The sequence below is a fragment of the Accumulibacter sp. genome, from assembly GCF_023806635.1.
Taxonomy (GTDB): Bacteria; Pseudomonadota; Gammaproteobacteria; order Burkholderiales; family Rhodocyclaceae; genus Accumulibacter.
Genome location: NZ_JAMTDQ010000004.1, coordinates 1 through 41,049, shown reverse-complemented (window position 1 = coordinate 41,049; position 41,049 = coordinate 1). Strand labels below are relative to the sequence as shown.

Sequence of the window (41,049 nt, the reverse complement as noted above, 5' to 3'; positions counted from 1 at the left end):
ACTCGGTCAAACTCGCCGAACGCGCCGGCTCCCTGCTGACCGAAATCGTCCCGTCAATCCGCAAAACCTCCGACCTCGTCCAGGACATCGCGTCGGCCTCGCAGGAACAATCCTCCGGCGTCGGCCGGATCAACCGTGCCATGGGCCGCTTCAACCAGACGGCGCAGGCGACCGCGGCAGCGTCGGCGGAACTCGCCACCACCGCCGGCGAGCTCGGCGGGCAGGCGGCGCAATTGCAGGGCCTGATGACGCTCTTCCGCATCGGCGACCGCTGTACACCGCCTGCCGGCGTGCAGCCGCCAGGCAGCGCTGGCGGCGGACGTGGCACCCCCGGCCAGCCGGCGGGCGGGCCTGCGCGAGGGCTGCAGGCCGGCGGCAGCAGCCCTGCGCGGCCGTCACCCGTGCCAGCGAACCCATCCTCCCGACCCGGACTGAACACGCACCCATGAGTACCAGGAGCAGAAGCGGAATCGAACGTCGGCTCGCAGCCGGCATTGCAACGGGTTCCCCGTGGACGGCAGTCCTGACGCAGGCCGGCATCGCGGTTGCCGTGCTCGACGCGGATTTCGCCTTCCTGCGGGTCAGCCAGAGCTACGCCGACGCCATCGGCAGGCCGCCGGAGTTCTTTCCCGGTCGCAACTACTTCGAACTCTTTCCGCACGCCGCCAGCGAGGCAGTCTTTCGCCAGGTCCGCGATTCGGGAGTGGCGCAGGCACGCGCGGCGCGACCTGGCCGCCCGCGACCCGGACACGGCGGCGATCTCGATCGCTGGCACTGGTCCCTGACTCCTTTCGGCGATCGCGCACGCGGCAGCGCAACGCATTATCTGGTCCTGACGATCCGGCATCCGGCGGCATCGCTCGCCGGCGAGGTCGGCGAAGCCGCCGGCGAGGACCGCTTCCGCGGCCTGTTCGAGACGCTGACTTCCGGCTTCGCCCTGCACGAGGTCGTCCTCGACGCAGCCGGCAACGCCTGCGACTACCGCTTCATCGCCGCCAATGCCGCCTTCGAAGCCATCACCAGCCTCGATCGATCGCGGATCATCGGCCGCTGTGCCACCGCCGTCGTGCCGCAACTCGATCGCCGCTGGATCGAACGCTTTGCCGGCGTCGCCCTCACCGGCGACGGCGCGCAGTTCGATGACTTCCGCAGCGATCTCGCCCGCCACTACCGGCTCACCGCGTACTGCCCGGAATACGGGCTGGTCGCCGTCATCTACGATGACGTCACGACGCTCCGCTGCCAGCTGCCCGCCACCCGATTTCCGGGCCGCAGGAACACGACGGGAGGACGGCCGCCGGGCGAAATGTGCGATGATGCCGGTCGGTGAGGATTGAATGAACACTCCGCGCGATCTCGAACGGCTGGCGCGCAACGTCAATCCCGGGGGCTGGGCGATCGAAAGCGAACGACCGATCGCGACGCTGCTCGGTTCGTGCGTCGCCGTTTGCCTCTGGGACCCGACCCTGCGGATCGGCGGTCTCAATCATTTCATGCTGCCGCGCTTCGAACGCTCGGCGAACCAGGATCTCGACGTCCTGCTCTGCGGCAACTTCTGCATGGAGGCGCTGATGAACGGCATGCTCGGTCGCGGAGCCCGGAAGCAGCGCCTGCAGGGCAAGGCCTTTGGCGGCGGCAACGTGATTTCGTCGCTCACCGGCGTCAGCATCGGCGAGCGCAATGCCGAGTTCGCGCGCGAGTGGCTGGCGCGTGAAGGCATCAGCCTGCTGGCGTCCGACCTGATGGGCCCGTGGTCGCGCAAGGTCATCCTCGATCCGCAGACCGGCGACGTCTTCTGCAAGCGCGGGCAGACCAGCCAGAGCATCGTCGAGGCCGAGCGGTCATACGCCAGCACGCTGCTCGTCGCACCGAAGAAGACGGACATCGAACTCTTCTGAGCCGACATGCACGCCACTCGACCCACCATCACCGACCGCGAGTTCGCCCTCTTCCAGCGACTGATCCACCGGCTTGCCGGCATCAGCCTCTCCGATGCCAAGCGCGTCCTGCTCGTCGGCCGCCTCGGCCGCCGCCTCGACCACCACGGCCTCGCCACCTATGGCGAGTACTACCGGCTGCTGTCCTCGGGCAACGATCCGGACGAACTGCAGAAGATGGTTGACCTGCTGACGACCAACGAGACCTACTTCTTCCGCGAACCGCAGCATTTCGACTTCCTGCGCGACCTGGTCCGCCGGGAGGCGGTCGCCGGCAGCCCCTTCCGCATCTGGAGCGGTGCCAGTTCAAGCGGCGAAGAAGCCTATTCGATGGCGATGGTGCTCGCCGAGCACTGCCTGCAGCGGCCGTGGGAGGTCTTCGGTTCCGACATCAGCCTGACCGTCCTGGCGAAGGCGAAGGCCGGCGTCTACTCGCAGGAGCGCATCTCGGGAATCCCGCCGGCGTGCCTGCGCAAGTATTGCCTGAAGGGAGTCCGCGGGCAGGAGGGCAAGCTGCTGATCGACAGCGGACTGCGGCAACGGGTCAGCTTCGCGCAGGTCAACCTGACGCAGCCGATCAGCGGCGTCGGCTCTTTCGACGTCATCTTCCTGCGCAACGTCATGATCTATTTCGACCTCGAGACGAAGCGCAGGGTGATCGCCAACATGCTGCCCTGCCTCAAGCCGGGCGGCCATTTCATCGTTGGCCACGCGGAGTCGCTGAACGGTCTCACCGACGGCCTGCAGACGGTCAGGCCGACGATCTACCGCAAGCCCGGGTGATGGCGGGGCGAACAGCGATGGCCGGCGCAAGGATTCGCCTGCTGGTGGTCGACGATTCGGCCGTCGTCCGCCAGGCAGTGACGATGGCGGTGGCACGCGCGAACGACATCGAACTCGTCGCCACCGCCGCCGATCCGCTCTTCGCGATGGAAAAGATGCGCCGCAACTGGCCGGACGTGATCCTCCTCGACATCGAGATGCCGCGCATGGACGGCATCTCGTTCCTGCGCGCGCTGATGGCCGAGCGCCCGACGCCGGTGATCATCTGCTCGTCGCTGGCGACCGCCGGCAGCGAAGCGCTGGCGCAGGCGCTGGCGGCCGGTGCGATCAGCGTCATCAGCAAACCGAAGCTCGGCGTGAAGGCCTTTCTCGAGGATTCGTCGGACGACATCGTCGCCGCCGTGCGCGCCGCCGCCAGCGCCAACGTCGGGGTGCTGCGCGGCGGCAGCAGCGGCAGCAGCGCAGCGGCCGACATGGCGGCCGGGCGAACGCTCCACCGTGCCGACGTCATCCTCCCCGCCGGCATGGCACCGGTGCTGCAGACCACCGACCGGGTGATCGCCATCGGCACCTCGACCGGCGGCACACAGGCGCTCGAGGCGATCCTCGGCAGCCTGCCGCGGACGGTACCGGGAATCGTCGTCGTGCAGCACATGCCCGAGCGCTTCACGGCGATGTTCGCCGAACGACTCGATTCGCTGGCAGCGATCGAGGTCCGCGAAGCGCGTTCGAACGACCGCGTGCTGCCCGGGCGTGCGCTGATCGCGCCCGGTGGCCGGCACATGCTGCTCAGGCGCAGCGGCGCGCAGTACCACGTCGAAGTCGTCGATGGCCCGCTGGTCAATCGTCACCGGCCGTCGGTCGATGTGCTCTTCCGCTCGGTCGCCCGTTTCGCCGGCCGCAACGCCATCGGCGTGATCATGACCGGCATGGGCGACGACGGCGCCCGCGGCCTGAAGGAGATGCGTGATGCCGGTGCGGCGACTATCGCCCAGGACGAGGCCTCATGCGTCGTCTTCGGCATGCCGAGGGAGGCGATCAGGCTGGGCGGGGTCGAGCAGGTGCTGCCGCTGTCGCAGATCGCGCCGGCGCTCGTCGCCGCCGGCCGTTGATCGCCGCCGCGACGCCCCCCCCTGGATCGTGGAGAATGATCGTGGAACGTTACGAAATCCTGAAGAGGATCGCCGCCGAGATCGAACGGGGCGAGGTCAGCTTCCCGACCAGCGCCGTCGTGGCGCTCAAACTCAAGCGCGCGCTCGACGATCCCGACTGCCCGCTCGACCACGCGGCGCGACTGGTGCAGGCCGAGCCGCTGCTGGCAGCGAAGGCCGTCGCCGTCGCCAACTCGACCGTCTGCAACCGCTCCGGCCGGCCGATCACCGACGTCCGCACGGCGGTCCTGCGCCTTGGCTTCCGCTATCTGCGGGCACTGGCGACCGCCGTCGTCAGCCGGCAACTGGCGGCGCCGGCGACGGCGCGGGACCGCGAACTGGCCGACCGCCTGTGGGAGCACACCGCCCACGTTGCCGCGCTGGCGCAGGTCCTCGCCCGCCGCGTCACCCGCCTCGACCCGGAGACGGCGCTGTTTGCCGGCATCGTGCACGAAGTCGGTGCCTTCTACCTGGTGTCGCGCACGCGCGACCATCCGGGTCTGCTCGACGAGGACTTTCCTGCCTGGAGCGAGAGCGGCGAGGCCGAGGTCGGACGCGCGGTGCTCAAGGCGCTGGCGGTGCCGCAGCCGGTCATCGACGCCATCGAGGTCTGCTGGCAGGGCTTTCTCGCCATGCCGCCGACGACGCTGGGTGATACGCTGCTGCTCGCCGACGAACTGGCGCCGGTCGAGAGCCCGCTGCGCGACCTCGACGGCTGCCCGCGCGAAGGAATGGCGGCGTCGATCGACCTGCTCGTCGGCGAAGAGACGCTGCGCGACATCCTGCGCGAATCGGCCGCCGATGTCGCCTCGCTGACGGCGGCGCTGCGGATGTGACGGCGTTGAGCAGTTGGTCGAAGCACTCCTGCCGCAGGAAACGTCCGTTGACGATCCACGTCGCGCCGATCTGGATGGTCTCGTCGCCTTCGGCCAGCGCAGTACAGGAGAGCGCACCCCGCCGCTGCAGGCGCCGCAACTCTGGCAGACCGTGCTGCGCGAATCGGCAGGTCGAGGATCGCCGCGAAGGCTGCCAGAGGCATGTCGGCGTGGCGGGTAGCCGCCGGGCCGCCGAGCCCGCCGGGCCGGGCGCCGAGGCAGCCGCCATTCGGCGGCGTCGGATCTTCCTGCTCTTCGCCTCAGTACCTGACCCGCGCCAAGTAGCTCGTCTGGCTGGCTTCGCGTGCCTGGCGCAGCGTCTTGACCCCCACCTCGGTGAGCAGCGGCAGCATTTTCAGGAAGACCTCGGCGGTCACCATCGCGTCGCCGAGCGCCGTATGCCGTCCAAGCACGGGCACAGCCAGACGTTCGGCGATCGCTTCGAGCTGGTGCGTTGCCTGATTCGGGTGCAGGACCGAGGAGAGCAGCAGGGTATCGAGCACCGGTTGCTCGAAGCGCACGCCAGTCCGCTTCTCCTGGAGCTGCAGGAAGCGCATGTCGAAAGCCGCGTTGTGGCCGACCAGGACGGTATCGGCACAGAAGGCGTGGAATCTGGGCAGGACGACATCGATGCCCGGCTGAGCGGCGAGCAGTTCGCGCGTCAGGCCATGCACCGCTATCGATCCCGGTGACAGGCGGACCTGTGGCTTGACCAGTTGCTCGAAGCACTCCTGCCGCAGGAGACGGCCGTTGATGATCCGCGTCGCGCCGATCTGGATGATCTCGTCGCCTTCGGCCGGGTGCAGACCCGTCGTCTCGGTGTCGAACACCGTGTAAGCGAGCTCGCCGAGTGGCCGGTCGTCGAGTTCATGGCCGCTCTCCGACCAGCCGAACAGGTCGAAATCATAGAACTCGGGACGCTCTTCAGCCGTCGCCACGGTCATCGGCATGGGCAGGTTGCCGGGCGCCGCCGCCATGGGCAGGACCGTCCTGAAGAAGGCGCGATGCGAGACCCGTTCGCGCTGGAACCAGATGTCGCCGTTGCAGCGCTCGACGACGTCGGTCACACTCAGCGACGATGACTTGCCAGGGACGTTCATCGGATCCTGCAACCAGCTCATCGCCGTTTCGTTGTTCATGAAGGTGCCCTGCCACGACAGATCGAGTTGGGCAAGATGTCCGCTGCGCGTCAGCGACAGGCGCACTTCACGAATCCCGTAGTCGTCCTGCAGGCGGAGCGCCAGGTAGCGCAGTGCCTGCAGCAAGGCGAAACTGTCCACGCGCAACCAGAGACCCTTCTCGACGTGCTCGGTCTTGACGGCGATTGGAGGCCGCCCGCCGCCGCCCTTTTCCCGGATGCTGCCGGCCGTCGCCAGCAGGATCTCGGCGCCGTTGATCTCCTCCAGCACCCAGCGCTCGCGCAGGTCGCTCGAGAACGCCCGCGCCGCCTTGTCGAACTGCGCCGACAGCGCCGTCGCTTCGTCGCGAATCGCCAGCGTGAAACGGTCCTTCTGCTCGCCCGACATGTCCGGGAAATCGCAGAGCATCTCGGCGGCCGCGCGAACACTGCCGAGCGGCCCGCGGCACCCCTCGATCAGCGACTGGATGACCGCGTCCCTCCGCGTATGTCGCTCGTTGGTCGTGGTCACGTCATCGAGAACGAGCACGAAACCGGTCATCGAGGGCGCGCCGCCGTCGGCATGATGCCGACCGGTCTTGCCCAGGACCGGAGACATGTGGGCGCGCAGCAGGCGGCCGCTGGCAGTCCCGGTGACAAAGTGCGTCGAGCCGACGACCCCCGGTGCATGTCCGGAGTCGACTTCGGCACTGGCCTGCCGCAGGCGGGCGATGGCATAGCCGATGACCGCACGGTCGAGCACCGCATGAATCGAACGTCCGAGACCAAGCAGTTCGGTCCTGTCTCCGTCTGGTCCGGTCGAGAGCTCCTGCTTCGCCCGTTGGTTGTAGAGCAGCACGCGACCATCCAGATTGCAGACGACGACACTCTGGCTGAGGTCGGCCATCAGCGCACTCAATCGGCCCCGTTCCTCCGCGAGCGAGGCCTGCGTTGCGCGGAAGTGCTCGGCGACCTCGCTGCGGTCCGCTTCGCGCTGGGCGAGCAGCTGATTGACGACCTGCGCCAGCTGATCGAGTTCGGGCGCCTCGTAGCGGCCAACCCTCAGGCCGGCGTGCGGCAGCGTCGCGGCGAGCTGTTCCGCCATGCGCAGTGGCGCCTGGACGTACTGTGTATCGAGTTTGAACCACAGCCAGCACCCCGCTCCCGAGGCAATCAGGAGCACCGGTATCAGCTTTGCCAGCCTGCCCGCGAGAGCGTCATCGCCAGCACCGCCTGCGGGCTCGCCGACGAGCAGCAGCACAGCGGTGGAAGCGACGACCGCAAGCACGGACAGGAAGACCGCCAGTCCTGCCAGCAGGCGTTTGCGCGTCGGTCTCATCCTCTGTCTGGTCGTCAGGCGGGCACCGCCGCCTGCTGCAGCCGTGCTTCACGAATCGGCAGGTTGACGATCGCGGCGAACGCAGCCAGAGCCATGTCGGCGTACCACATCCAAGTGTAATCGCCGAGGCGGGTGATCGCCAGGCCACCGAGCCAGGCACCGAGGAAGCCGCCGATCTGGTGCGAGAGCAGGGTCAGTCCGAACAGGGTGGCGAGGTAACGCACGCCGAACAGCTTGCCGACGATGGCGGCCGTCGGCGGCACGGTCGCCAGCCAGGTGAAACCGAGGCCGGCGGCGAAGAGGTAGAACGTCGTCTCGCTGCGCGGCAGCAGCAGGTAGCCGGCGATCAGCAGCGCGCGCGACCCGTACATGACCGCCAGGACGTACTTGCTGCGGTAGCGCGCGACACACGAACCGGCGTAAAGGCTGCCGAAGATGTTCGCCAGCCCGATGATTGCCAGCGACCAGCTGGCGACCGCCGGCGGCAGGCCGCAGAGATCGACCTCGCCCGGCAGATGGGTGACAAGGAAGGCGATGTGGAAACCGCAGGTGAAGAAGCCGACATGCAGCAGCAGGTAGCTGCGGTCGTGCAGGGCGTCGCCGATCGCGGCCCGCAACCCCTTGCCGGCGCCGCCATGATGCGCGGCAGGTGCCGCCGTCGATCCCGCCAGCCGGCCGATCAGCGGCAAGGCGGCGAGCGTCATCAGCGCCAGCGACCACATCGCGCCGATCCAGCCGATGCTCTGGATCAGCTTCTGCAGGATCGGCGCGAAGACGAACTGGCCGAAAGAACCACCGGCGTTGATGACTCCGGACGCGGCGGCGCGCGACTCGAGCGGCAGGCGCTGCGCCGCCGCGCCGATGAGCACGGAGAAGCTGCCGGCGCCGGAGCCGATGGCCGAGAGCAAGCCAAGCGAGACGATCAGGCCCGGACCCGAATCCATGAAAGGCGTCATCGCACTGCCCAGGGCGAGCAGCAACAGGCCGCCGACCAGCACCATGCGGGGCCCGTAGCGATCGGCGACGGCGCCGGCCAGCGGCTGGATCGCGCCCCAGGTGAATTGCCCGACTGCCAGGGCCAGGCTGATGGTGGCGATGCCGAGGCCGGTCGATGAGTTGAGCGGGCTGACGAAGAGCCCAAGCGACTGGCGTGCGCCCATCGTCACCATCAGGATGCCGGCGGCAGCCAGAGTGGTGACGAGGACCTCCGGTCGGGAGAGGGAACGGAACATGAGCGGCCTTCCGGCGTGAGCGGGCGTCGGGGAACGCGGGCGACTATAACCTGCCAATGTGGAAACAAATAGCCCATAATTCGCGGCATCGTGTCAACGGATGATTGACGCATGCATTGGCTGGCGTCGTGGGAAAGCTTCGTCAAGGCGGTCGAGGACGGCAGCATGGCGGCCGCCGCGCGCCGCATCGGCTGCACGCGTGCCCGTGTGAGCAAGCAGATCGGGGAGCTCGAACGGGATTTCGGCGCTCGCCTTTTCGAACGTCGCGCCCACCGCTTGAGCCTGACGCCGGCGGGGGAAGTCTTCTACCAGCATGCCGTGCGTGCGCTCGAGGCCGTCGCCAGTACCGAGATCGCCGTTCGCAACCTCGGCGACACACCACACGGCCTGCTGCGCGTGAGCGCGTCGATCACCTTTGGACGGATGTACGTCGCCCCGCTGCTGCCGCAGCTCACTGGCCGCTACCCCGAACTCGAATGCGAGCTGATCCTGACCGATCAGTTGGTCGATCTGGTCGACGACCACATCGACCTCGCGCTGCGCCATACCAGGGCACCGCCTGAGGATGCGGTCGCCAGGAAGCTGGTAGCGATCCGGCGCGTCCTCTGCGCGACCCCGGCGTACCTCGTCGCGCACGGCGAACCCGAGCAACCGCGCGACCTCGGTCGGCACCAGTGTTTCGCCTACCCGCAGTCCGGCGATGGCCAGGTCATCTGGCTTGCCGGACGGGACGGCGAAGAGATCAGTGTTCCGATCGGCAGCCGATTCCGCTTCAACAACCTGGACTGCGTGCTGGCGGCGGCGCTTGCCGGGCATGGCGTGGCGATGCTGCCAACCTATCTCTGCGGGCCGGAGATCAGGAGCGGCAGGCTGCGCACCGTGCTCGAAGGCCATGAGCCGCTGACCGGCTTCGGCAGCCATGTCTATGCCTGCTACACGCCGAGTCGCGTCCGTCTGCCGAAGGTCAAGGTCCTGCTGGATCAACTCGAACGGCTGCTGACGCCCGTGCCGCCGTGGGAATCGCCTGCCGCCGCGCGCGGCGGTGCAACGGGCTGAGCGCGCCGGAAGCGAAAGCGGGTTCGAGCAGAGGACGACGGCTCGCCGCGGCGCACGGGCTGGTCCAGGTCGCATTCAGGATGTAAACTGCCGGTCGGACCGTTCGCGGCTTCGGCCGGGGATGCTCGGGCACCGGGTGCGTCGCGCGCGGGCCGGAGCGGGCGATCGCCTGCCGCCCACCTCGCGGACGCCGCAAGGATGCCGTCGCCACCCTCGACCACCCGCCAACCACGAAGATGAGATCCAGCACCGAACCCGCCGCGAGCCCGAGCTCGACCGCCCAGCACGGGCTGCCACCGCAGGCCGCCGACATCGCCGCCGAGCTTTCCGGCTTCCGGCGCGAGATGCTGCGCTTTGCGACGCTGCAGTTGCGCGACCAGGCGAGTGCCGAAGACGCGGTGCAGGAAGCCATGCTGGCCGCCCTGCAGGGAGCGGACCGCTTCGGCGAGCGCGCCCGGTTGAAGACCTGGGTGTTCTCGATCCTGAAGAACAAGATCGTGGACATCATCCGCCGGCGAGTGCGTGAGCCGACCTACGAAGACCCGCTCGGCGAGATCGACGACGCGGACTTCGACCCCCTCTTCCAGAGCAACGGTCACTGGCAGCGCGACACGCGCCCCTCCGACTGGGGCGACCCGGAGCGGAGCTTCGAGAACCGCAGCTTCTGGGCGGTCTTCGACGCCTGCATGAACCGGCTGCCACCGGGAACCGCGCGCGTCTTCATGATGCGCGAAATGCTCGGCCTCGAAACCGACGAGATCTGCGCCGAGCTGTCGATGAGCAGCAACAACTGCTGGGTCGTGCTGCACCGGGCGCGCATGGGGCTGCGCCTGTGCCTCGACCAGCGCTGGTTTGCCGGCACCGGAGGGCTCGCGGCATGATGAACTGCAAGCAGGCGACGCGACTGATGTCGGAAGAGATGGACCACGATCTCGCCGCCGGCGAGCGCCTGGCGCTGCGCCTGCACACCTTGCTCTGTTCCGGCTGCGCCCGCTATCGCGAGCAGATGGCGTTCCTCCGCCAAGCGTCCCGGCAGCAGGTGCCGGACGACGACACCCCACAATCATTACGGTGACAGTATATTTTATTGATTCCGTCAGCAGCGCTACGGCAGCCCCATTTAATATACTGTCACCAAATTACAAATAATTTCAGTCGGCTGTCTGGATGATCGCCGTCGCGCCGGGATGCATCTGACGCAGGTCTTCCTCGTCGATGCCGAGCAGCGGCAGGCAGACTTCTCCGAGCTTGGCCCACTCCTGTGTCCGACTCGCACCGCTGAGTTGCTGCAGGAGGTGTTCGGCGGTCTGGCTGACGGCGATCAGGCGGCGGCTCAGCGTCGGCAGGTCCGGGGGGAACGAAGCCAGCGCTGCCCGGTCGTGATGATGCCGGATCGCCTGGCAGATCTCCTCGGGTAGCCACCAGTCGACCGCCATCAGTCCACCGACGACCGCGTGGTCGGTCGGATGTTCGGCGCGCTCGACAGCGGTGAACGAACGTCCGGTGTCGCCGTTCGCCCGCGCCAGCGTCTGCATGTAGGTGGGCAGCCGGCGCAGCAGGATGACGATCCCGCAATCGCGGAAGAGGCCGAAGGTGTAGGCGTCGGCAGCAGGCAGACCGGGCAGGCTGACTTCCTGTGCCAGCCAGCCGGAGAGCGCGGCGATGCGCGCCGACGCGTCCCAGAAGCGGACGTAGTGACCGCTGTTGGGGAAGGCGCGTCGCAGGCTGATCGCGGCAACGGCCCGGCTCGTCACATCGAGACCGAGCAGCATGAGCGCATCGGCAACCGAACGCACACGCGTGCGCAGGCCGAAGGAAGGCGAACCGGCGGTCTTGATGAGACCGGCGGCCAGGCCGACGTCGGCGCTGATCAGTTGCCCGACGCGACGCAGGCATGGGTCGCCCTGCATCATCTCGTCGCGGATGCGGTCGATGATCAACGGTCGCGGCGGAATGTCGATCGCCCGCAGGTTGTCCTCGAGCGCGGTCGTCACCGTCTCCTGGCCGGCCGCACGCTTGTCCATCAGCGGGCCTTCCTCGTTTCCATCCACTGTGACAACTCCTCCTCCGACATCGGCTTCGCGTGCAGGAAGCCCTGCGTCGCATCCACGCGCGCCGCCTCGCAGGCGGCCAGTTGCGCGGCGGTCTCGACCCCTTCGGCGACGACGACCATTCCCAGCTCACCGGCGAGCCGCGTGATCGCGCTCAGGATGGCGAAGGCGCGACGGTCTTCGGGCAGCTCGTTGATGAACGCACGATCGAACTTGAGCTTGGTCGCCGGCAGGTCCTTGAGGTTCGCGAGGCTCGAGTAGCCGGTGCCGAAGTCGTCGATCGCCAGGCCAACCCCGGCTTCCCGCGCGCCCCGCAGGTTCGCCTGCACGACCGGCGAGGCATCGACGAACAACGACTCGGTCAGCTCGAGCTCGATCGCGTCGGCCGGCAGGCGGGCGCAGATCAGGGCCGCGTGCAGGTTACCGAGAAAGCTCTCCGAATAGAGCTGCAGGCGCGAGATGTTGATCGCGACCTTCGTCGGACAGCCCTGTGCGCGCAGCCGGGCCGCGCAGCGCGCGCCCTGCAGCAGGATCCACTCGCCGATGCGGACGATCAGGCCGGTCTTCTCGGCGACGGCGACGAGCTGCAGCGGGGAAACCTGGCGGCCGCCGACGGCGCAGCGCATCAGCGCCTCGACCGCCTCGACGCTGCCGTCCGGACGAACGATCGGCTGGTAGTGCAGATCGAGATCGCCGGTTGCCAGTGACGCGTGCAGCACGCTCTCGATCTCCAGATCCTGCCGTGCCGACCATGCTGCGGACGTCGCTCCGAGCGGCTCGGCAGCCACGACGACGAAGCGATCGCCCCCCTGGCGCTTGGCTTCACCCATCGCGCGGTCGGCGCGCGCGAGCAGGCTGAGCGGATCATCGGCGGCAAGCCGCCAGGTGATGCCGATGCTCACCGAAGGCCGGAGCAGGATGCCGCCGAGCGGTATCGGCTGATCGATGGTCGCCAGCAGGCGTCCGGCGATCCGCTCGGCGTCCGGGGTCGCGACGGCAGACAGCAGGATGGCGAACTCGTCGCTGCCCATGCGCAGGAGCGTCGCGCGCTCACCGGCGACCGAGCGGATGCGGCCGGCGATCAGGGCGATGACGGCATCCGCCTCGGCATAGCCGAAGGAATCGTTGACCTGGCGGAAGCGGTCGAGGTCGAGCCACATCGCGCACAGCGATGCCGGCACCCGGTCCGTCGCGGCGAACAGGCGTGCCACCACGCTCGGCGCGGCGTTGCGCAGGTGGAAGCCGGTCGTCGGGTCGCTGCGGGCCGGCGGCGACCCGGTCATCGCCCGGACCCGCAAGCGAAACCTGCCACTTGCCGTTCCCTTCCGTTTGATGATCTCGCTCCTTTCCGGAACCAGGCGAAGAAAACTCTCTGCGATCACTGCGTCGGCACCGGTTCTCAAGGCTAAGCGGCTGCCGGCGCGGCTGCTTGACTCGCGGCGCCAATCGCATGACCATTGCCGCCGTCGTCGACAGCCATCGCACGGGACCAGGGAAGCATGGAAGAATCGGGGAGCACGCTGGCCACGCTCTGGCTGATCATGCTGCGCCTGCTCGAGGAGCATGGAATCGATCCGGAGCACTTCCTCAAGACGCTCGGGATTCGCCGTGAAGCACTGCGCGACGTGCAGGCCCGGCTGCCTTCCCACCTGGCGGATGTCGGCTTCGAGCTGGCCGCCACGCAGATCGGCGACGAGGCCTTCGCCCTGCGTGCCGCCGAATGCTGGCATCCGTCCAATCTCGGAACGATGGGTTACGCCTGGCTGTCGAGCCGCACGCTGCATACCGGGCTGAAACGGATCGAGCGTTTCTCGCGCATTCTCGGCAGCCGGATGACCTTCCGCTGTCGCGAGGAGGACGACGGCGTCCGCCTGGGCTTCGACCACGGCCGCGGCGACGCTGCCGTCGGCCCACTGCTGGCCGACTTCTCGCTGTCGATCCTGATCGCCATGTGCCGGGTCAATGCCGGCAAGCGGATGAGCCCGGCCAGCGTCGATCTGCGCCGGCCGGAACCGGCCAACCCGCAACCCTGGCGGGCCTTCTTCGGCTGTCCGATCCGCTTCGGCCAGCCGGTCGACGGCTTCCTGCTCGCCGGCGAGGTCGCCAATGCGCCCTTGCCTTCGGCCAACATCCCACTCGCCAACACCTTCGACGCGATCCTCAGCGAACAGCTTGCGGCGCTGTTCGACGACGACCTCGTCAGCCGCTGCAAGGCGCACGTGCTGCAACACCTGACCTCGGGCATGCCGTCGGCACCGGAAGTAGCGCGCGCACTCGGCCTCAGCCAACGCAGCCTGCAGCGCAGGCTGGCGGCGCTCGGCCTGAGCTTCCAGGGCGTCGTCGACGAAACCCGTCACGAACTGGCGCGGCGCTATCTCGACGATCCCGCCAGGTCGGTCACCGAGATCACCTTCCTCCTCGGCTTTTCCGAGCAGAGCGCCTTCACCCGCGCCTTCCGGCGCTGGAGCGGCATGCCCCCCTCGATCTACCGAGGACTCGAACATTTACGGTGACAGTATACTTATCTATGGCGAGCCCGCCTCGCCGCTGAGCTTGTCGAGGCAGGAAGCCCCCCACACCGCTGTGCCGCAGAGCACGCAAGCTGGCCGGCCGCTGCTGACGCAGCGCGACCGCAGCGCAAAGAGTACCGGCCGGTCGCCGGCCACGGCATGGCTCCCGGCCGACGATCGGCAGACGCACAGCACGCTGCGCCGCGCCGGCAGCACGGCCGCAACGACCATTTTCTTGCAACATTGTTGCATTTGGATCGCGAAAGAGGCAAGATGCGGCCTCCGCAACATGGCCCGGATCACCGAGACCCTGCCCTGCCCAGCATGTCGTCGCCACGCCGATCCTCAGCACCGCCGCAGCCCCGCCGCCTGCCAGGCGGCAACCCGGTGCTCTGCGCCAGCACTGCCGCCCGTCTCGCGTGGGCCGCCAGTGCGTTGATCCTGCTCTGGAGCGCCATTCTCTGGGCACTGGCATGAGCCGCGTCGCCTGCCCGCAGGGTGCGGCGCTGCTGCGCTTCGACAACCTGACCCTGGGCTACAACCGACATCCGGCGGTGCATCACCTGCAGGGTGAGATCGCCGGCGGCAGCCTGCTCGCCATCGTCGGTCCGAACGGCGCCGGCAAGTCCACCCTGCTGAAGGCGATTGCCGGCGAGTTGCGGCCGCTGCAGGGCCGCATCGAGAGGTACGGGCTCGACCGCCGGCAGATCGCCTACCTGACGCAACAGGCGACGCTCGACCAGACATTCCCGATCGTCGTCCACGATTTCGTCGCCATGGGGCTCTGGCGCGAGATCGGCGCCTTTCTCGGTCTCGGCAGCGAACACCGGCGGCGGGTGCACGCGGCAATCGAACGCGTCGGCCTGCACGGACTGGAGAGGCGCCCGATCGGCGCCCTGTCGGGCGGACAGCTGCAGCGCGCGCTGTTCGCCCGCGTCCTGCTGCAGGATGCACCGCTGGTGCTGCTCGACGAACCCTATGGCGCGATCGACGCGGCCAGCGTCCGCGACCTGGCGGCGCTGGTTCGCCAGTGGCACGACGAAGGGCGGACGGTGATCGCCGTCCTGCACGATCTCGCGCACGTTCGCCAGGAGTACCCGGAGACGCTGCTGCTGGCACGCGAAGCGGTGGCGCGCGGCGAGACGACGAGCGTCCTCAGCCCCGCCAACCTGCAGCGTGCCCGGCAACTCGCCGAAGGACACGGCGACGGCACACCGGCGGCAGTCTGCCGCGTCGACCGGGATGCGGCATGAGCGAGTTCCTGTCGACCTGGCCGCCGTTCTCACCCTTCTTCGAGTTCGCCTTCATGCGCCGGGCTCTCGCCGGCTGCCTCGCGCTGTCGCTCGGCGCGACGCCGATCGGCGTCTTCCTGATGCTGCGCCGCATGAGCCTGGCCGGCGACGCGATGTCGCATGCCATCCTGCCGGGCGCAGCGATCGGTTATCTGGTCGCCGGCCTGTCGCTGCCGGCGATGACCCTCGGCGGCCTCGCTGCCGGCCTCGCCGTCGCCCTGCTCGCCGGCGGCGTTGCGCGCAACACGGTGATCAGGGAGGACACCAGCCTCGCCACCTTCTACCTGCTGTCGCTGTCGGCCGGCGTGTTGCTCATCTCGCTGCGCGGCAGCAGCGTCGACCTGCTGCATGTCCTGTTCGGCAGTGTGCTGGCGCTCGACGATCCGGCGCTGCTGCTGCTCGGCGCCTTCGCATCGCTGTCGATCATCGCCCTCGCCATCGGCCTGCGCCTGTTCGTCCTCGAGGCCTGCGACCCCTCCTTCCTGGCGCGCATCAGCCGCCTGTCGCCGCTGGCGCACTATGGCTTCATGGTCCTGCTGGTGCTCAACCTGGTCGCCGGCTTTCACGCGCTCGGTACGCTGATGGCGGTCGGCATCATGATCCTGCCGGCGGCAGCGGCCCGCCTCTGGGTGGGCAACGTCGGCCCGCTGCTGCTGCTCGCCAGCGGCATCGCCATCGCCGGCTCGCTCGCCGGACTGCTGCTGTCCTACCACGCCGACCTGCCGGCCGGGCCGGCGATCGTCCTCACCCTCGGCGCGACCTACCTGCTGTCGCTCGCCGTCGGTCCGCTCGGACCGCTGGCCAGCCGCTGGCGATCGGGCTGGCATTTCGAACGTTGAACGCACAAGGAGAAACGGAATGAAGCGAAAAGTCTGCGCTGCCCTCGCATGGATGTTGCGCGTCCTGCTGCTGTCGAGCATCGGCAGCGGCCTGCACGGCAGCGTCGGTGCGGCGGAGAAACTGCCTGTGGTCGCCAGCTTCAGCATCATCGGCGACCTGACCCAGAAGGTCGGCGGCGACCTCGTCGAGGTGCACACACTCGTCGGCGCAGGCGCCGACGCGCACGTCTATCAGCCGACGCCGAGCGACGCGCGGACGCTGGCGCGCGCCCGCCTGGTGATCGTCAACGGCCTCGGCTTCGAGGGCTGGATCGATCGCCTGATCAAGTCATCGGGCTATCGCGGCCAGCTCGCCGTTGCCAGCAAGGGCGTGCAACCGCTGCGTGAAGCGCATGCCGAGAGCGGCAAGGGCCACCGGCACGGCGACGATGTCGACCCGCACGCCTGGCAGGACCTGGCCAATGGCGGCCGCTACGTGGCGAACATCGCGCAGGCGCTGGCCGCCGCCGACCCGGCCAACCGGGCCACCTACGCCGCCAACGCCGGCCGCCTGCAGGAGGAACTGGCGGCGCTCGACCGCGAGGCGCGCAACACCTTCGCCGCCGTTCCGGCCACGCAGCGCAAGGTGGTGACCTCGCACGACGCCTTTGCCTATTTCGGGCGCGCCTACGGCATCCGCTTCATCGCCCCGGTCGGGGTCAGCACCGATGCCGAGCCGTCGGCCGGCGAGGTCGCCGCCATCATCAGGCAGATCCGCCGCGACAGGATCCCGGCCATCTTCGTCGAGAACATCAGCGACCCGCGCCTGCTCGAGCGCATCAGCCGCGAATCGGGAGCGCGCATCGGCGGCACGCTGTACTCGGACTCGCTGTCGCCGCCCGGTACGCCAGGTGACAGCTACCTCGGCATGATGCGCCACAACATCCGCTCCCTGAGCGACGCACTAGGCCACTGAGCCAGCCTAGCCTGGACCGTGCGCTGCCAGCAGCGGCCCCGCCGCTCGGCCGGCTCACGGCGAGCGGACGGCGGCGGCAAACTGGCGAGCCGCGTGGTCACCGGCTTGCAGGCCGCCAATGCGCCGGCAAGCCGGCGGCCATTCGGTTTAAGATCCGGGTCCCCAACGACGAGCCGGACCGCCAGGCGGCCAATGAACGAGCCATCATCCCTGCGCCGGCAGGAATTCATCGCCGGCGTACGCGACACCTTGCCGCTGCTGCTTGGCGCGCTGCCCTTCGGGCTGATCTACGGCGCCATCGCGGCGACCTCCGGGCTGTCGTTCGCCGCCGCACTGGCGATGTCGGCCTTCGTCTTCGCCGGTTCGTCGCAGTTCATTGCCGTCGGGCTCATCGCGACGCAGACGCCGGTGGCGATCATCGTCCTGACGACGCTGATCGTGAACCTGCGCCACATGCTGTACAGCGCCACCCTCCTGCCGCATCTGCGCAGCCTGCCGCAGCGCTGGCGGATCCCGCTTGCCTTCTGGTTGACCGACGAGACCTTCGCCGTCACCGTGCACCGCTTCCAGCGCGCCGACGACTCACCCCACAAGCACTGGTACCAGCTTGGCTCGTCGATCGCCATGTACCTCAACTGGCAACTGTGCTGCTTCGCCGGACTGCTGCTCGGCGACCGCATTCCCGATGCCCAGGGCTGGGGACTCGACGTGGCGATGCCGGTGACCTTCATCGGCATGATCATTCCCTTCGTCCGCACGCTGCCGGTGGCGATCAGCGTCCTCACCGCCGGCGCCGCATCGCTGCTGACGCTGGCCCTGCCCTACAAGCTGGGCATCCTCGTCGCGGCCTTCGCCGGCATCGCCTCCGGCCTGCTGGCGCAGCGACTGCTGCGGGCGCAAGCGGCGCTCGCCGAACGATGAGCAGCGACGAGCTGTGGCTGATCGCCGGCATGTTCGCGGTCACCTTCGGCATCCGCTACCTGCTTTTCGGTCTCGCCGAACGGATCAGCCTTTCGGCCTGGCTGGGCGACTCGCTGCGCTTCATCCCACCGGCGGTGCTCACCGCCATCACGGTTCCTGCCGTGCTGCTGCCCGACGGCCAATGGCAACTCTCCGCCGCCAACCCCTACCTGGTCGCCGCCCTCTGCAGCATCGCCGCCGGCATCGTCACGCGCAACCTGCTGGCGACGATCGCCATCGGCCTGGCGGCATTCTTCCTGCATCGCCTGTGGTTCTAGGTGGACGGTCGGTGAGCGAACGGCGGCGACGCGAGACCCGCTAGTTCGCCTCGCCGGCCCGCTTGCGCAGCATCTCGATGATCATCGACGCCGTCTGCTCGATCGAACGATGGCTGGCATCGATGATCGGCCAGCCGCGACGGATGAACAGGCGACGGGCTTCCAGAACCTCCTTGCGCAGAGCATCGAGGTCGGCGTAGTCGCCGTTCGACTCGTCGTTCAGCGCGCTCAGGCGCGCGGCACGGATCATCGCCAGGCGCGCCGGGTCGACGGTCAGGCCGACGATCAGCGGCCCGTTCGCCCGCAGCAGCCCGGCCGGCGGTGGCGCCCCCGGCACCAGCGGCACGTTCGCCGCCTTGATGCCGCGCGAGGCGAGATACATGCAGGTCGGCGTCTTGGTCGCGCGCGAGACGCCGACGATGATCACGTCGGCACCATCGAGATCGTCGCTCTCCACGCCGTCGTCGTGCGCGAGGGTGTATTTCATCGCCTCGACACGGCGGAAGTAGTCTTCGTCGAAGGCATCACCGGAGCTGTGATGCGACAGGACGGCCGCCCCGGTGTACTCGGCGAGTTCGCTGATCAAGGGCTCGAGCACGAACTGACAGGGAATCCCGAGGTGACGGCAGCCTTCCTCGAGCGCTTCGCGCACGTCGCTGTGGCTGATGCTGTGCAGCACGTAGCCAGGGGCGGCAGCGAGCACACCGAGGATTTCCGGCACCTGGTCGAGGCGGCGGACCGTCTTCCACAGGCGGCGCCTGACCTCGACCCCGGCCAGTTGCGTGACGGCGTTGCGCGCCAGCATCTCGACCAGTTCACCCGAAGCGTGCGAAACCAGATACAGCAGCACCGTCCGGCTCACCCGGGCTTCCTCCCCTGGCCGCCCGGCAGCGGCGGCTCAGCGATGATAGCCACCGTCGAGACGCAGGACGCTGCCGTTGATCATGACGTTCTTGATGACGTGCAGGACGAGCATGGCGAACTCGGCGGGATCGCCGAAGCGGTGCGGAAACGGAATCTGCCGCGCCAGCCGCGAGTCGAGGTTCTTCTCCATGTCGAACAGCGTCTGCGTCCCGAACAGCCCCGGCGCGATGCCGACGACGCGGATTCCCAACGGACCCAGTTCGCGCGCTGCCGGCAGGATCATGCTGACCACACCGCCCTTCGATGCCGAATAGGCCGCCTCGCCGCTCTGTCCCTCGTAGGCCGAGACCGACGCCGTCGACAGGATGACGCCGCGCTCGCCGTTGCTCTGCGGCGGCATGGCCGCCATGTCGGCAGCGGCAAGGCGAATCATGTTGAAGGTCGAGATCAGGTTGACCTCGACGAGCGTGCGGAAATCCTCGAGCGCCACCGGCCCGGAGGCCCCTAGAATGGGTTCGTTGTGGCCGCGACCGACGCAGTGTACGAGCACGCGCGCCGCACCGTGTGCCGCGCGCGCGCGCGCGATCGCCTCCTCGGCTGACTGCGAGTCGGCGACGTCGCAGTGGATCGCCAGCGCACCGATTTCCTTCGCGACCCGGTGCACGCCGTCGGCATCGATGTCGATCAAGGCCACCCGTGCGCCCGCCTCGCTCAGATAGCGCGCGGTTTCCGCTCCCAGACCCGATGCCGCCCCGGTGACGACCGCGGGGCATGCCCACAAATCCATGCCACACCTCCTGCCATTGCCGACCGCAGCGGTCGGCGTCTGCGCGCATTATATCGGGCGTCGCGGCGACGGGGTCTGCCACTCGTGCGCGAAAGCAGCCGTCGGAGGAGGCAGCGGCCGCTCGCCACCCGCATCCCGCAAGCGGCAGCGGCAAACCGTCATCAAGTCGTCAACAAGCAGTCACACAATGCCCGTCGATCGCCGACAAGCGGGTCGTGCCCGGATCGCCCGGAGTGATCGCCCGCACCAGGCCGCACCGGCGGTCCGCTCGTCTGCGGCGCCGGTCAGCAACCACGAATCCCATCATGCAAGGAGTCCGTCATGTCCCCATCCAGCAAGCCGGTCAGCGCCGACGTCATCGCCGCGGCAGCCGAAGAACTCAAACGCCGGCGGCTGACTGCAGCGCCCACGGCCGCACCATCGCCCGACAAGGGCACGGAACGAAAGACGAGCAAGGGCAAGAAGGGGAAGCTGGCGACACGCAACTGCAAGCTGCGACTGCCGCAGCAGGATGACCGGCAGTTGCGCCAGCTCAGGCGGCAGCTGGCGGCAGCCAACATCCGCGCCAGCAGACAGGAACTCGTTCGCGCCGGCCTGCTGCTGCTCGTCCGTCTGGATCGTGTCGACCTGCTGCTGGCGCTGCGCGGCATGGTCGCTGCCCAACAGCCCGAGCGGAGCGCGTGAAAAGCTGCGGAACGGGCGCGCACGATCCCGCCCGGCCGCTGACGCCGACCACTGGCGGACACTCCGCCCCAACGCGGCAGGCGCCGGCCCCACCGTCATCAAGCTGTCACAGCGGCAACGCACACTCGGGTCTGCAAGCAGAACACAGCCACAGGAGACCATGATGAAACAGCCTTCACGCCGATCCACCGCCGCCGCCGTCGCCATCCTCGGCAGCGTTGTCCTCAGCCCACTCGCTTTCGCTGCGCCACCGGTGGTCAAGGTCGACGGTTCGAGCACCGTCTTCCCGATCACCGAAGCCGTCGCCGAAGAGTTCCAGAAAGCCCGCAAGGGGGCGACCAACGTCACCGTCGGCATCTCCGGCACGGGCGGCGGCTTCAAGAAGTTCTGCCGTGGTGAAACCGACATCGCCAATGCCTCGCGACCGATCTCCAGGAAGGAGATGGACGACTGCAGCAAGGCCGGCATCCGCTATTACGAGCTGCCGGTCGCCTACGATGCACTGACGGTGATGGTGAACCCGCAGAACAACTTCATCAGGAGCATGACCGTCGCCGAACTGAAAAAGATCTGGGAGCCCGGCGCGCAGGGCAGGATCAACAGCTGGAAGGACGTCAACCCGGCGTGGCCGGACCAGAAGCTCAAGCTCTACGGCGCCGGCGCCGATTCCGGCACCTTCGACTACTTCACCGAAGCGATCGTCGGCAAGGCCAAGTCGAGCCGTGGCGATTTCACGGCTTCGGAAGACGACAACGTGCTGGTGCAGGGAATCGCCGGCGACAAGGGGGCTCTCGGCTACTTCGGCTTCGCCTATTACATCGAGAACCAGAAGAAGCTGAAGGCGGTGGCGATCGACGGCGGCAAGGGGCCGGTCGCGCCGACACCGGAAAACGTCGACAATGGCAGCTATCAGCCACTGTCCCGGCCGATCTTCATCTACGTCAGCGAGAAATCACTCGACAAGCCCGAGGTGCGGGATTTCGTGGACTTCTACATGAAGAACGCGCGACCCCTGGTGAAGGAGGTCAAGTACATCCCGCTGCCGGCGAAGGCCTACAGCGGCAACCTCGACCACCTCGCGCGCAGGAAGATCGGCACCGTCTTCGGTGGCGAGAACGAAACCGGCCTGACGATCGAGGAACTGATGAAGCGCGAGGCGCAACTCTGAGGCACGTCCGTCCGCCGGCGACCGACGGCCAACAGGAGCCCGCATGATGAGCAGCATCCTTCCCCTGAAGCATCCGCCAGCCACCTTGGCGGCGACACCGGGCACCCTGCCGCAGGGATGGTCGGCGGCGCGGCTGCGCCGCCGGCTGGCCGAACGGGCGATCGAGACGCTGCTGTTGCTGGCGGCGCTGGTCTCGGTATTCACCACCGCCGCCATCGTCGCGATCCTTGTCTGGGAGTCGGTGGTCTTCTTCCGCACCGTCCCGCTGCTCGACTTCCTCACCGACACGCAGTGGACGCCGCTCTTCGACGACGCCCATTTCGGCATCCTGGCGCTGCTCTCGGGGACGTTGACGACGACGATCGTCGCGCTGCTGGTCGCGGTACCGCTCGGCACCATTCTCGCCATCTACCTCTCCGAGTTCGCGCCGTTTCGCGTGCGCGAGGTGGCCAAGCCGTTCCTTGAACTGCTCGGCGGCATCCCGACGATCGTCTACGGCTATTTCGCGCTGCTCTTCGTCACGCCGGTGCTGCAGAAGATCTACCCCGAGTTGCCAGGCTTCAACATGCTCTCGGCCGGACTGGTGATGGGCATCATGATCATCCCCTATGTCAGCTCGCTGTCCGAGGACGCCATGCGGGCGGTGCCGATGCACATGCGCGAAGCGTCCTACGCGATGGGCGCGACCCGTCTGCAGACGGCGGTCTTCGTCGTCACCCCTGCCGCCCTGTCGGGCCTCGCATCGTCGTACATCCTCGGCATCTCGCGCGCCGTCGGCGAGACCATGGTCGTCGCCATCGCCGCCGGCATGCAGCCGAACTTCAGCTTCGACCCGCGCGAGCCGGCGGCGACGATCACCGCCTACATCGTCCAGGTCGCGCTCGGCGACCTGCCGCACGGTTCCATCGGCTACCAGACGATCTTCGCCGCCGGCCTGACCCTGCTGCTGATCACCCTCGTCTTCAACATCGTCGGCCACTTCCTGCGCAAGCGTTTCCGCGAGGCCTACTGACCATGATCCCGAAATCGCTCGGCGCTTCCTCCTCCGCATCCGGCGTCGCCGGGATCCGTCGCCTGATCGCCCGCCACAAGACCTTGGACTGGCTCTTCGGCCTGCTCGGCACCCTTGCCCTGCTCCTGGCGACGCTGGTCTTCGCTGCCCTCTTCGGCCAGATGCTGATCAACGGCGCGCCGCAGTTGTCGTGGGAATTCTTCACCAGCTTTCCCTCGCGCCGGGCGGCCAGCGCCGGCATCCTCTCGGCCTGGGTCGGGACGATCCTGGTGATGCTGGTGACAGCGGTCGTCGCCGTGCCGCTCGGCATCGGGGCCGGCATCTACCTCGAGGAATACGCACGCAAGAACCTGCTGACCGACATCATCGAGATCAACGTCACCAACCTCGCCGGCGTGCCGTCGATCATCTACGGGCTGCTCGCGCTCGGCCTCTTCGTCTACCAGTTCGGCCTCGGCCAGAGCATCGCCGCCGCCGGTCTGACGCTGGCGCTGCTGATCCTGCCGGTGGTCATCGTCGCGACGCGCGAGGCGATCCGCACCATCCCGCAGAACATCCGCGAGGGCGCCTACGCCTGCGGCTCGAGCAAGTGGCAGGTGGTCTCGCACCACATCATTCCCTACTCGCTGCCGGGCATCATGACCGGGGTGATCATCGGCCTTGCCCGGGCGATCGGCGAGACGGCGCCGATCATCACCATCGGCGCGCTGACCTTCATCGCCTTCCTGCCGCCGTCACCCTTCTCCAACGCCGAGCAGCTGATCTCCTTCGAGTGGTTGCTGGCACCCTTCACCGTCATGCCGATCCAGATGTTCAACTGGATCTCGCGCCCCGAGGAAGCCTTCCAGGCCAACGCCGCGGCTGCCGGCCTGGTGCTGCTGCTGATGACGCTGTCGATGAACGCCCTCGCCATCTGGATTCGTTATCACTTCCGCAAGAAGATCAAATGGTGAGCCCGCGGCTCGCCACGACAGGACCCTCATCGTGAATACCGAGACCTTCCCCACCGCGAAAGCCGGCGCCGAACTGAAGGCGCAGGCAAAAGCCCTGAGCTTCCATTACGGCGACTTCCAGGCGCTGAAGAACATCGACTTCCCGGTCGAGAGAAACCAGGTCACCGCGCTCATCGGCCCCTCCGGCTGTGGCAAGTCGACCTTCCTCCGCTGCTTCAACCGCATGCACGACCTCTACCCGAACATGCGCTACGAAGGCGAGATCCTGCTCTATCCCGACGGCGTCAACATCGTCGACCGGCATGTCGACCCGATCGAGGTGCGCATGCGCATCTCGATGGTCTTCCAGAAACCGAATCCCTTCCCGAAGTCGATCTACGAGAACGTCGCCTACGGCCTGCGCGTGCGCGGCGTCCGCAACCGTTCGCTGATCGACGAGAAGGTCGAGGAAGCGCTGCGTGCCGCCGCCCTCTGGGGTGAGGTCCGCGACCGGCTCGACGATCTCGCGTTCAACCTCTCCGGCGGCCAGCAGCAGCGCCTGTGCATCGCCCGCGCGCTGGCGACCGACCCCGAGATCCTGCTCTTCGACGAACCCACCTCCGCCCTCGACCCGATCGCCACGGCAAAGATCGAGGAACTGGTCAGCGAACTGAAGGAAAAGGTCACCATCCTGATCGTCACCCACAACATGCAGCAGGCCGCACGCGTCTCCGCCTACACCGCGTTCATGTACATCGGCGAGTTGATCGAGTTCGACGACACCAAACGCATCTTCACCAACCCGTCGTCGAAGCTCACCGAGGAATACATCACCGGCCGCTTCGGCTGAACAAATCGCAAATCGGTGACAGTATACTTAATTGCCGTCGGCGTCGCCAGACCGGCGCCGGTTCAGGGCGCAGCCGAACCTCTTCGATCAAGACGAGTTAACCATCCTGTCACCGTAACCACAGTGTTCGACGATCGCGGCGAGCAGCAGCGCCTGCACGCCGGGCGCCAGGTCGTGGCCCATGCCCTCGATGATCTGCAGACGGGCGCCGGGAATGAGCTGCGCCGTCTCGCGGCCGGCCGACACAGGCAGTAGTGGATCGTCGGCGCCGTGCACCACCAGCGTCGGCACCCGGATCGCCGCCAGCTCGCGCCGCCGGTCGCCGGCGGCGATGACGGCCAGCAACTGCTGCACCTGTCCGCGTGGATGGTACGCACGGCGAAGTCCGCGCTCGACGTGCCGGCGCAGTTCGACCGCATCCGACGGAAAGCCAGGGCTGCCGATGACGCTGAAGACGCGCAGCAGGCGGTCGGCCCGACTGCGCAGGCAGTCGGGCTTCGCCGGCCGGCTCAGAAGTTGGCGCAGGGCGGCCGGCTTGCCGAGCGAACTCCGCCAGTTGCCGGTCGCCGACATGATCGAACACAGGCTGAGCACATGCTGCGGATGACGGGCCGCCAGGCACTGGCCGACCATGCCACCAAGCGAGACACCCACGATGTGCGCACGCGGCACCTGCAGGGCGTCGAGCAATCCGGCGGCATCGTCGGCCATGTCGGCCAGCAGATAGGGTGCCGGTACCCGCAGACGCAGCAGACCGCGAGCGATCGCCAGCAGGAGGCGCGGTCGCTGCCGCCACAGGATGTGTGTCGAACGGCCCGTGTCGCGGTTGTCGAAGCGGATGACGCGAAAACCCTGCGCGACGAGGCGACGGCAGAATTCGTCCGGCCAGGCGACGAGCTGCATGCCCAGCCCCATGATCAGCAGGATCACCGGAGCGTCTTCGTCGCCGAGACTCTGATAGCAGATTTCGATGCCGTTGGCCTTGACGAAGGACTCGCCGGGCAGCGCGTCGTCAGCGGCGGGGCTGCTGCCCTCCTCACCCGCCAGCAACGCGAGGGCTGGCATCAGTATTTGGCCCGCCGTCGCGGATCGGGGTAGAGGTAGCTCCTGAATCCCGAGCGGTCGAACGGCTGCCAGGCATCCTCCGCCTGCGCCAGGCGATCGGCTATCGCGTACAGGGTCAACGGATTCATCCCCATGCCGAGATGACTCGCCTGCACCTCGATGTTGTCGGTATGCGGACTGTCGCGCTCGAGGCTGCACTGCCAGGCGACGACACCGTCGCTGCGACTGAAGATCGAGGTCGTCGGCACCGGCGGCGGCGTCCGCAGCGGTTCGTGGATGTCCGGCGCGCCGATCTTGTGGCCGGTCGCCCACTCGTAGATCCGCCAGGCATTCGTCGCCTTCGGATGCCCGGTGAACGGAGTGCCCATGGTGATCACCTGGCGCACGACATCCGGTCGCGCCTTCGCCAGTTCGCGCGCGTAGATGCCGCCAAGACTCCAGCCGACGAGGCTGACCGAACGCCCGTGCTCGCGCGCGAGACGGTCGAGCAGATCGAGACACGCATCGATGACGCCATCACGCGGCCCACGGTTGATTCCGAGTCCCCACGGGTAGACGGCGTAGCCACGGCTGCGCAGGTAGTTGCGCAACGGCAGCGTCGACAGGTCGCCGGTGATCAGGCCGGGGAAGACCAGCACGGGATGGCCGTCACCACTGGGCGCCATGCTCAGCAACGGCGTCGCAGCGATGCTCGCGCCATACTCCCAGCCGGCACGCATCTCGAGCGCCAGCCGCAGCCATCCGGGCGAGCGCAGGAGACCGAGTTCATACCACTGATGCGGTTCGTACATGCCCTCAAGCTCCTCCTGTCGAAGACCTTTGGCGAGACCCGCCGCGGGCAGCGGCGGGCACCGCTGCCGGGCGCTTCCGGGCAGCACCCGCCGTGCGGCGCCCGGCTGCCGGCAGCACATCGGACAACCGCGCCAGCTCGACATAGGCCGCCTGCAGTGCCGTCGCCAGCGACTGCACCTCGGGCACCGCCGCGCGCGCCACGGTGAGGCCGAAATCGAGCGCGTCACAATAGCTGAAAACCGTGATGTTGAGTCCGAGACCGTGCGTGACGATGCTCAGCGGCCAGCAGGCGCGGATGCGTCCTCCAGCAATGAAGAGCGGCTGTCGCGGACCCGGCACGTTGGAAATCGCCAGATTCGCCAGCGGCGGGATGTGCGCCGCCAGTCCCGAACGCCCGTAAAGCGACGCCAGCCCGCCGACGACCCAGGGTACGCCGAGCGCGGGAAAATCGGTCGGAATGATCGACCGGGCACGCTTCGTCAGCGCCTTGGCGGCGCCGGCGGCGGCGCGTACCGCCTGCAGTCGGCGCAGCGGATCGGCGACATCGGTCGCCAGGCGGACCAGCGTCAGTGTCGCCTGGATCGTCGTCTCTGTGTTGCCGGCGTCGCGCAGCGAGACCGGCATCGTCGCCAATAGCGACTTGCGCGGCACGCCACCGTGCGTGGCGAGGTAATCGCGCAGGGCAGCGCTGCACAGCGCCAGCACGACATCATTGAGCGTCGCCGCATGCCGCCCGGCGATGGCCCTGACGCCGGCAAGTGGCAGTGACACGGCGGCGAAGCCGCGCTCGGCGGTGATCGGACCATTGAGTGCGGTGCGCGGGCCGAAGCCGAGATTCTGCCGCATCCCCCCTGCCGATGGCTGATCCCGCCTGCCGACCAGTCCAGCCAGCAGTCGCACGGCGGAAGGTACCTGTGCCAGCAGGCTGAGCGACTGCGCCGCCGTATGGCGCAAGGCGCCGGCAAGTCGCGCGCCGGTGCCGGCACACTCCGCCTCGCCAACCAGCGCCTGCCAGTCGGCAGGCACCGGCAGCGGGTGCGGGCTGTCGTCGAAGATCGACGCCGCCAGCCCGAGGCCGGAGATGCCATCGATGGCCGCATGATGCACCTTGAGGTAGATCGCCACCTCGCCAGCCGCCAGCCCGTCGATGATCGCCAGCTGCCACAGCGGACCGTGGCGATCGAGCACCGTCGAGTGCAGGGCCGCGACGCAGGCGTGCAGCTCAGCGACGCCGCCCGGCCGTGGCAGGACGATCCGCTGCAGATGCCGCGCAAAATCCGGCAGCCCGCCATCGACCCACAGCGGATTGGCGAGATGCAGCGGCAAGGGCGCCAGTCGGGCACGAAAGAAGGAAGACAGTGCCAGCCTGGGCAGCAATCGACGTTCGATCTCGCCAGCAAAGTCGCTCGCCTTCCCGGGCGGCGGCTCGACGACATAAAGCGCGGCGACGTGCATCGGCGTCGCCGGCGTTTCCAGGTGCAGGAACAGCCCGTCGAGACCGCTCATGCATTTCATCGAAGACCTCGCAGCACTCCCATTCTTCGCCACCGCCCCGTTTGCCAAAGGCGCGACTCCAGCTGGCCGGGGTTGATTCCGGAAGGCCGGGACCGACGCCATGCCAGCCTCGCACAGGCGACTCGAAGCTGCACTGCCACGACAGCAGCCGCTGCCGGCAAGCGCTCACTGCGCCCCTGCCGCCACTCCGTCGCCGACATCGGCGCCCCTTTCCTTGCGCCGCGCCAGCAGCGTATACACCGTCGGCACGACGAAGAGGGTGAACAAGGTGCCGAGCAGCAGGCCACCGACGATGACCCAGCCGATCTGCTGCCGGCTCTCGGCGCCGGCACCGCGCGCCAGTGCCAGCGGGATCGTCCCGAGCACCATCGCGCCGGTGGTCATCAGGATCGGCCGCAGGCGCAACTCGGAAGCCTCGATCACCGCCTGCCGGATCTCCTGCCCGCGCTCCTGCAACTGGTTGGCGAACTCGACGATCAGGATGCCATGCTTGGTGATCAGCCCGACCAGCGTCACCAGCCCGATCTGGCTATAGACGTTGAGCGTGCCACCGCTGAGCAGCAGCGCGAGCAGCGCACCGGTCATCGACAGCGGCACGGTGAGCATGATGATCAGCGGATCGCGGAAGCTCTCGAACTGCGCCGCCAGCACGAGGTAGATGAAGGCCAGCGCGAGGACGAAGGTCAGCGCCAGCGACGACGACGAGAGCTTGAACTCGCGCGACTGGCCGGCGTAGTCCACCGCGTAGCCCGCCGGCAGCACGCGCGCCGCCGTCTGCTCGAGAAACTTCAGGCCCTCGCCCATGGTGTAGCCCGGATTCAGGTTGGCAGTGATCGTCACCGCGCGCCGCTGGCCGAAGTGGTTCAGTTCGCGCGGACTGACGGTCTCATCCACGCGCAGCAGGTTGGCGAGCGGGATCATGCTGCCGTCGCGCGCGCGGACGAAGATGTCGCGGATGTCCGACGGCGTCGTGCGCTCGGCGTCACCCACCTGGACGATGACGTCGTACTGTTCGCCGTCGCGCTTGAAACGCGTCACTTGGCGACCGCCGAGCATGGTTTCCAGCGTGCGGCCGACGGTCTCGATCTGCACACCGGTGTCCATCGCCTTGTCGCGGTTGACGATCACCGACAGCTCCGGCTTGTTCAGCTTGAGGTCGGTATCGACGTTGGTGAAGCCCGGGTTCTTCGCCACCTCGTCGAGGATCTTCGCCGTCATCTGCTCGAGTTCGGCATAGGAAGCCGAGGTGACGATGACGAAGTTGATCGGCCGCTCGCGCGGACTCTGCCCGAGCGACGGCGGCAGGACGGGAAAGGCCATGACGCCGGGAACGCCCATGAACTGTGGAAACAGCTCCTTGACGACGGCCGCCGAATTGCGCCGCCGCTCGGCCCAATCGACCAGACCGACGAAGGAGATTCCCTGACCGACGGTCGGATTGCCGGCAACGACGAAATAACGTTCGATGTCGGCGGTGCGCGCATAGATGGCCTCGAGCTGGCGCGCATAGCGGTCGGTGTAATCGAGCGTCGCACCCTCGGGGCCGAGGAAGACGCCGATGATGACGCCGCGGTCCTCGATCGGCGCCAGCTCCGACTTCAACGCGCCGAGGAGCAGTACGTTGGAACCGGCGACCAGGGCGAAGACGAGCATCACCAGCCAGCGCCGCCGCAATGCCGCCGTCAGCGCCCGGCGATAACCGGCGGTCAGCGCCGCCAGCAGCCGCTCGACCCACAGGTAGGCCCGTCCGTGCGCAGTTTCGTGGCGCAGCAGCAGCGAGCACATCATCGGCGACAGGGTCAGGGCGACGAAGCCCGACACCAGCACCGCGCCGGCGAGGGTCAGTGCGAACTCGACGAAGAGCTTGCCGGTACGGCCGGTCATGAAGGCCACCGGCGCATACACCGCCGCCAGCGTGATGGTCATCGCGACGACCGCGAAGCCGATCTCGCTCGCCCCCTGCAGAGCGGCCTGACGGCGTGGCATGCCGGCCTCGATGTGGCGATAGATGTTCTCCAGGACGACGATCGCATCGTCGACCACCAGCCCGATCGCCAGCACCAGCGCCAGCAGGGTCAGCGTGTTGATGCTGAAGCCGAGCACCAGCATCAGCGCGAAGGCGCCGATCAGCGACACCGGGATCGTCACCAGCGGAATCAGCGTCGCCCGCAGGTTGCGCAGGAAGAAGAAGATGATCAGCAGGACGAGCAGCATCGCCTCGCCGATGGTCTTGAAGACGGCGTCGATCGAACGGTCGATGAACACCGAAGAATCGTAGGCGACGTTCGCCGTCATTCCCGGCGGCAGGTCGGCGACGAGCCTCGGCACCTCGGCGCGCAACGCGCGCGACAGCTCGAGCGGGTTGGCAGTGGCCTGCTTGATGACACCGAGGGCAACCGCCGGCCGCCCCTTGAAGCGGACGCTGCTGCGTTCCGAAGCGGCACCGATCTCGACGCGGCCGAGATCGCCGATGCGCACCGGGTAGCTGCCGCGGGCATCGGCGGCCTGCTTGACGATGATGTCGGCGAACTGCTCGGGTTGCGACAGGTCGGTGCGCGCGACCACCGAGAATTCGCGGCTCTCGCTCTCGATGCGCCCCGCCGGCACCTCGACGTTCTGCCGCCGCAACGCGTCCTCGACATCCTGCGGCGTCAGGTTGAAGGCCGCCAGGCGGTCGCGATCGAGCCAGATGCGCATGGCGAACTTGCGCTCGCCGAAGACGCGCACGTCGGCTGCGCCCGGCAGCGTCTGCAGGCGCGGCTTGACGACGCGGTTGGCGAAATCGGTGACCTCCAGTGCCGAGTGCTTGTCGGACGAGAACGCCAGCCAGATGATCGGGTTGGCATCGGCCTCGACCTTGGCGATCACCGGCTCGTCGATCGCCGTCGGCAGCTTGTTCCGCACGCGCGAGACGCGGTCGCGGACGTCGGCCGCCGCCGAGTCCGGGTTGCGCTCGAGCTTGAAGCGCACCGAGATCTGGCTGTTCTCCTGGCGCGAGATCGAAGTGATGACGTCGACCCCCTCGATGCCGGCGAGCGAATCCTCGAGTGGCTTGCTGACCTGCGACTCCATGATCTCGGCCGAAGCGCCGCGGTAGGTGGTGTCGACCGTCACCACGGGCTCGTCGATCTTCGGATACTCGCGCACCGGCAGGCGCGTGTAGGAAACCAGTCCGACAAGCATGATCGCCAGCGACAGCACGGTCGCGAACACCGGCCGCCGGATGCAGATCGCCGAGATCTTCATCGGCCATCACCCCGCGCAGCGGCCGCCGCGGCTGCCGTCGGCGGTGACGCCGCTGCGGGAGCCGCTGCCGCCGCCGGCGCCGCTTCGGCAAGCGGGCGCACGGCGGCGCCGTCGCGCAGCTTCATCTGTCCGGCGGTGACCACTTCATCGCCCGCGCTCAGACCATCGAGCACCTCGACCAGCGCATCGCGCCGCATGCCGGTGCGAACCGGCGTCCGCCGCGCCTGGCCATCGACGACGCGATAGACATAGGGCAGCTTGCTGTCCGGCACCACCGCCTGCTCGGGCAGCAGCAGGACGTTGCTGCGCTTCTCGAAGATCAGGCGCACGCGGACGAACATGCCGGGACGCAGGAGGCCCTCGCGGTTGGCCATCCGGGCGCGCAGCGCGATCGCCCGGCCGCCGGCCTCGACCAGCGGGTTGATCGCTTCGAGGACGGCCGGGAACACCTGTCCCGGCAGCGCGTCGCTCGATACCTCGAGCTGCTGCCCCGTTCGGAGCTGCGGCAGATACGACTCGGGCAGGCGGAAATCGATCTTCAGCGTCGCGATGTCTTCGAGATTGACCAGATCCTGTCCTTCCTTGACGTAGTCGCCGACGCTGACGTTGCGAATGCCGACGATGCCGGCGAAGGGTGCCCGCAGGCGCGTCCGTTCGAACTTCGCCTGCGCCAGGGCGAGCGCCGCCTCCTGCACCTTCAGCGTCGCCTCGGCGTTGTCGAGCGCCTGCTGGCTGATGAAGGTACGGGCGAAGAGATCCTGGCTGCGCTTGAAGTTGGCCTGGGCCAGCCCGAGACTGGCGCGCGCCTGGTCCACCTCGGCCGCCTGCATCGCGGCATCGAGCGCCAGCAGGAGATCGCCGCGGGCGACCGCCGTCCCGTCACGGAAACTGATCGTCGCGATCCGCCCGGGGACTTCCGGGCGCAGCACGACCGACTCGTTCGAGCGCAGCGAACCGACCGCGCCGGCCTCGAGCGCCAGGTCGGCGGCCTGTACCCGCGCCGTCTCGACGCGCGATGGCGGCGGTTGGCCGCCGGGCGCCGCACCGCCAGCGGCCCGAGCCGCCTGCCCCGCCGGCGGCGCCCCGGAGACGCCAGGGGCGCGGTAGCTGAGGTAGGCGAAGGTGCTCAGCCCGACCAGGCCAGCCACAGCCACTGCCAGGACCAGCGTGCGCTTTCTCTTAATGCTCGACATATCGATCCGCATCTCCCGCCGGGCGGGCAAGTGGAGTTCCTGCTGCAGCGCGCGGCGCGCTGCCACCGCGAACGGTACGGCCATGGACTGGCGGCGATGCTCGCCGATACCCGGCGGGGCGACTTGCCGGCGGGGCCGCACCCCGTCCCCGCTGCCGCGCACCGACGACCCCGCGCATTCTGCCCCCGCCTGCGACAAAGTTGGCACGGCACTGCTCTTGCCGATACCGCTCCCGGGACAGCGGTGCTAGAGTATTCGGCAAACGAATCATGAGCTTGCTCGTCGGCCGACCGCCCTGCGGGGCAGCCGCCGCGCACAGCCGCACGGAGACCGCAGGATGAGGATTCCAGCCGAAATCATTCCGCCAGTCGGCAACCCGAACAAGGAACCCGACGGGGCGAGGAAGCCGGAGCCGGTGGGCGTTGCGGCCGGACTCGCCAACGATCTGTCGGCCTCGTCGCAGAACGACCGGGCGCTCGCCGGCAGTGAGCCAGCGCCAGCACGAAGCGCTGCCGCTGCCGCCGCGACGCCCGGCAGCCCGGCGGTGGATGCGACCGTCGCGGTCGAACGCCGCCAGGGCGAACGCCGCGTCGAAAACCGGCCCGTGCTGCTCGATACCCGGTCGAAGAAGGGCCGCCGCCAGGGTACGGCGAGCGGACGCATCAGCATCAAGGTCTGAACCGGGCGGCCGACGGCCAAAGCCTCCCCGGCCGCAGTACACGGACGTGACGGACAGCCAGCGGGCGGCGAAGCTGCCCACCCGTGATGTGCTGCTGCCGACCACATCCGTCGCTGATCCGCGCGCCTCGTACCGCGATCGATTGGCGAAGGCAGCTTCACCCCCCCTCAGCGGACCACCGTCGCCGCATCGCCGTCGGCGCGCGGCTCGATGCCGCCGATCACCAGCGCCGCTTCGCCGGCATCGCGCAGCAGTTGCAGCGCCTGCGCGACGTCCGTCGGCGCGACGACGACGACCATGCCGATGCCACAGTTGAAGACGCGATGCATCTCGCCTTCGGCCACGCCACCGGCCCGCTGCAGCCAGTCGAAGAGCGCCGGTCGACGCCAGGCCGACTGCGCGATCTCGGCGCGCACCGTCGGCGGCAGGATGCGCGGCACATTGCCGGTGAGACCGCCGCCGGTGATGTGCGCCAGTCCCTTGACCGGCAGCGCGCGCAGCAGCGCCTGCACGGGCCGCACGTAGATGCGCGTCGGCGCCAGGATTGCGTCGGCCAGGGTGGTGTCGCCAGCGAAGGGTGCGGTGAGGTCGGCCTGCGTGCGGGCGATGATCCGGCGCAGCAGCGAATAGCCGTTCGAATGGGCGCCCGACGACGGCAGGCCGATCAGGACGTCACCGGCGACGATCGTCGAGCCGTCGATGATCGCCGACTTCTCGACGACGCCGACGGCAAAGCCCGCCAGGTCGTACTCGCCTTCCGGGTACATGCCCGGCATCTCGGCCGTCTCGCCACCGATCAAGGCACAGCCGGCCAGCTCGCAACCCCGGGCGATGCCGCCGACGACCGCCGCCGCGGTGGCGACGTCGAGCTTGCCGCAGGCGAAGTAGTCGAGGAAGAACAGCGGCTCGGCACCCTGGACGAGGATGTCGTTGACGCTCATCGCCACCAGGTCGATGCCGATCGTGGTGTGCCGCTGCAGTTCGAAAGCCAGCCGCAGCTTGGTGCCGACGCCGTCGGTACCCGACACCAGAACCGGCTGGCGGTAGCCGGCGGGCACTTCGAAGAGGGCACCGAAACCGCCGATGCCGGCCAGCACGCCGGGACGCTGGGTCCTCCTGGCGAGCGGCTTGATGCGCTCGACGAGCGCGTCGCCGGCGTCGATGTCGACACCGGCATCGCGATAGGTGAGAGATTCCTGAGTCATCCTGAAGGGTGTCCCGAACGAGGCTGGCGAATGCGGTGCAGTGGTAGAATGCCGCACGGCCCTTGCCGGAAGCCGGGATCTTATCCGAAAAGCGCCTTCCGCGGGCTTTCCGCCCGCAGCCACCGCAGCCTGAAACAGCTCCCATGCGTCAGTTGACCCTCGACCTGCAGCCCGCGGCGCCGCCCAGCCTGGAAAACTATGTCACCGGCAGCAACGGCGAAGCCTTGACCGCGCTCGCCGCCTGGCTCGCCGCGGACAATCGCGAAACGCTGTTCTTCCTCTGCGGCGAGCGCGGCGCCGGCAAGTCGCACCTGCTGCAGGCATGTGCCGATGCCTATGGCGACGCCCGGCTCGACCCGGGACTCGCACGACTGCCGGCGACCGCCGACCTCTGGGCCGTGGACCACCTCGAAATGCTCGACGAAGGCGGCCAGATCGTCCTCTTCAACCTGATCAATCGCCTGCGGACGGGCAGCGGCCGGCTGCTGCTGGCGGCGTGCCTGCCGCCGCGCCTGCTCGAACTGCGCGAGGACCTGCGCACCCGCCTCGCCAGCGGCCTCGTCTACCGCCTGCGCTGTCTCAGCGACGCCGAGAAGCGGGCGGCTTTCGCCGCTCAGGCGCGCACGCTCGGGCTCGACCTCTCGCCGACGCTCATCGACTACCTCTTTGCCCGCGCGCCGCGCGACATGCGCAGCCTGACGCAGCTGCTGCGCGCGATCGACCAGTTCTCGCTCGAACAGCAGCGCCCGATCACCCTCCCCCTGCTGCGCGCGGTCCTGCAGACCGCGCCGCCCACCTGACCAGAACAGCCACGACCATGGATCTCGTCCTCTTCGACCTCGACAACACCCTGATCGCCGGCGACAGCGACTTCGAATGGGCGCAGTTCCTGATCGGCAAGGGGATCCTCGACCGCGACCTGTACGAAGCGAAGAACCTCGAATTCTACGAACAGTACAAGGCCGGCACGCTCGACATCGACCTCTTTCTCGACTTCCAGCTGCATCCGCTGTCGCGCTTCCCGCGCCGCCAGCTCGACCTCTGGCAGCGCGAGTTCCTGTCGCGCCACATCCTGCCGCTGGTCGGCGACAGGGCGCGTTCGCTGGTCGGCGGGCATCTCGCGCGCGGCGCCCTGTGCGCGATCGTCACCGCCACCAACAGCTTCGTCACCGGGCCGATCATCCGCGAGTTCGGCATCGCGCACCTGATCGCGACGATCCCGGCGCAGGAGGATGGCCACTTCACCGGCAAGGTGCGCGGCCTGCCGTCCTTCCGCGAAGGCAAGATCGTCCGCGTCGAAGGCTGGCTCGAGGCGATGGGGCTGTGGTGGAGCAGTTTCGAGCGCAGCTGGTTCTACAGCGACTCGCTGAACGACCTGCCGCTGCTGTCGCGGGTCAGCAACCCGGTCGCCGTCGACCCGGACCCCACCCTGCGGGCGCACGCCGAAGGAGCCGGCTGGCCGGTTCTCAGCCTGCATGGCTAGCCTGAGCGGGCATTCTCCGGGCCGACGGCGACGATTTGGGCTAAGATGACGGCACAAGAGCACGAGAACGAGACAAGCCCCCGTTAATGATCCGCAAGTTCATCTCCCGCGTCCTCGGACGCAAGGCGGCCGGCAAGCCCAGCGCACCGGCGGTCATCGCCGTCACCCAGCATGGCCTGCAGCGTGACGACATCAGCCGCGGCAGCCGGCGCACGGTCGAAACCCTGCAGGAAAGCGGTTACCAGGCGTTCATCGTCGGCGGCGCGGTGCGCGACCTGCTCGCCGGACTGAAGCCGAAGGACTTCGACGTCGCCACCAACGCGACGCCGGAACAGGTGCGACACTGCTTCCGGCGCTCGCGCATCATCGGCCGCCGCTTCCAGATCGTGCACGTCAGCATGGGCGCCGAGACCATCGAGGTCACCACCTTCCGCGGCCATCACGGCGAGAACGGTGGCGGCAAGGCACTGGTCGACGAGCAGGGGCGGGTGCTGCGCGACAACGTCTTCGGCAGCCAGGCGGAAGACGCCGCGCGGCGCGATTTCACCGTCAATGCCCTCTACTACGACCCTTCTTCCGAGACCATCGTCGATTACCACCATGGCGTCGCCGACCTGCGGCAGAAGACGCTGCGCATGATTGGCGAGCCGAGGACGCGCTATCGCGAGGACCCGGTGCGCATGCTGCGGGCCGTCCGCCTGGCCGCCAAACTGGGGTTGTCGATCGATCCCGAGGCGCGGCACCCGATCCGTGAAATGAGCAGCCTGATCGAGAACGTTCCGCCGTCACGCCTGCTCGACGAGATCCTCAAGCTGCTCACCTGCGGCCACGCCGTGCGCTGCGTCGAGCAACTGCGCCAGGAGGGGCTCCATCACGGCCTCTTCCCGCTCCTCGACGTCATTCTCGACCAGGCGAGCGGCGAACGTTTCGTCGCCCTGGCGCTCGCCAGCACCGATCGCCGGGTGCGCGAGGGCAAGCCGGTGTCGCCCGGCTTCCTCTTCGCCACCCTGCTCTGGCACGAAGTGCTCGCCAGGTGGGAACCGCTCAGGGTAGCCGGCGAACCTTTGCTGCCGTCGCTGTTCCTGGCAATGGACGAGGTCCTCGACGGACAGGCGGAGAAACTGGCGATCACGCGGCGGATCAGTGGCGACATCAAGGACATCTGGGCGCTGCAGCCGCGCTTCGAGCAGCGCAGCGGCAAGCGCCCGTACGGCATCCTGCAGCAGCCGCGCTTCAAGGCGGCCTACGACTTCCTGCTCCTGCGCGTCGAAGCGGGCGAAGTCGAGCGCGAGGTGGGCGACTGGTGGAGCGCCTTCCTGGCCGCCAGCGACGAGGGCCGGGCGGCCATGCTGCTGCCACAGGCGCCGGCAGCGCCACGCCGCCGCCGGCGCCGCCGCGCGGCGGGCGAACGAAGCGCCGCCAGCCCGGCGGAGTGACACGCCGGACAGCGCCATCGGACCTCTGCCGCCTGACCTGAGCCGACCCTCGCATCTGGCGTTCGTCGCTCTCGGCGCCAACCTGGCCGAACCCGTGCGGCAGGTGCGCGCGGCCGGCGAGGCGCTGGCCGGCCTGCCGCAGGCACGCGTGCTGCGGATGTCCTCGCTCTACCGCACGGCGCCGGTGGGAATCCGGGGCCAGCCCGACTTCATCAATGCCGTCGCCGCGCTCGCCACGACGCTGGCGCCGCACGAGTTGCTCGACGAGTTGTTCGTCGTCGAGCGGCGATTCGGCCGCCGGCGGGATTTTCCACAGGCGCCACGGACGCTCGACCTCGACCTGCTGCTCTACGACCAGTTGCTGCTCGACGGCGAACGACTCCGCCTGCCCCACCCGCGCATGCACCTGCGGGCTTTCGTCATCGCGCCGCTGCTCGAGATCGCCCCGGACTGCCACATCCCGGGCCGCGGCAGCGCCGCAGCCTGGCTGCCGGCGCTCAGCCAGCAACGCATCGAACGACTCGCACCCTGAGCACTCGGGAAGCCGTCGCTACCAGCGTGGGTCGCGATAGGGCCGCCACCAGCCGCCCGGGCCGCGGTAGCGCCAACCGGGGGCAACGACCACCGCCGGCGGTGGCGGGTAGGCCCGCGGCGGGCCGAGCACGACTGGCGGCGGGTAAGCGTAGGCCGGCGCGTAGACCGGCGGTGGCGCAACGGCCGGCGGCAGGGGGGTGACGACACAGCCGCCGAGGAAGGCGACAGCCAGCAGGGCAGCGAGGGTGGTCTTCATCTTGCGTGTCTCCCGGATCGATGGCTGGTCAACGCGGCAGGCGGCCAACGCGACAGGGCATTTTCGTAACGGGATGTTGCAATCCGTTGCCGGCAATGCAGTCGCGCCAGCTTGCGGCGCGACGCCGAGATCGCCGCGGGGCAGTTTTTTTGCGTTGCCGCAGTGCGCAAACCTGCCCATTCGCCGGCTGCTCTGTGTATCCTAGGCGCCGTTTCGCAGTGGCGGCGCCGGGCCGCCAGCGGACCTTGGAATGGATGCGGGAAAACGGGGGACGACGATGCCTTTTTTCGGTGGTGGGGAGCAGATGCGCCGCCTCGAACGGCGAATCAGCGAGCTCGAAGCGGAGAACGCCGGCCTGCGCGGGCAGCTCTCGGCCGGGCAGGCCGTACAGGCGCAGGCCGGACAGCGGGATGCACAGGCAACGCGCCAGGCGGCCGAGATGCAGCGCCTTTTCGTCGCCCTGCGCTCGTACCAGCAGTCGCTCGCCGCTTCGCAGCAAAGCCTGCTGGTGCTGGCCGACGGCCTGCGCGGCAAACGGCGTGAAACGCTGTCGGCCGCCAGCATGGCGGCCGACAGCCGCGACTCGGTGCACCGCATCAGCGCCGACCTCAATGAACTCGCCGGCAATTCGCGCCAGGCGCTGGACAAGATACACGGTCTGCAGGGCAGCGCGCAGAAGATCGGCGGCATCGTCCACCTGATCAAGGAGATCGCCGACCAGACCAACCTCCTGGCGCTCAACGCGGCGATCGAGGCGGCACGTGCCGGCGAGGCGGGACGCGGCTTCGCCGTCGTCGCCGACGAAGTGCGCAAGCTCGCTGACCGGACGACGCACGCGACCAGCGACATCTCGCAACTGGTCAACGCGATCCAGGGCGAGACCATCACCGCCCAGCACAGCATCGGCCGCCTCGCCGAGCAGTCGGACGCGTTCAGCGAGCAGGGCCAGCAGGCCTCGACGACGATCAACGGCATCACCGACCTGGCGCACGGCATGGAACAGGCGATCAGCGTCGCGGCGCTGCGCAGCTTCGCCGAACTGGCGAAGATGGACCACCTGCTGTTCAAGTTCGACATCTACCAGGCGCTCCTCGGGACCGCCGACAGGAGCGCCGGCGAGCTCGCCACGCACACCTCGTGTCGCCTCGGAAAGTGGTACTACGAGGGCGAAGGCAGAAGCTTTGCCCAGCTCGATGGCTATCGGGCGATGGAAACGCCGCATGCCGACGTGCATCGGCACGGGCGCAGCGCCCTCGAGGCCCGGCAGGCGGGCGATCTCGCCACCGCGGTGAGCGCGGTCGAGCGCATGGAGGCCGCCAGCGCTGGCGTGCAAGAGTGCCTCGAGCGGATGGTGGTGGATGGCGCCAGCCGGCCCGAGACCCTTTTCCGGGACCACTGAGCCAGCAGCCGGACCGCTTGCCACCGTGCCCTGCCATACCCTCACCGCCGACCGGCGCATCGCCATCGAAGGCTTGCGCGGACAGCGGGAATTCTTCAACCGCGGAGAGTGATTCCATGTCCACCCACGTTGCGACGCGCCGCCTGACGCATGTCGACCTGGCCAGGATGCGCGCCAGCGGCGAAAAGATCGCGGTCCTCACCTGCTACGACGCCAGCTTCGCGCAGCTCTGCGAAGCCGCGGGCGTCGATGCCCTGCTCATCGGCGACTCGCTCGGCATGGTCCTGCAGGGGCACGACTCGACCCTGCCGGTCACCCTGGCCGACATCGCCTACCACACCGCGAGCGTCGCCCGTGCCAGCCGGCGACCACTGGTGATCGCCGACATGCCTTTCGGGACCTTCCAGGAAAGCCCGCAGCGGGCGCTGCGCAACGCCGTCCGGCTGATGGCCGCCGGCGCCCAGATGGTCAAGCTCGAGGGCGGCTGCGAGATGGCCGCGACGACCGAGTTCCTGACCGCCCGTGGCATCCCGGTCTGCGGGCACGTCGGACTGACGCCGCAGTCCGTGCATCAGCTCGGCGGCTACCGCGTCCAGGGCCGGGATGAGTCGGCTGCCGCCCGCCTGCACGCCGATGCCCTGGCGCAACAGGAAGCCGGTGCCGGGCTGCTGGTGCTGGAAGCGATTCCCGAGACACTGGCAGCGGAGGTCAGCGACAGGCTCAGCGTGCCGACGATCGGTATCGGCGCCAGTCGCGCGTGTTCCGGACAGGTGCTCGTCCTGCACGACATGCTCGACATCTCGAGCGGCAGGAAGGCACGCTTCGTCAGGAACTTCATGCTCGGCCAGCCATCGATCGCGGCGGCGATCGCCGCCTACGTCGCAGCGGTCAAGGATGGCAGCTTCCCGGCCGCCGAGCACTGCTACTGAAGCGCAGGCTGGCGACCAGATCGAACCTGGAGCAGCGAGCAGACGGCAGCGGAGCCTGCCGACAGGACCGCAGCGCATGCCTGCGGCACGTTGAGAGCGCCCCCAACCGCCGCCTGCGGCGGCGCCCCCCGAGGGGGTCAAGGAAACTCGGGGCGGCCCTTCGTTTCCTTGTGAGAGGTTGAACCGGAAGATGCAGATTCACTCGTCGATCCCCGAACTGCGCACCGCCCTGCGGCAAAGCGGCCGCGTCGCCTTCGTGCCGACCATGGGCAACCTGCACGCGGGCCACATCGCCCTGATGCAGCAAGCGCGCGCGCACGGCGACGCGGTGGTCGCCAGCATCTTCGTCAACCGCCTTCAGTTCGGCCCCAACGACGACTTCGATCGCTACCCGAGAACCTTCGACGCCGACTGTGCGCAGCTCGTCGCCGCCGGTGTAGACCTGCTCTTCGCCCCCGGCGAAGAGGAGCTCTACCCCGAGCCGCAGGAATACCACGTCGAGCCGCCGGCGACGCAGAACCAGCTCGATGGCGCGTTCCGGCCCGGCCACTTCCGCGGCGTCGCCACCGTCGTCCTCAAGCTGTTCAACATCGTCCAGCCGCAGGTGGCGCTCTTCGGCAAGAAGGACTACCAGCAGCTGATGGT

Annotated in this window: 40 protein-coding genes and 1 pseudogene; 28 read left to right on the top strand and 13 right to left on the bottom strand. The window is 68.4% G+C overall.

The window, feature by feature from the left end; all coding sequences use genetic code 11:
• The 6 genes and pseudogenes from NFW30_RS00630 to NFW30_RS00605 form a co-directional block, all read left to right on the top strand.
• A pseudogene (locus NFW30_RS00630) lies at positions 1-449 on the top strand (hypothetical protein); the annotation flags it as partial.
• A complete protein-coding gene (locus NFW30_RS00625; RefSeq protein ID WP_295356713.1) occupies positions 446-1,330 on the top strand; it encodes a PAS domain-containing protein in 885 nt (294 codons plus the stop codon). The pseudogene NFW30_RS00630 and the gene NFW30_RS00625, both read left to right, overlap by 4 nt.
• 7 nt (positions 1,331-1,337) lie before the next feature.
• Positions 1,338-1,898, top strand: coding sequence for a chemotaxis protein CheD (locus tag NFW30_RS00620; RefSeq protein WP_295356710.1), 561 nt, complete (start codon positions 1,338-1,340; stop codon positions 1,896-1,898).
• A gap of 6 nt (positions 1,899-1,904) precedes the next feature.
• Entirely contained in the window at positions 1,905-2,720 is an 816-nt protein-coding gene (locus NFW30_RS00615; RefSeq protein ID WP_295356707.1) for a protein-glutamate O-methyltransferase CheR, read from the top strand.
• Positions 2,721-2,737: 17 nt separating this feature from the next.
• Positions 2,738-3,832, top strand: a complete 1,095-nt coding sequence (locus NFW30_RS00610; protein WP_295356705.1) for a chemotaxis response regulator protein-glutamate methylesterase — start codon at positions 2,738-2,740, stop codon at positions 3,830-3,832.
• 41 nt (positions 3,833-3,873) lie between these two features.
• Positions 3,874-4,707: an HDOD domain-containing protein gene (locus tag NFW30_RS00605; RefSeq protein WP_295356702.1), complete on the top strand. Its 834-nt coding sequence runs from the start codon at positions 3,874-3,876 to the stop codon at positions 4,705-4,707.
• A 299-nt stretch (positions 4,708-5,006) separates the two neighbouring features.
• On the opposite strand, the gene NFW30_RS00600 is transcribed toward NFW30_RS00605, so the two are convergent.
• Complete coding sequence (locus NFW30_RS00600; RefSeq protein ID WP_295356699.1) at positions 5,007-7,202, bottom strand: exonuclease domain-containing protein; 2,196 nt, start codon at positions 7,200-7,202, stop codon at positions 5,007-5,009.
• Between the two features lie 14 nt (positions 7,203-7,216).
• Positions 7,217-8,434, bottom strand: a complete 1,218-nt coding sequence (locus NFW30_RS00595) for an MFS transporter (protein ID WP_295356697.1) — start codon at positions 8,432-8,434, stop codon at positions 7,217-7,219.
• Positions 8,435-8,545: 111 nt separating this feature from the next.
• Between NFW30_RS00595 and NFW30_RS00590 the strand changes: the two genes are divergently transcribed.
• The 3 genes from NFW30_RS00590 (at position 8,546) to NFW30_RS00580 (ending at position 10,565) form a co-directional block, all read left to right on the top strand.
• Entirely contained in the window at positions 8,546-9,490 is a 945-nt protein-coding gene (locus NFW30_RS00590; protein WP_295356694.1) for a LysR family transcriptional regulator, read from the top strand.
• Positions 9,491-9,726: 236 nt separating this feature from the next.
• Complete coding sequence (locus tag NFW30_RS00585; RefSeq protein WP_295356691.1) at positions 9,727-10,371, top strand: sigma-70 family RNA polymerase sigma factor; 645 nt, start codon at positions 9,727-9,729, stop codon at positions 10,369-10,371.
• Complete coding sequence (locus NFW30_RS00580; protein ID WP_295356689.1) at positions 10,368-10,565, top strand: zf-HC2 domain-containing protein; 198 nt, start codon at positions 10,368-10,370, stop codon at positions 10,563-10,565. Before NFW30_RS00585 ends, NFW30_RS00580 begins: the two co-directional genes overlap by 4 nt.
• 76 nt (positions 10,566-10,641) lie before the next feature.
• Here the strand turns inward: NFW30_RS00580 and NFW30_RS00575 are convergent, their stop codons facing one another.
• Entirely contained in the window at positions 10,642-11,514 is an 873-nt protein-coding gene (locus NFW30_RS00575; protein ID WP_295356687.1) for an HDOD domain-containing protein, read from the bottom strand.
• Entirely contained in the window at positions 11,514-12,824 is a 1,311-nt protein-coding gene (locus NFW30_RS00570; protein WP_295356684.1) for a bifunctional diguanylate cyclase/phosphodiesterase, read from the bottom strand. Before NFW30_RS00570 ends, NFW30_RS00575 begins: the two co-directional genes overlap by 1 nt.
• A gap of 216 nt (positions 12,825-13,040) precedes the next feature.
• Between NFW30_RS00570 and NFW30_RS00565 the strand changes: the two genes are divergently transcribed.
• The 6 genes from NFW30_RS00565 (at position 13,041) to NFW30_RS00540 (ending at position 18,375) form a co-directional block, all read left to right on the top strand.
• Positions 13,041-14,054 (top strand): AraC family transcriptional regulator, encoded by a 1,014-nt coding sequence (locus NFW30_RS00565; protein ID WP_295356681.1) that lies wholly within the window; start codon positions 13,041-13,043, stop codon positions 14,052-14,054.
• Positions 14,055-14,524: 470 nt separating this feature from the next.
• On the top strand, positions 14,525-15,304 hold the full coding sequence (locus NFW30_RS00560) for an ABC transporter ATP-binding protein (protein ID WP_295356678.1): 780 nt from the start codon (positions 14,525-14,527) through the stop codon (positions 15,302-15,304).
• A complete protein-coding gene (locus tag NFW30_RS00555; RefSeq protein ID WP_295356676.1) occupies positions 15,301-16,182 on the top strand; it encodes a metal ABC transporter permease in 882 nt (293 codons plus the stop codon). The genes NFW30_RS00560 and NFW30_RS00555 overlap by 4 nt, the downstream gene beginning before the upstream one ends.
• A 19-nt stretch (positions 16,183-16,201) precedes the next feature.
• Positions 16,202-17,137 carry a metal ABC transporter substrate-binding protein gene (locus NFW30_RS00550; protein ID WP_295356673.1) on the top strand — a complete coding sequence of 312 codons (936 nt, stop codon included), beginning with the start codon at positions 16,202-16,204 and terminating at the stop codon, positions 17,135-17,137.
• A gap of 192 nt (positions 17,138-17,329) precedes the next feature.
• The gene (locus NFW30_RS00545) at positions 17,330-18,058 is read left to right on the top strand and encodes an AzlC family ABC transporter permease (RefSeq protein ID WP_295356669.1); all 729 of its coding nucleotides are present in this window, start codon (positions 17,330-17,332) and stop codon (positions 18,056-18,058) included.
• Positions 18,055-18,375 carry an AzlD domain-containing protein gene (locus NFW30_RS00540; RefSeq protein ID WP_295356666.1) on the top strand — a complete coding sequence of 107 codons (321 nt, stop codon included), beginning with the start codon at positions 18,055-18,057 and terminating at the stop codon, positions 18,373-18,375. Before NFW30_RS00545 ends, NFW30_RS00540 begins: the two co-directional genes overlap by 4 nt.
• Positions 18,376-18,415: 40 nt before the next feature.
• On the opposite strand, the gene NFW30_RS00535 is transcribed toward NFW30_RS00540, so the two are convergent.
• Both NFW30_RS00535 and NFW30_RS00530 read right to left on the bottom strand, forming a co-directional pair.
• Positions 18,416-19,237, bottom strand: a complete 822-nt coding sequence (locus tag NFW30_RS00535) for a pyruvate, water dikinase regulatory protein (protein WP_295356663.1) — start codon at positions 19,235-19,237, stop codon at positions 18,416-18,418.
• Positions 19,238-19,273: 36 nt separating this feature from the next.
• Entirely contained in the window at positions 19,274-20,026 is a 753-nt protein-coding gene (locus NFW30_RS00530; protein ID WP_295356661.1) for an SDR family oxidoreductase, read from the bottom strand.
• Positions 20,027-20,347: 321 nt separating this feature from the next.
• Here NFW30_RS00530 and NFW30_RS00525 point away from each other — a divergent pair, with 321 nt between their 5' ends.
• The 5 genes from NFW30_RS00525 (at position 20,348) to pstB (ending at position 24,672) form a co-directional block, all read left to right on the top strand.
• The gene (locus tag NFW30_RS00525) at positions 20,348-20,710 is read left to right on the top strand and encodes a hypothetical protein (RefSeq protein WP_295356658.1); all 363 of its coding nucleotides are present in this window, start codon (positions 20,348-20,350) and stop codon (positions 20,708-20,710) included.
• 160 nt (positions 20,711-20,870) lie between these two features.
• Positions 20,871-21,878, top strand: coding sequence for a PstS family phosphate ABC transporter substrate-binding protein (locus NFW30_RS00520; RefSeq protein WP_295356655.1), 1,008 nt, complete (start codon positions 20,871-20,873; stop codon positions 21,876-21,878).
• Between the two features lie 43 nt (positions 21,879-21,921).
• Entirely contained in the window at positions 21,922-22,890 is a 969-nt protein-coding gene (gene pstC / locus NFW30_RS00515) for a phosphate ABC transporter permease subunit PstC (RefSeq protein ID WP_295356652.1), read from the top strand.
• A 2-nt stretch (positions 22,891-22,892) separates the two neighbouring features.
• Entirely contained in the window at positions 22,893-23,843 is a 951-nt protein-coding gene (gene pstA, locus NFW30_RS00510; protein ID WP_295356650.1) for a phosphate ABC transporter permease PstA, read from the top strand.
• Positions 23,844-23,874: 31 nt separating this feature from the next.
• A complete protein-coding gene (gene pstB, locus NFW30_RS00505; RefSeq protein ID WP_295356647.1) occupies positions 23,875-24,672 on the top strand; it encodes a phosphate ABC transporter ATP-binding protein PstB in 798 nt (265 codons plus the stop codon).
• Positions 24,673-24,759: 87 nt separating this feature from the next.
• On the opposite strand, the gene NFW30_RS00500 is transcribed toward pstB, so the two are convergent.
• The 5 genes from NFW30_RS00500 to NFW30_RS00480 form a co-directional block, all read right to left on the bottom strand.
• The gene (locus tag NFW30_RS00500) at positions 24,760-25,737 is read right to left on the bottom strand and encodes an alpha/beta fold hydrolase (RefSeq protein WP_295356644.1); all 978 of its coding nucleotides are present in this window, start codon (positions 25,735-25,737) and stop codon (positions 24,760-24,762) included.
• Positions 25,737-26,528: an alpha/beta hydrolase gene (locus tag NFW30_RS00495; protein WP_295356642.1), complete on the bottom strand. Its 792-nt coding sequence runs from the start codon at positions 26,526-26,528 to the stop codon at positions 25,737-25,739. The genes NFW30_RS00500 and NFW30_RS00495 overlap by 1 nt, the downstream gene beginning before the upstream one ends.
• 4 nt (positions 26,529-26,532) lie before the next feature.
• On the bottom strand, positions 26,533-28,035 hold the full coding sequence (locus NFW30_RS00490) for a wax ester/triacylglycerol synthase family O-acyltransferase (protein ID WP_295356639.1): 1,503 nt from the start codon (positions 28,033-28,035) through the stop codon (positions 26,533-26,535).
• A gap of 174 nt (positions 28,036-28,209) precedes the next feature.
• Positions 28,210-31,290 carry an efflux RND transporter permease subunit gene (locus tag NFW30_RS00485; RefSeq protein WP_295356637.1) on the bottom strand — a complete coding sequence of 1,027 codons (3,081 nt, stop codon included), beginning with the start codon at positions 31,288-31,290 and terminating at the stop codon, positions 28,210-28,212.
• Positions 31,287-32,567: an efflux RND transporter periplasmic adaptor subunit gene (locus NFW30_RS00480; RefSeq protein ID WP_363322041.1), complete on the bottom strand. Its 1,281-nt coding sequence runs from the start codon at positions 32,565-32,567 to the stop codon at positions 31,287-31,289. Before NFW30_RS00480 ends, NFW30_RS00485 begins: the two co-directional genes overlap by 4 nt.
• A gap of 253 nt (positions 32,568-32,820) precedes the next feature.
• On the opposite strand from NFW30_RS00480, the gene NFW30_RS00475 reads away from it, so the two are divergent.
• On the top strand, positions 32,821-33,162 hold the full coding sequence (locus tag NFW30_RS00475; RefSeq protein WP_295356633.1) for a hypothetical protein: 342 nt from the start codon (positions 32,821-32,823) through the stop codon (positions 33,160-33,162).
• 167 nt (positions 33,163-33,329) lie between these two features.
• Here the strand turns inward: NFW30_RS00475 and purM are convergent, their stop codons facing one another.
• A complete protein-coding gene (gene purM / locus NFW30_RS00470; RefSeq protein WP_295356629.1) occupies positions 33,330-34,367 on the bottom strand; it encodes a phosphoribosylformylglycinamidine cyclo-ligase in 1,038 nt (345 codons plus the stop codon).
• A 143-nt stretch (positions 34,368-34,510) separates the two neighbouring features.
• Between purM and hda the strand changes: the two genes are divergently transcribed.
• From hda to folK, 4 genes are all read left to right on the top strand, one after another.
• Positions 34,511-35,167 (top strand): DnaA regulatory inactivator Hda, encoded by a 657-nt coding sequence (gene hda, locus NFW30_RS00465; protein WP_295356626.1) that lies wholly within the window; start codon positions 34,511-34,513, stop codon positions 35,165-35,167.
• Between the two features lie 17 nt (positions 35,168-35,184).
• Positions 35,185-35,850 carry an HAD family hydrolase gene (locus NFW30_RS00460; protein WP_295356624.1) on the top strand — a complete coding sequence of 222 codons (666 nt, stop codon included), beginning with the start codon at positions 35,185-35,187 and terminating at the stop codon, positions 35,848-35,850.
• A gap of 86 nt (positions 35,851-35,936) precedes the next feature.
• Entirely contained in the window at positions 35,937-37,286 is a 1,350-nt protein-coding gene (gene pcnB / locus NFW30_RS00455; RefSeq protein ID WP_295356620.1) for a polynucleotide adenylyltransferase PcnB, read from the top strand.
• A 37-nt stretch (positions 37,287-37,323) separates the two neighbouring features.
• Complete coding sequence (folK, locus tag NFW30_RS00450; protein ID WP_295356721.1) at positions 37,324-37,818, top strand: 2-amino-4-hydroxy-6-hydroxymethyldihydropteridine diphosphokinase; 495 nt, start codon at positions 37,324-37,326, stop codon at positions 37,816-37,818.
• An 18-nt stretch (positions 37,819-37,836) separates the two neighbouring features.
• Here folK and NFW30_RS00445 read toward each other — a convergent pair whose 3' ends face one another.
• On the bottom strand, positions 37,837-38,076 hold the full coding sequence (locus tag NFW30_RS00445) for a hypothetical protein (RefSeq protein ID WP_295356619.1): 240 nt from the start codon (positions 38,074-38,076) through the stop codon (positions 37,837-37,839).
• A gap of 250 nt (positions 38,077-38,326) precedes the next feature.
• Between NFW30_RS00445 and NFW30_RS00440 the strand changes: the two genes are divergently transcribed.
• The 3 genes from NFW30_RS00440 to NFW30_RS00430 all read left to right on the top strand — a co-directional run.
• Positions 38,327-39,475, top strand: a complete 1,149-nt coding sequence (locus NFW30_RS00440) for a methyl-accepting chemotaxis protein (protein WP_295356616.1) — start codon at positions 38,327-38,329, stop codon at positions 39,473-39,475.
• Between the two features lie 116 nt (positions 39,476-39,591).
• Positions 39,592-40,404 (top strand): 3-methyl-2-oxobutanoate hydroxymethyltransferase, encoded by an 813-nt coding sequence (gene panB / locus NFW30_RS00435; RefSeq protein WP_295356614.1) that lies wholly within the window; start codon positions 39,592-39,594, stop codon positions 40,402-40,404.
• 190 nt (positions 40,405-40,594) lie between these two features.
• Positions 40,595-41,049: pantoate--beta-alanine ligase (locus NFW30_RS00430; protein WP_295371606.1), on the top strand; the 455-nt coding region annotated here is incomplete at its 3' end.

Coding starts and splice junctions, on each gene's coding strand:
- NFW30_RS00625 (WP_295356713.1), top strand. CDS start 446: ATGAGTACCAGGAGCAGAAGCGGAATCGAACGTCGGCTCGCAGCCGGC.
- NFW30_RS00620 (WP_295356710.1), top strand. CDS start 1,338: ATGAACACTCCGCGCGATCTCGAACGGCTGGCGCGCAACGTCAATCCC.
- NFW30_RS00615 (WP_295356707.1), top strand. CDS start 1,905: ATGCACGCCACTCGACCCACCATCACCGACCGCGAGTTCGCCCTCTTC.
- NFW30_RS00610 (WP_295356705.1), top strand. CDS start 2,738: ATGGCCGGCGCAAGGATTCGCCTGCTGGTGGTCGACGATTCGGCCGTC.
- NFW30_RS00600 (WP_295356699.1), bottom strand. CDS start 7,202: ATGAGACCGACGCGCAAACGCCTGCTGGCAGGACTGGCGGTCTTCCTG.
- NFW30_RS00595 (WP_295356697.1), bottom strand. CDS start 8,434: ATGTTCCGTTCCCTCTCCCGACCGGAGGTCCTCGTCACCACTCTGGCT.
- NFW30_RS00590 (WP_295356694.1), top strand. CDS start 8,546: ATGCATTGGCTGGCGTCGTGGGAAAGCTTCGTCAAGGCGGTCGAGGAC.
- NFW30_RS00585 (WP_295356691.1), top strand. CDS start 9,727: ATGAGATCCAGCACCGAACCCGCCGCGAGCCCGAGCTCGACCGCCCAG.
- NFW30_RS00580 (WP_295356689.1), top strand. CDS start 10,368: ATGATGAACTGCAAGCAGGCGACGCGACTGATGTCGGAAGAGATGGAC.
- NFW30_RS00575 (WP_295356687.1), bottom strand. CDS start 11,514: ATGGACAAGCGTGCGGCCGGCCAGGAGACGGTGACGACCGCGCTCGAG.
- NFW30_RS00570 (WP_295356684.1), bottom strand. CDS start 12,824: ATGACCGGGTCGCCGCCGGCCCGCAGCGACCCGACGACCGGCTTCCAC.
- NFW30_RS00565 (WP_295356681.1), top strand. CDS start 13,041: ATGGAAGAATCGGGGAGCACGCTGGCCACGCTCTGGCTGATCATGCTG.
- NFW30_RS00560 (WP_295356678.1), top strand. CDS start 14,525: ATGAGCCGCGTCGCCTGCCCGCAGGGTGCGGCGCTGCTGCGCTTCGAC.
- NFW30_RS00555 (WP_295356676.1), top strand. CDS start 15,301: ATGAGCGAGTTCCTGTCGACCTGGCCGCCGTTCTCACCCTTCTTCGAG.
- NFW30_RS00550 (WP_295356673.1), top strand. CDS start 16,202: ATGAAGCGAAAAGTCTGCGCTGCCCTCGCATGGATGTTGCGCGTCCTG.
- NFW30_RS00545 (WP_295356669.1), top strand. CDS start 17,330: ATGAACGAGCCATCATCCCTGCGCCGGCAGGAATTCATCGCCGGCGTA.
- NFW30_RS00540 (WP_295356666.1), top strand. CDS start 18,055: ATGAGCAGCGACGAGCTGTGGCTGATCGCCGGCATGTTCGCGGTCACC.
- NFW30_RS00530 (WP_295356661.1), bottom strand. CDS start 20,026: ATGGATTTGTGGGCATGCCCCGCGGTCGTCACCGGGGCGGCATCGGGT.
- NFW30_RS00525 (WP_295356658.1), top strand. CDS start 20,348: ATGTCCCCATCCAGCAAGCCGGTCAGCGCCGACGTCATCGCCGCGGCA.
- NFW30_RS00520 (WP_295356655.1), top strand. CDS start 20,871: ATGATGAAACAGCCTTCACGCCGATCCACCGCCGCCGCCGTCGCCATC.
- pstC (WP_295356652.1), top strand. CDS start 21,922: ATGATGAGCAGCATCCTTCCCCTGAAGCATCCGCCAGCCACCTTGGCG.
- pstA (WP_295356650.1), top strand. CDS start 22,893: ATGATCCCGAAATCGCTCGGCGCTTCCTCCTCCGCATCCGGCGTCGCC.
- NFW30_RS00500 (WP_295356644.1), bottom strand. CDS start 25,737: ATGCCAGCCCTCGCGTTGCTGGCGGGTGAGGAGGGCAGCAGCCCCGCC.
- NFW30_RS00495 (WP_295356642.1), bottom strand. CDS start 26,528: ATGTACGAACCGCATCAGTGGTATGAACTCGGTCTCCTGCGCTCGCCC.
- NFW30_RS00490 (WP_295356639.1), bottom strand. CDS start 28,035: ATGAGCGGTCTCGACGGGCTGTTCCTGCACCTGGAAACGCCGGCGACG.
- NFW30_RS00485 (WP_295356637.1), bottom strand. CDS start 31,290: ATGAAGATCTCGGCGATCTGCATCCGGCGGCCGGTGTTCGCGACCGTG.
- NFW30_RS00480 (WP_363322041.1), bottom strand. CDS start 32,567: ATGGCCGTACCGTTCGCGGTGGCAGCGCGCCGCGCGCTGCAGCAGGAA.
- NFW30_RS00475 (WP_295356633.1), top strand. CDS start 32,821: ATGAGGATTCCAGCCGAAATCATTCCGCCAGTCGGCAACCCGAACAAG.
- purM (WP_295356629.1), bottom strand. CDS start 34,367: ATGACTCAGGAATCTCTCACCTATCGCGATGCCGGTGTCGACATCGAC.
- hda (WP_295356626.1), top strand. CDS start 34,511: ATGCGTCAGTTGACCCTCGACCTGCAGCCCGCGGCGCCGCCCAGCCTG.
- NFW30_RS00460 (WP_295356624.1), top strand. CDS start 35,185: ATGGATCTCGTCCTCTTCGACCTCGACAACACCCTGATCGCCGGCGAC.
- pcnB (WP_295356620.1), top strand. CDS start 35,937: ATGATCCGCAAGTTCATCTCCCGCGTCCTCGGACGCAAGGCGGCCGGC.
- NFW30_RS00445 (WP_295356619.1), bottom strand. CDS start 38,076: ATGAAGACCACCCTCGCTGCCCTGCTGGCTGTCGCCTTCCTCGGCGGC.
- NFW30_RS00440 (WP_295356616.1), top strand. CDS start 38,327: ATGGATGCGGGAAAACGGGGGACGACGATGCCTTTTTTCGGTGGTGGG.
- panB (WP_295356614.1), top strand. CDS start 39,592: ATGTCCACCCACGTTGCGACGCGCCGCCTGACGCATGTCGACCTGGCC.